The 40,669-nt window shown below is 50.0% G+C and carries 52 protein-coding genes and 1 pseudogene; 52 read left to right on the top strand and 1 reads right to left on the bottom strand.

The window, feature by feature from the left end:
* A pseudogene (locus tag BMW41_RS14585) lies at positions 1–200 on the top strand (creatininase family protein); the annotation flags it as partial.
* A 245-nt stretch (positions 201–445) separates the two neighbouring features.
* Here BMW41_RS14585 and BMW41_RS08920 read toward each other — a convergent pair.
* The gene (locus BMW41_RS08920; RefSeq protein ID WP_074649777.1) at positions 446–1,309 is read right to left on the bottom strand and encodes a class I SAM-dependent methyltransferase; all 864 of its coding nucleotides are present in this window, start codon (positions 1,307–1,309) and stop codon (positions 446–448) included.
* A gap of 323 nt (positions 1,310–1,632) precedes the next feature.
* Here BMW41_RS08920 and BMW41_RS08915 point away from each other — a divergent pair, with 323 nt between their 5' ends.
* From BMW41_RS08915 to BMW41_RS08665, 51 genes are all read left to right on the top strand, one after another.
* A complete protein-coding gene (locus tag BMW41_RS08915) occupies positions 1,633–3,009 on the top strand; it encodes an N-acetylmuramoyl-L-alanine amidase family protein (RefSeq protein WP_242870326.1) in 1,377 nt (458 codons plus the stop codon).
* Positions 3,010–3,595: 586 nt separating this feature from the next.
* Positions 3,596–3,913, top strand: a complete 318-nt coding sequence (rpsJ, locus tag BMW41_RS08910) for a 30S ribosomal protein S10 (RefSeq protein ID WP_031471924.1) — start codon at positions 3,596–3,598, stop codon at positions 3,911–3,913.
* A 119-nt stretch (positions 3,914–4,032) separates the two neighbouring features.
* Complete coding sequence (gene rplC, locus BMW41_RS08905; RefSeq protein ID WP_031471923.1) at positions 4,033–4,668, top strand: 50S ribosomal protein L3; 636 nt, start codon at positions 4,033–4,035, stop codon at positions 4,666–4,668.
* Positions 4,669–4,696: 28 nt separating this feature from the next.
* Positions 4,697–5,317 carry a 50S ribosomal protein L4 gene (gene rplD / locus BMW41_RS08900; RefSeq protein WP_031471922.1) on the top strand — a complete coding sequence of 207 codons (621 nt, stop codon included), beginning with the start codon at positions 4,697–4,699 and terminating at the stop codon, positions 5,315–5,317.
* Entirely contained in the window at positions 5,317–5,616 is a 300-nt protein-coding gene (gene rplW / locus BMW41_RS08895) for a 50S ribosomal protein L23 (protein WP_031471921.1), read from the top strand. The genes rplD and rplW overlap by 1 nt, the downstream gene beginning before the upstream one ends.
* A gap of 104 nt (positions 5,617–5,720) precedes the next feature.
* Positions 5,721–6,566 (top strand): 50S ribosomal protein L2, encoded by an 846-nt coding sequence (rplB, locus tag BMW41_RS08890; RefSeq protein WP_031471920.1) that lies wholly within the window; start codon positions 5,721–5,723, stop codon positions 6,564–6,566.
* An 18-nt stretch (positions 6,567–6,584) separates the two neighbouring features.
* Positions 6,585–6,860 carry a 30S ribosomal protein S19 gene (rpsS, locus tag BMW41_RS08885; protein WP_031471919.1) on the top strand — a complete coding sequence of 92 codons (276 nt, stop codon included), beginning with the start codon at positions 6,585–6,587 and terminating at the stop codon, positions 6,858–6,860.
* Between the two features lie 27 nt (positions 6,861–6,887).
* Positions 6,888–7,274, top strand: coding sequence for a 50S ribosomal protein L22 (rplV, locus tag BMW41_RS08880; protein WP_038287913.1), 387 nt, complete (start codon positions 6,888–6,890; stop codon positions 7,272–7,274).
* A gap of 12 nt (positions 7,275–7,286) precedes the next feature.
* Positions 7,287–7,940: a 30S ribosomal protein S3 gene (rpsC, locus tag BMW41_RS08875; RefSeq protein WP_031471917.1), complete on the top strand. Its 654-nt coding sequence runs from the start codon at positions 7,287–7,289 to the stop codon at positions 7,938–7,940.
* A gap of 3 nt (positions 7,941–7,943) precedes the next feature.
* Complete coding sequence (rplP, locus tag BMW41_RS08870; protein ID WP_031471916.1) at positions 7,944–8,381, top strand: 50S ribosomal protein L16; 438 nt, start codon at positions 7,944–7,946, stop codon at positions 8,379–8,381.
* Positions 8,371–8,580, top strand: a complete 210-nt coding sequence (gene rpmC / locus BMW41_RS08865; protein ID WP_031471915.1) for a 50S ribosomal protein L29 — start codon at positions 8,371–8,373, stop codon at positions 8,578–8,580. Before rplP ends, rpmC begins: the two co-directional genes overlap by 11 nt.
* A gap of 33 nt (positions 8,581–8,613) precedes the next feature.
* A complete protein-coding gene (gene rpsQ, locus BMW41_RS08860; RefSeq protein ID WP_074649775.1) occupies positions 8,614–8,868 on the top strand; it encodes a 30S ribosomal protein S17 in 255 nt (84 codons plus the stop codon).
* Between the two features lie 26 nt (positions 8,869–8,894).
* Complete coding sequence (rplN, locus tag BMW41_RS08855; RefSeq protein WP_031471913.1) at positions 8,895–9,263, top strand: 50S ribosomal protein L14; 369 nt, start codon at positions 8,895–8,897, stop codon at positions 9,261–9,263.
* A gap of 13 nt (positions 9,264–9,276) precedes the next feature.
* Positions 9,277–9,582: a 50S ribosomal protein L24 gene (gene rplX / locus BMW41_RS08850; protein WP_031471912.1), complete on the top strand. Its 306-nt coding sequence runs from the start codon at positions 9,277–9,279 to the stop codon at positions 9,580–9,582.
* A gap of 17 nt (positions 9,583–9,599) precedes the next feature.
* Positions 9,600–10,139, top strand: coding sequence for a 50S ribosomal protein L5 (gene rplE / locus BMW41_RS08845; RefSeq protein ID WP_031471911.1), 540 nt, complete (start codon positions 9,600–9,602; stop codon positions 10,137–10,139).
* A gap of 17 nt (positions 10,140–10,156) precedes the next feature.
* Complete coding sequence (locus BMW41_RS08840; protein ID WP_031471910.1) at positions 10,157–10,342, top strand: type Z 30S ribosomal protein S14; 186 nt, start codon at positions 10,157–10,159, stop codon at positions 10,340–10,342.
* A 102-nt stretch (positions 10,343–10,444) separates the two neighbouring features.
* Positions 10,445–10,849, top strand: coding sequence for a 30S ribosomal protein S8 (rpsH, locus tag BMW41_RS08835; RefSeq protein ID WP_031471909.1), 405 nt, complete (start codon positions 10,445–10,447; stop codon positions 10,847–10,849).
* Positions 10,850–10,919: 70 nt separating this feature from the next.
* Positions 10,920–11,486 (top strand): 50S ribosomal protein L6, encoded by a 567-nt coding sequence (rplF, locus tag BMW41_RS08830; RefSeq protein WP_031471908.1) that lies wholly within the window; start codon positions 10,920–10,922, stop codon positions 11,484–11,486.
* A 17-nt stretch (positions 11,487–11,503) separates the two neighbouring features.
* A complete protein-coding gene (gene rplR, locus BMW41_RS08825) occupies positions 11,504–11,872 on the top strand; it encodes a 50S ribosomal protein L18 (RefSeq protein ID WP_031471907.1) in 369 nt (122 codons plus the stop codon).
* 18 nt (positions 11,873–11,890) lie between these two features.
* A complete protein-coding gene (gene rpsE, locus BMW41_RS08820; RefSeq protein ID WP_031471906.1) occupies positions 11,891–12,400 on the top strand; it encodes a 30S ribosomal protein S5 in 510 nt (169 codons plus the stop codon).
* Between the two features lie 13 nt (positions 12,401–12,413).
* Positions 12,414–12,596: a 50S ribosomal protein L30 gene (gene rpmD / locus BMW41_RS08815; protein ID WP_031471905.1), complete on the top strand. Its 183-nt coding sequence runs from the start codon at positions 12,414–12,416 to the stop codon at positions 12,594–12,596.
* Between the two features lie 18 nt (positions 12,597–12,614).
* Positions 12,615–13,055: a 50S ribosomal protein L15 gene (gene rplO, locus BMW41_RS08810; RefSeq protein WP_074649774.1), complete on the top strand. Its 441-nt coding sequence runs from the start codon at positions 12,615–12,617 to the stop codon at positions 13,053–13,055.
* A gap of 1 nt (position 13,056) precedes the next feature.
* On the top strand, positions 13,057–14,373 hold the full coding sequence (gene secY, locus BMW41_RS08805) for a preprotein translocase subunit SecY (RefSeq protein ID WP_031471903.1): 1,317 nt from the start codon (positions 13,057–13,059) through the stop codon (positions 14,371–14,373).
* Between the two features lie 279 nt (positions 14,374–14,652).
* Complete coding sequence (locus tag BMW41_RS08800; RefSeq protein WP_074649773.1) at positions 14,653–15,297, top strand: adenylate kinase; 645 nt, start codon at positions 14,653–14,655, stop codon at positions 15,295–15,297.
* A gap of 3 nt (positions 15,298–15,300) precedes the next feature.
* Positions 15,301–16,065 carry a type I methionyl aminopeptidase gene (map, locus tag BMW41_RS08795; RefSeq protein ID WP_074649772.1) on the top strand — a complete coding sequence of 255 codons (765 nt, stop codon included), beginning with the start codon at positions 15,301–15,303 and terminating at the stop codon, positions 16,063–16,065.
* 317 nt (positions 16,066–16,382) lie between these two features.
* Positions 16,383–16,601, top strand: a complete 219-nt coding sequence (gene infA / locus BMW41_RS08790; RefSeq protein ID WP_031471900.1) for a translation initiation factor IF-1 — start codon at positions 16,383–16,385, stop codon at positions 16,599–16,601.
* Between the two features lie 177 nt (positions 16,602–16,778).
* Complete coding sequence (gene rpmJ, locus BMW41_RS08785) at positions 16,779–16,892, top strand: 50S ribosomal protein L36 (RefSeq protein WP_003497809.1); 114 nt, start codon at positions 16,779–16,781, stop codon at positions 16,890–16,892.
* Positions 16,893–16,961: 69 nt separating this feature from the next.
* Entirely contained in the window at positions 16,962–17,330 is a 369-nt protein-coding gene (gene rpsM, locus BMW41_RS08780; RefSeq protein ID WP_031471899.1) for a 30S ribosomal protein S13, read from the top strand.
* 116 nt (positions 17,331–17,446) lie between these two features.
* Positions 17,447–17,851, top strand: coding sequence for a 30S ribosomal protein S11 (gene rpsK / locus BMW41_RS08775; RefSeq protein WP_031471898.1), 405 nt, complete (start codon positions 17,447–17,449; stop codon positions 17,849–17,851).
* 22 nt (positions 17,852–17,873) lie between these two features.
* Positions 17,874–18,467: a 30S ribosomal protein S4 gene (rpsD, locus tag BMW41_RS08770; protein WP_031471897.1), complete on the top strand. Its 594-nt coding sequence runs from the start codon at positions 17,874–17,876 to the stop codon at positions 18,465–18,467.
* Positions 18,468–18,520: 53 nt separating this feature from the next.
* Complete coding sequence (locus BMW41_RS08765; RefSeq protein ID WP_074649771.1) at positions 18,521–19,486, top strand: DNA-directed RNA polymerase subunit alpha; 966 nt, start codon at positions 18,521–18,523, stop codon at positions 19,484–19,486.
* Between the two features lie 106 nt (positions 19,487–19,592).
* A complete protein-coding gene (locus BMW41_RS08760) occupies positions 19,593–20,129 on the top strand; it encodes a bL17 family ribosomal protein (RefSeq protein ID WP_031471895.1) in 537 nt (178 codons plus the stop codon).
* A gap of 343 nt (positions 20,130–20,472) precedes the next feature.
* Positions 20,473–21,579 (top strand): ABC transporter ATP-binding protein, encoded by a 1,107-nt coding sequence (locus BMW41_RS08755; RefSeq protein ID WP_074649770.1) that lies wholly within the window; start codon positions 20,473–20,475, stop codon positions 21,577–21,579.
* Positions 21,579–23,708 carry a DUF7088 domain-containing protein gene (locus BMW41_RS08750; protein WP_074649769.1) on the top strand — a complete coding sequence of 710 codons (2,130 nt, stop codon included), beginning with the start codon at positions 21,579–21,581 and terminating at the stop codon, positions 23,706–23,708. Before BMW41_RS08755 ends, BMW41_RS08750 begins: the two co-directional genes overlap by 1 nt.
* Before the next feature lie 165 nt (positions 23,709–23,873).
* Positions 23,874–25,316, top strand: a complete 1,443-nt coding sequence (glgA, locus tag BMW41_RS08745) for a glycogen synthase GlgA (RefSeq protein WP_074649768.1) — start codon at positions 23,874–23,876, stop codon at positions 25,314–25,316.
* Positions 25,317–25,438: 122 nt separating this feature from the next.
* Positions 25,439–25,885, top strand: coding sequence for a divergent PAP2 family protein (locus BMW41_RS08740; RefSeq protein WP_177171205.1), 447 nt, complete (start codon positions 25,439–25,441; stop codon positions 25,883–25,885).
* A gap of 157 nt (positions 25,886–26,042) precedes the next feature.
* Entirely contained in the window at positions 26,043–27,047 is a 1,005-nt protein-coding gene (locus tag BMW41_RS08735; RefSeq protein WP_074649767.1) for a peptidylprolyl isomerase, read from the top strand.
* A gap of 87 nt (positions 27,048–27,134) precedes the next feature.
* The gene (locus tag BMW41_RS08730) at positions 27,135–28,052 is read left to right on the top strand and encodes an energy-coupling factor transporter ATPase (RefSeq protein ID WP_074649766.1); all 918 of its coding nucleotides are present in this window, start codon (positions 27,135–27,137) and stop codon (positions 28,050–28,052) included.
* 2 nt (positions 28,053–28,054) lie between these two features.
* Complete coding sequence (locus tag BMW41_RS08725; RefSeq protein ID WP_074649765.1) at positions 28,055–28,915, top strand: energy-coupling factor transporter ATPase; 861 nt, start codon at positions 28,055–28,057, stop codon at positions 28,913–28,915.
* Positions 28,915–29,715 (top strand): energy-coupling factor transporter transmembrane component T family protein, encoded by an 801-nt coding sequence (locus tag BMW41_RS08720; RefSeq protein ID WP_074649764.1) that lies wholly within the window; start codon positions 28,915–28,917, stop codon positions 29,713–29,715. Before BMW41_RS08725 ends, BMW41_RS08720 begins: the two co-directional genes overlap by 1 nt.
* Before the next feature lie 145 nt (positions 29,716–29,860).
* On the top strand, positions 29,861–30,919 hold the full coding sequence (gene truA / locus BMW41_RS08715) for a tRNA pseudouridine(38-40) synthase TruA (protein WP_083378863.1): 1,059 nt from the start codon (positions 29,861–29,863) through the stop codon (positions 30,917–30,919).
* Positions 30,920–31,145: 226 nt separating this feature from the next.
* Positions 31,146–31,580 carry a 50S ribosomal protein L13 gene (rplM, locus tag BMW41_RS08710; RefSeq protein WP_031471885.1) on the top strand — a complete coding sequence of 145 codons (435 nt, stop codon included), beginning with the start codon at positions 31,146–31,148 and terminating at the stop codon, positions 31,578–31,580.
* 27 nt (positions 31,581–31,607) lie between these two features.
* A complete protein-coding gene (gene rpsI / locus BMW41_RS08705) occupies positions 31,608–31,997 on the top strand; it encodes a 30S ribosomal protein S9 (protein ID WP_031471884.1) in 390 nt (129 codons plus the stop codon).
* A 197-nt stretch (positions 31,998–32,194) separates the two neighbouring features.
* Positions 32,195–33,502, top strand: a complete 1,308-nt coding sequence (locus tag BMW41_RS08700; protein WP_074649762.1) for an ATP-binding protein — start codon at positions 32,195–32,197, stop codon at positions 33,500–33,502.
* 281 nt (positions 33,503–33,783) lie between these two features.
* Positions 33,784–34,689, top strand: a complete 906-nt coding sequence (locus tag BMW41_RS08695; protein ID WP_083378862.1) for a PrsW family glutamic-type intramembrane protease — start codon at positions 33,784–33,786, stop codon at positions 34,687–34,689.
* Between the two features lie 124 nt (positions 34,690–34,813).
* The gene (locus BMW41_RS08690; RefSeq protein WP_074649760.1) at positions 34,814–35,581 is read left to right on the top strand and encodes a ZIP family metal transporter; all 768 of its coding nucleotides are present in this window, start codon (positions 34,814–34,816) and stop codon (positions 35,579–35,581) included.
* A gap of 140 nt (positions 35,582–35,721) precedes the next feature.
* The gene (locus tag BMW41_RS08685; protein WP_330386974.1) at positions 35,722–36,360 is read left to right on the top strand and encodes an alpha/beta hydrolase; all 639 of its coding nucleotides are present in this window, start codon (positions 35,722–35,724) and stop codon (positions 36,358–36,360) included.
* Positions 36,361–36,481: 121 nt separating this feature from the next.
* Positions 36,482–37,864 carry a TrkH family potassium uptake protein gene (locus tag BMW41_RS08680; protein ID WP_074649759.1) on the top strand — a complete coding sequence of 461 codons (1,383 nt, stop codon included), beginning with the start codon at positions 36,482–36,484 and terminating at the stop codon, positions 37,862–37,864.
* Positions 37,865–38,036: 172 nt separating this feature from the next.
* Entirely contained in the window at positions 38,037–38,681 is a 645-nt protein-coding gene (locus tag BMW41_RS08675) for a potassium channel family protein (protein WP_074649758.1), read from the top strand.
* A gap of 126 nt (positions 38,682–38,807) precedes the next feature.
* Positions 38,808–39,812, top strand: coding sequence for a biotin synthase BioB (gene bioB, locus BMW41_RS08670; protein ID WP_074649757.1), 1,005 nt, complete (start codon positions 38,808–38,810; stop codon positions 39,810–39,812).
* Between the two features lie 85 nt (positions 39,813–39,897).
* Positions 39,898–40,473 (top strand): biotin transporter BioY, encoded by a 576-nt coding sequence (locus BMW41_RS08665; protein ID WP_242870325.1) that lies wholly within the window; start codon positions 39,898–39,900, stop codon positions 40,471–40,473.
* Positions 40,474–40,669: the final 196 nt, after the last annotated feature.

The following is a 40,669-nucleotide window of genomic DNA, read 5'->3' as shown; positions in this document are numbered from 1 at the left end:
ATTTCTCGAGTGCAGCAGCGCTCAACTGGATGGGCGAGGATCTTCAGACAGAAGACGGCCGTCCCATCGGGATTGGTGGAGATCCGCGGGGAGCGACCGCTGAAAAAGGTGAAATCATATTCCGCAGAAGTGCGAAGGAATTGATTCCGGCGCTTCTCTCCATCCGTGACTGGAAGATGGAACCGCAGCAGAAACGATAAGAACAAAGTCCGCAAGCGGACTTCGGCTTCCCCATCCCCTCAGTCCTGAGGGGAGCCCCGCGGACTTTGCGCGCCGCCGCTGGTCACCGTTAGGTGACAGCTTCCTTACAGCGGCGTGCGCATCCTCGCGGAGCGTTTTGTTTCATAGGGAATTTCGGAGAAATTTCCTATGAAATAACAAAGAGGAGTCCGCAGCACTGAGTGCTGAGGACTCCTCTTACAAAAAAACATATGTCAGGGAAAAATCAGTCGGCTTCCCATCTTCCGGATGCGCCGCAGGGAAGAACAAGTCCGCTCGCGGATACCGGGAGACCAAGCTCGTCAGCCTTGACGTGTCCGCCGTGATGTTTAACGACCTCGGTGGAGATCATGTAGGAGAGGACACTCGGCGCAAGTCCCGTCGTATAAGAGTTGATCAGGAAGAAGAGCGGCTGATCGGACAGAAGCTGGGAAGCAAGCTGTACGAACGGATAGATGTTTTCCTCGATCTTCCAGATCTCTCCCTTCGGTCCTCTGCCGTAGCTCGGCGGATCCATGATGATGCCGTCATAGTGGTGACCGCGGCGGATTTCCCGCTCGACAAACTTGACGCAGTCATCGACGATCCAGCGGATCGGTGCGTCGCCCAGGCCGGAGGAGACGGCATTTTCCTTCGCCCAGGTTACCATGCCTTTGGACGCATCGACGTGGCAGACGCTGGCACCTGCAGCGGCCGCCGCCAGAGTGGCGCCGCCGGTATAGGCGAAGAGGTTCAGCACGCTGATCGGGCGATTGGCGCTGCGGATCTTTTCGGAGAACCAGTCCCAGTTGGCAGCCTGCTCCGGAAACAGACCGGTGTGCTTGAAGCTGAACGGCTTCAGGTTAAAGGTCAGCGATTTATATCCGATGGACCACTGCTGCGGGAGATCAAAGAATTCCCATTCGCCGCCGCCGCGGGAAGAGCGGTGATAGTGACCGTTCATTTTTTTCCAGCCTTTTTCCTTCTTCGGGGTGGTCCAGATGACCTGCGGGTCCGGGCGGACCAGAAGGTAGTCGCCCCACCGCTCCAATTTTTCGCCTGCCGAGCAGTCGATCACTTCATAATCATTCCATTGATCTGCAATCCACATATATAGAATTCCTCTCTGTGTTCTTATCGTATCGATTGAGTTCTCTCAAAAATATCAGTGTCATCATATCCCGCGCATTGCGTCAGTGTCAAGCGGACAGAGCGCTTTGCCGCGCCGTTTTGCGGGAAACGGGACGTCAGAGAAGTGGCTGGTTATGCCGTGATGTAAGAATTTTGCAAGAAATATGGAAAACAAAGTTTCTTGAACCCTATCCTCCGTGCTGATAAGATAAGGTCAGGATATCAGCATCATTGGGGGAATGTATCCCGGGGATGATTATACAGAGAATCCGGGGGCGGAATGACTGCCCAGAGGAGGTTATGATGACAAAGAAAGTGTATGTGGCCGCTTTCACTGCAGCGCTGGCGCTGGGAATGAGCATGACCGCATTTGCGGCAGGATGGCAGAAATCCGGCAATGACTGGACTTATGTCAATGACAGCGGAAAGCGTGTGACCAATGAATGGCAGCGCGGTGCGGACAATGAGTGGCGCTGGATCAATTCGCAGGGTGTGATGGCGACCAATTCCTGGGCTGACAATGAGTATTACGTGGACGGCGACGGAAAGATTGTTGTGAATAAGTGGATGAAGCTTGCGATCAAGAATCCGGACTGGAACCAGACCGGACAGTCCGCATGGTACTATTTCGGCAACAGCGGCAAGTGTGTGACCGGCGGCTGGTCCAAGATCAACAACAAATACTACTACTTCAATGACGACGGTGAGATGCAGACCGGATGGGTTGATGACGAGCAGTATTATGTGAACGGCGACGGCGTAATGCAGACCGGATGGGTATGGCTTGAAGATCCGGACAAGAAGGAAGACGATTCGACTGCTCCGGATATCAAGGACGACGAAGATTTCCACTGGTACTATTTCAAGTCTAACGGAAAAAAATTTGAGCCGGAGGGATCCGGCTATCAGTTAGAGAAGATCGACGGCAAGTACTTCTGCTTCAACGACAAGGGCGCGATGCAGACCGGATGGGTCAACATGGGCGACAAGGATGCCGGCAGCTTCAAGAATATGCGGTATTTCAAGTCGGACGGATCCGTGATGACAAAGTGGGCGATGCTCACCCCGCCGGATGACGATGAACTGGACGGTCTCATGAAGCTCGATGATTACGAAGAGCAGTGGTATTATTTTGATGCGAAGGGCGTGCCGGAGGTCGGACCGGAGCTTTCCGAAGCTTCCACCAACAATCTGAAGAAGATCAACGGAGTGACCTATCTCTTCAATGACAAGGGCAATCCGGTTTACGGACTTCGGAAGCTTCGTATCGGAAACCGTGATGAGTACGCAGCCTACTTCTTCGGCGCAGACAAGGCGACCAGCTCGGTTGTCTGCGGCAAAGGCACGGTGGAAGAGGGCGACGGCTCCAAACACGAGTATTACTTCAATGAGACGGGCAACAACAAGGGCCGCGGATTTACCGGCGTGAAGAACAAGTACCTCTACTATATGGGACGTCTTCAGCAGGCAACCGACAACAATGCGGCGATCTTTGCCATTGACGGAAAGAATTACGCGGTCAACCGTTCCGGAAAGGTTCTTACGAAGGATACCTTCAAGATTAGCGGAACGAAATACAAGACCAACGCGAACGGTATCATCTGTGAGGTGGACGGAGAGTCGTCCAAGGGCGATGAGTCGGCGGAAGAGCCGGTTGAGCCGGAGTTCTGGGACAACTGATCCGGGAGATCGGCCCGTCGGTCGGAACACGCGGGGGGATATGGTTCGAAGATACTGCTTATATATAGTAGGAAACGATCCGATTAATATAGAAAGTCAGCGGGCATCTGCCGGGAATTCCTGGCGGATGCCCGTTTTTCTGCATGACGGAGAGAACAGACGGCTGTAAAAATGCGGAGCCGGAATTATGGAAGCGTGTCTGGCGGAAATGAGGAGAAAGGTGCCGCCGCTTGGGTGAAAATGCCCCCGAAACCCTCCGGAAACGCCGGATCTATGGGAAATATGCTGTATTTTGCATAAAACATGGATTGTATTTAATTTAGAACAAAAATTTCTTGCAAAGCATTGACACCTATGATATGATAGCGTCGTTGTGACATGATAGCTGTGAAGCGTGAAGTTGCTGTCCATTGCGACAGGTTCTCCGTGGAGCGAATGTCAAGTTAGAAACTGGCGACAAGTCACTGTACAGTTAAACAACGGAACCGAAGACAATTCGGGTGTGTGATCCGGTCGGACACACACGGGTATGTGTACAGTCACCGCTTGTCGTGCTTCAGAGTACGAAAAGGAGGCGACTTTTTTTATGGCAAGTCAGGTAATGAGAATCACACTTAAGGCTTATGATCATCAGCTGGTAGATCAGTCTGCAGCAAAGATCGTAGCAACCGTAAAGAAGAATGGATCTAAGGTGAGCGGACCGGTTCCGCTGCCGACAAAGAAGGAAGTAGTAACCATCCTTCGTGCGGTTCACAAGTATAAGGATTCCAGAGAGCAGTTCGAGCAGAGAACTCACAAGAGACTGATCGACATCATTGCTCCGAACCAGAAGACGGTTGATGCGCTGCAGAGACTTGAGATGCCTGCAGGTGTTTATATCAACGTAAAGATGAAAAACAAGTAAAAAACAGCCTGGTATCCCGTAAGGGATCAAGTCCTGAAAGGTCCGGACAGTCCGGACGGTTCTAGGATGAACGCTGAAAGATGCGTTCCGCTGTAGAAAAAACAGGAGGTCATTTTCCAATGAAGAAAGCTATCTTAGCTACCAAGGTCGGAATGACTCAGATCTTCAATGAAGACGGAGTACTCGTTCCGGTAACAGTTCTTCAGGCAGGCCCGTGCGTAGTAACACAGGTTAAGACTGAAGAGAACGACGGCTACAAGGCTGTTCAGGTCGGCTTTGCTGACAAGAGAGAGAAGCTGGTTTCCAAGCCGGTTAAGGGTCACTTTGACAAGGCTGGTGTCAGCTACAAGAGATTCATCAGAGAGTTCCGTTTTGAGAACGCTGAGGAGTACTCTGTAAAGGATGAGATCAAGGCTGATATCTTCGCTGAGGGCGATATGATTGATGCAACTGCAATCTCCAAGGGCAAAGGTTTCCAGGGTGCGATCAAGAGATATGGTCAGCACAGAGGACCGATGGCTCATGGTTCCAAGTTCCATCGTCATCAGGGTTCCAATGGTTCCGCTACTACCCCGGGCCGCGTATTTAAGGGCAAGGGAATGCCGGGCCACATGGGCAGCGTAAGAGTAACTGTTCAGAACCTGAGCGTTGTTAGAGTTGATGCAGAGAACAACCTGATCCTTGTTAAGGGTTCCGTTCCGGGACCGAAGAAGGCTCTGGTTACAATCAGAGAGGCTGTTAAGTCTGCAAACTAAGCAGTAGATGGAAAGGAGGAACACACAGATGGCTAATGTATCTGTTTACAATATGGAAGGCGCTGAAGTTGGCACTCTTGAGCTCAACGATGCAGTATTCGGCGTAGAAGTAAATGAGCATCTGGTTCACATGGCAGTTGTTGCACAGCTTGCAAACAAGCGTCAGGGAACTCAGAAGGCTAAGACACGTTCCGAGGTTTCCGGCGGCGGCAGAAAGCCGTGGAGACAGAAGGGAACTGGTCACGCAAGACAGGGTTCAACCCGTGCTCCGCAGTGGAAGGGCGGCGGCGTAGTATTCGCACCGACTCCGCGCGATTACACAATCACTCTGAACAAGAAGGAGAAGAGAGCAGCTCTGAAGAGCGCACTTACCTCCAGAGTTCAGGAGAACAAGTTCGTTGTTGTTGATTCTCTGAAGTTTGACGAGATCAAGACAAAGAAGTTCGCAGCAGTTCTGAAGAACCTCAAGGTTCAGAAGGCTCTCGTTGTTCTGGATGACGAGTGCGAGAAGACAGCAGTTTCCGCAAGAAACGTTGCTGACGTTAAGACCGCACGCGTGAACACAATCAACGTTTACGATATCCTTAAGTACAACACTGTAGTTGCTACCAAGGCTGCAGTAAGCGCAATCGAGGAGGTATATGCATAATGGCAAACATTCAGTATTATGACGTAATCCTCAAGCCGCTCGTAACTGAGAAGAGCATGAGCTCCATGGCTGACAAGAAGTACACTTTCCTGGTTCACACAGAGGCTAACAAGTCCATGATCAAGGATGCCGTTGAGAAGATGTTCCCGGGCACCAAGGTTAAGAGTGTTAACACCATGAACTGTGCAGGTAAGGACAAGAGAAGAGGCATGATCGTCGGCAAGACTGCAAAGACGAAGAAAGCTATCGTTCAGCTTACTGAGGACAGCAAAGAGATCGAGATCTTCGCAGGTCTTTGATCCGCTAACTGCGGGGAGTATCCCCGCTGACACCAATATACGGTAACCAATCCGTGAGAAACGGGACACGGGATTGCCCGTGTTCGCGAAAGGAGTTTTGAGTCATGGGAATTAAAACATACAGCCCATATACCCCGTCCAGAAGAAACATGTCTGGATATGATTTCTCTGAGATCACAAAGTCTGCTCCGGAGAAGTCCCTTGTTGTTTCTTTAAAGAAGAACGCAGGTCGTAACAATCAGGGTAAGATCACCGTTAGACACAGAGGCGGCGGTTCCAGACGTAAGTACAGAATCATCGACTTCAAGAGAAATGGTAAGAACATCGTTGGCGTACCGGCAACTGTTGCTGCGATCGAGTACGATCCGAACAGAACTGCTAACATCGCTCTTCTGAGCTACGCAAACGGCGTTAAGGCATATATCCTTGCTCCGGCAGGACTGAAGGTTGGCCAGACAGTTATGAGCGGCGCTGATGCAGAGCCGAGAACAGGTAACTGCCTCCCGCTGAGCAAGATTCCGGTAGGTTCCAACGTTCACAACATCGAGCTTTATCCGGGCAGAGGCGGCCAGATGGTTCGTTCCGCTGGTACAGCTGCTCAGCTCATGGCTAAGGAAGGCAAGTACGCTACTCTGAGACTTCCGTCCGGCGAGATGAGAATGGTTCCGATCGACTGCTGCGCAACACTTGGTGTTGTTGGCAACGGCGAGCACAACCTGATCAACCTTGGTAAAGCTGGTAAGACTCGTTACATGGGTATCAGACCGCACGTACGTGGATCTGTCATGAACCCGAATGACCATCCGCACGGCGGTGGTGAAGGTAAGGCTCCGGTAGGACGTCCGGGTCCGAGCACACCGTGGGGTAAGCCTGCTCTGGGTCTTAAGACCAGAAAGAAGAACAAGCACTCCAACAAGCTGATTGTCAGAAGAAGAAACGGAAACAAGTAATTCCGAGGAGGTTAAGTAATGGGTCGTTCAATTAAAAAAGGACCGTTTGCGGACGCATCTCTGCTCAAGAAGATTGACGAGATGAATGCAGCAGGACAGAAGCAGGTTATCAAGACCTGGTCCCGTCGTTCCACCATTTTCCCGCAGATGTTAGGTCATACAATCGCTGTATATGATGGAAGAAAGCATGTTCCGGTATATGTTACTGAGGACATGGTAGGACACAAGCTTGGTGAGTTCGTTGCTACAAGAACTTATCACGGCCACGGCGCAGACGAGAAGAAGTCTCGCTAAGCACAGTTTTGAGAGGAGGTTATAGCAATGGCTAGAGGACATAGATCTCAGATTAAGAGAGAGAGAAATGCTAATAGAGATACGAGACCGTCAGCAAAACTGTCTTACGCAAGAGTTTCTGTACAGAAGGCATGCTTCGTACTGGATGCGATCAGAGGCAAGAATGTAAATGAGGCACTCGGTATCCTTACATATAATCCCAGATATGCTTCTTCACTGGTTAAGAAGCTTCTCGAGTCTGCAATCGCAAACGCAGAGAACAACAACCAGATGAATCGTGACAACCTGTACATTGCGGAGTGCTTCGCAGGACAGGGACCGATCATGAAGAGAGTCAGACCGAGAGCACAGGGTAGAGCTTACAGAATCGAAAAGAGAATGAGCAACATCACAATCGTGCTCGATGAGAAATAATAGGAGGCAGAAATGGGACAGAAAGTTAATCCGCACGGCATCAGAGTTGGTGTCATCAAGGACTGGAATTCCAAGTGGTACGCTGAAAAGGACTTCGCTGATTGCCTGATCGAAGATTACAAGATCAGAGAGTTCCTTAAGAAGAAGCTTTATGACTCCGGCGTCTCCAAGATCGAGATCGAGCGTGCAGCTGGAAAAGTTAAAGTTATCGTATTTACTGCTAAGCCGGGCGTTGTTATCGGTAAGGGCGGTACAGAGATCGAGAAGACAAAGGCTGAGGTTCAGAAGCTTACAGACAAGAAGGTCTTCATCGACATCAAGGAAATCAAGAGACCGGACAAGGACGCTCAGCTCGTTGCAGAGAATATCGCTCAGCAGCTTGAGAACCGTGTTTCCTTCCGCCGCGCTGTTAAGTCTGCAATGAACAGAACCATGCGCGCAGGTGCAAAGGGAATCAAGGCTTGCGTATCCGGACGTCTCGGCGGCGCAGATATTGCCCGCAAGGAGTTCTACAGCGATGGAAACATCCCGCTGCAGACACTGAGAGCTGATATTGAGTATGGTTTCGCTGAGGCAAACACAACATACGGCAAGACCGGTGTTAAGGTTTGGATCTACAAGGGCGAGGTTCTTCCTGTTAAGGGAAATAAGGAAGGAGAGCGATAAATCATGTTAATGCCGAAGAGAGTTAAGCGTAGAAAGCAGTTCCGTGGTTCCATGGCTGGTAAGATCACCAGAGGTAACAAGATCACCAACGGTTCCTACGGACTTATCGCAACTGAGCCGTGCTGGATCAGATCCAACCAGATCGAGGCAGCCCGTGTTGCTATGACACGTTTCATCAAGCGTGGCGGTAAAGTTTGGATCAAGATTTTCCCGGATAAGCCGGTAACAGCTAAGCCGGCTGAGACACGAATGGGTTCCGGAAAGGGCTCTGTAGAGTATTGGGTAGCTGTAGTTAAACCGGGCCGCGTTCTCTTTGAGATCGACGGTGTTGCAGAGGATGTAGCAAGAGAGGCTCTTCGTCTCGCTATGCACAAGCTTCCGTGCAAGTGCAAGATCGCTACCAAGTCAGACGTAGAAGGCGGTGATAACAGTGAAGATTGATCAGTATTTAAAGGATTTAAGAGAGAAGTCCCTCGCAGATCTTAACAACGAGCTTACTGAGGCTAAGAAGGAACTCTTCAAACTCAGATTCCAGAATGCTACGAACCAGCTGGACAACACCGGCCGTATTAAAGAAGTACGCAAGAATATTGCCAGAATCCAGACTGTTATGGCAGCGAAGGCAAGCGAGAACGCATAATTTCCAAAGTAAATGGAAAGGAGAATATCTACCGTGGAGAGAAATCTTAGAAAAGTACGTGTAGGCAAGGTTGTAAGCAATAAGATGGACAAGACCATCGTTGTTGCTATCGAGCACCACGTAAAACATCCTCTGATCGGAAAGATCATTAAGAGAACATATAAGCTTAAGGCACATGATGAGAACAATGAGTGCGGCATGGGTGATACTGTAAAAGTTCAGGAGACCAGACCGCTGTCCAAGGATAAGAGATGGAGACTCGTTGAGATTGTTGAGAAGGCAAAATAATCTCAGCCCAGAAAGGAGTATTGGGAATGATTCAGCAGGAAACAAGATTAAGAGTTGCTGACAATACCGGTGCGAAAGAGCTGCTCTGTATCCGAGTAATGGGCGGTTCCACCAGAAGATATGCAGGCATCGGCGATGTCATTGTTGCCAGCGTTAAAGAAGCAACACCGGGCGGCGTTGTAAAGAAGGGTGACGTTGTCAAGGCTGTTGTAGTCCGCACCGTAAGAAGCACACGCCGCAAAGATGGTTCCTACATCAGATTTGATGAGAATGCTGCTGTTATCCTGAAAGAGGATAACACTCCGAAGGGAACTCGTATCTTTGGGCCGGTTGCAAGAGAGCTTCGTGAGAAACAGTTTATGAAGATCGTTTCTCTGGCTCCGGAAGTACTGTGAGGAGGTAACGACTGTGCAGAAGATTAAAAAAGATGATACCGTTAAGATCATTACCGGTAAGGATAAAGATAAGACAGGAAAAGTTCTTTCTGTAGACGTTAAGAAGAACAAGGTAACTGTTGAAGGCTGCAACATGATCACAAAGCACGTTAAGCCGAATGCAGCTAACCAGCAGGGTGGAATCATCCACGTTGAGGCTCCGCTTGACCTGTCCAATGTTATGCTCGTAGTTGACGGCAAGGCAACCAGAGTCGGCTTCAAGACCGAGGGCGACAAGAAGGTTCGTTTCGCTAAGGCTACCGGCAAGACGATCGACTGAGAGAGGAGGAACTACAAGTGTCTAGATTAAAAGAACAGTATCAGAACGAGATCGTAGATGCTATGATCAAGAAATTCGGATACAAGAACGTTATGGAAGTGCCGAAGCTCGACAAGATCGTTGTAAACATGGGTGTTGGCGAAGCTAAGGAGAACGCAAAGGTTCTTGACACAGCTGTAAGAGACATGGAGATCATCACTGGTCAGCATGCTGTTACAACAAAGGCTAAGAAGTCCGTTGCTAACTTCAAGATCAGAGAAGGTATGCCGATCGGTTGTAAGGTTACCCTTCGCGGCGAGAGAATGTATGATTTTGCGGATCGTCTGATCAACCTCTCTCTTCCGCGTGTACGTGACTTCCGCGGCGTAAGCGCTGATTCCTTCGACGGCAGAGGCAACTATGCACTCGGCCTCAAAGAGCAGCTCATCTTCCCGGAGATCGAGTACGATAAGGTAGACAAGGTAAGAGGTATGGACGTTATCTTCGTTACCACTGCCAAGACAGATGAAGAGGCACGTGAACTGCTCAGACTGTTCGGCATGCCGTTCGCGAAATAATCAGGAGGATTTGATCAATGGCTAAGTTATCTATGAAGATCAAGCAGCAGAAGACACCGAAGTTCTCCACAAGAGCTTACACACGCTGCAAAATCTGTGGCCGTCCGCACTCTGTTCTCAAGAAGTACGGTATCTGCCGTGTTTGCTTCCGTGAACTTGCATACAAGGGCGAGATCCCGGGCGTAAAGAAGGCAAGCTGGTAATCAATCAGGCCGCTGTTCCACATCTTAATACAGGTCTCGCCGCTTTTTTTGCGGCGGGAAACCAGTTAAGCAATATTGAATATATAGGAGGTTTGACTCACCATGACTATGAGTGATCCGATCGCAGATATGCTTACGAGAATTCGTAACGCAAATATCTCCAAACATGATACAGTTGACGTTCCGTCTTCCAAGATGAAGCTCGCTATCGCCGGCATCCTTGTTGATGAGGGTTATGTAGCAAAGTACGATCTTGTCGATGACAAGAATGGTTTCAAGAACATTCGTCTCACACTGAAGTACGCAAACAACAAGAACGAGAGAATCATCTCCGGACTTAAGAGAATCTCCAAGCCGGGTCTCCGTATCTACGCTGGTAAGGAGAACATGCCGAAGGTACTCGGCGGTCTCGGTATCGCGATTGTTTCTACAAACCAGGGTGTTATTACAGATAAGAAGGCAAGAGAGCTCGGCGTTGGCGGCGAGGTTCTGGCTTACATCTGGTAATATAGATTAAACCACTGAAAACAGAGCGGCCGCCGTGCCGTTCCGAGAATCTAAGTAGGAGGACATAAGAATGTCACGAATTGGTAGATTACCAGTAGTGATCCCGGCAGGTGTTACTGTCACGATCAAAGAGAACAATGAAGTTACTGTAAAGGGCCCGAAGGGTGAGCTCACCAGAACATTTGCTCCGGAGCTTACTATCGAGCAGAAGGAAGTAGAGCACGAGGACAAGAAGGTTAACGAGATTGTTATCACAAGACCGAATGACCTGAAGAGAATCAAGGCTCTGCACGGCCTCACAAGATCCTTAATTAACAATATGGTACACGGTGTTACCGAGGGTTACGAGAAGAAGCTTGAGATCAACGGTGTTGGTTACAGAGCTGTAAAGCAGGGCAAGAAGCTCGTTCTTACTCTTGGATACTCTCACCCGGTAGAGATGGAAGATCCGGAAGGCGTTGAGACTGTAGTTGATGGTTCTCTTACAATCTTTGTAAGAGGTATCAGCAAGGAGAAAGTTGGTCAGTACGCAGCTGAGATCAGAAGCAAGAGAGCACCGGAGCCGTACAAGGGCAAGGGTATCAAGTATGCTGACGAAGTGATCAGACGCAAAGTTGGTAAGACTGGTAAGAAATAATTAAGGAGTGTGTGAAGATGGTTAGTAAAAAATCAAGAAGCGAAGTTCGCATTAAGAAGCACGCAAGATTACGTAATCGTTTTTCCGGCACCGCACAGAGACCACGTCTTGCAGTGTTCAGAAGTAATGATCACATGTACGCTCAGATCATCGATGATGAGAAGCAGGTAACTCTTGCTGCAGCATCCACCGTTGAGAAGGATGTCAAGGCTGAGCTGACCAAGACAAACAATGTCGAGGCAGCATCCTATGTCGGCACTCTGATCGCTAAGAGAGCTCTGGAGAAGGGCATCGAAGAGGTCGTATTCGACAGAGGCGGCTACATCTATCATGGAAAAGTTCAGGCACTTGCAGATGCAGCTCGTGAAGCTGGACTGAAATTCTAACGGAAGGAGAACATACACATGAAGCGTACAAAAATCGATGCCGGCCATCTTGAAATGGAAGACAAGGTTGTAGCAATCAGAAGAGTATCCAAGACCGTAAAGGGCGGACGTACTCAGAGATTCGCAGCACTTGTTGTTGTCGGCGATAAGAACGGACACGTAGGTGCAGGCATGGGTAAGGCTGCAGAGGTTCCGGAAGCAATCCGCAAGGGTAAAGAAGCAGCTATGAAGAATGTCGTTGAGGTAGCTATGGACGAGAACAAGTCCATCCCGCACGATTTCTACGGCGTATACGGAAGCTCCAATGTACTCCTTAAGAGAGCACCGGAAGGTACCGGTGTAATCGCCGGCGGTCCGGCTCGTTCCGTACTGGAGCTTGCAGGCTACGAGAACATCCGTACAAAGTCTCTTGGTTCCAACAACAAGACCAACGTTGTTCTTGCAACAATCGCAGGTCTTCAGAGCCTCAAGACTCCGGAGGAAGTTGCAAAGCTTCGCGGCAAATCCGTTGATGAGATCCTGAACTAAGGAGGAGATAGAGATGGCAGAGAAGTTAAAGATCACACTGGTTAAATCTCCTATCGGCGCTGTTCCGAAGCAGAGAGCAACTGTAGAGGCACTTGGACTCAAGAAGATGCACAAGACAGTTGAACTTCCGGACAACAACGCAGTCAGAGGAATGATCCAGAGTGTTAGACACCTGGTAAAGGTAGAGGAAATCTGAGTTTAAGGAGGTTCAGTCATGGAGTTATCCAATTTAAGACCGGCTGCTGGTTCCGTCCACAGCGATAATTTCAGAAGAGGACGCGGACACGGTTCAGGCAACGGCAAGACTGCTGGTAAGGGCCACAAGGGTCAGAAGGCACGTAGTGGCGCACCGAGACTTGGTTTCGAGGGTGGCCAGATGCCGCTGTTCAGACGTCTTCCGAAGAGAGGATTCAAAAACCGCAACCGTAAGGTTATCGTTGCGATCAATGTTTCCGCACTCGAGAGATTCGAGAACGATACAGTAATTACAGCAGAGAAGTTACTTGAAGCAGGAGTTATCAAGAAGGTTTGCGATGGCGTTAAGATCCTTGGCAACGGCGAGCTCACAAAGAAGCTTGTAGTTAAGGTTGATGCTGTCAGCGAAGGCGCTAAGGCTAAGATCGAAGCCGTTGGCGGATCCTGCGAGGTGATCTAATATGCTGCAGACGCTCCTGAAAGCGTTCAAGGTAAAGGAAGTGCGGAGCAAACTGATCTACACTTTCTTTATGCTTGTTGTGATTCGCATCGGATCACAGCTTCCGATACCGGGCGTGAACACATCGTATTTCGCTGATTTGTTTTCAAAGCAGACGACCGATGCGTTCGGGTTTTTCAATACTATTACGGGCGGTTCCTTCACGAACATGTCCATATTTGCACTGAGCATTACCCCGTACATTACTTCTTCCATTATCATGCAGCTTCTCGCAATTGCGATTCCGAAGCTGGAGGAAATGCAGAAGGATGAGGATGGACGGAAGAAGATTCAGGAGTACACACGTTACGTGACGGTGGCACTTGCGCTGATGCAGTCCATCGCCATGAGCGTGGGATTCGGAAGCAAGGGACTTCTCACGGAGTTCAATGCTCTCAGCGTCGTCATCGCGGTTGCAACCATGACAGCCGGAAGTGCGATGCTGATGTGGATCGGTGAAGAGATCACACAGAACGGAATCGGCAACGGTATTTCCGTGGTCCTTCTGTTCAACATCATTTCATCCACACCGAATGATGCGATGACTCTTTACACAAGATTTGTTCAGGGCAAGACAATTGCAGTAGGGGTGGTATATGCGATCATTATTCTCGCAGTAATCATCGGACTGGCTGCTTTCACTGTGGTTCTTCAGGATGCTGAGAGAAGGATTTCCGTTCAGTATTCCAAGAAGCTTCAGGGGCGGAGACTCGTCGGTGCTCAGGCATCCGCTATTCCGCTGAAGGTGAATACCGCTGGTGTTATGCCGGTAATTTTCGCATCCTCGATCATGTCCTTCCCGGTTGTTATTGCAGGATTCTTTAATGTCGACTATTCCACAATCGGCGGAAAGATCCTGATGGTATTGAATTCCAGCTCGTGGTTCAGACCGGACAGACCGCTTTATTCCATCGGTCTTGTAATCTACATTGCGCTGATCGTAATCTTTGCGTTCTTCTACACATCGATTACCTTCAATCCGCTGGAGATTGCAGATAACCTGAAGAAAGCAGGCGGCTTCATTCCGGGAATCCGTCCGGGTAAACCGACATCGGATTATCTGAACAATATGTTGAACTATATTGTACTTGTAGGCGCTTGCGGCCTGATCATTCTGTGTGTGGTTCCGATTATGGTATCCGGCCTCTTCAATGTAAGCCGTATGTCCTTCGGAGGTACATCCCTGATCATTATCGTCGGTGTCATTCTTGAGACCATCAAGGCGGTGAAATCTCAGCTGCTTGTCCGCAACTACAAGTCATTTTTAGGGGATTTCTGATATAGATAAGCCATTTTCGGGCCGTATGACCCGTGGGCGAATGATATATGTCGCTGTCGGTTCAGACAGACTGAGCAGCAGCCACGACGGCTGCGGCCGGTCTTCTTCCGGCGGCGATATTTGTTTACGCGGTTAACACGCCACAGCCTGTGCCTGCGCGAGGCCCTGGCGGCCGCCGCGATAACGGGCGAAACGCACGAATCGCGTTTCGGTTTGATCCGATGAAATTTATTTAGTATATGGCACATCCGTGCCGTACATCAATAGAAAGGCGAATCCATGAAGATTGTTATGCTTGGTGCACCGGGCGCCGGTAAAGGAACTCAGGCAGACAGAATTGCTGCAAAATACGATATTCCGCACATTTCCACAGGAGATATCTTCCGCAGCAATATTAAAGCAGGAACCGAACTTGGTAAGAAGGCAAAAGCCTTTATTGATCAGGGACTTCTGGTTCCGGACGAAGTTACAATCGGTATGCTTCTGGATCGTATCGCCCAGGACGACTGCTCCAAGGGCTACATCCTTGATGGTTTTCCGAGAACCATCCCGCAGGCGGAAAGCCTTACGGCTGCTCTCAAAGAGCAGGGCACCGCGATTGATTTCGCGCTGAACGTGGATGTTCCGGATGCGGCGATTGTAGAGCGTATGGCCGGAAGACGTGCCTGCCTGAAGTGCGGTGCTACCTACCACATCGTATACGCAGCTCCGAAGAAGGAAGGGATCTGCGACGTATGCGGAGAGGAACTGGTCATTCGTGATGACGATAAGCCGGAGACTGTTTCCAAGCGTCTTGAGGTGTACCATGATCAGACACAGCCGCTGATCGACTTCTACAGCAGACACGGTGTTCTTCACACGATTGACGGAACACAGAACATGGATAAAGTTTTCGCGGATATCTGCGGAATTCTGGGAGAGTAAAACATGTCAGTAATCATCAAGTCTCCGACCGAAATCGCCCGTATGAGAGAGGCCGGCCGCATTCTCGAGGAAGTTTATCTGAAGCTTGCCGAGCGGATCCAGCCGGGTATCTCCACCTATGAGATTGATCGGATCGGAGAAGAAATGATCCGCGAGAAGGGATGCATTCCGACCTGCAAGGGTTACGAGGGGTACCCGAATGCGTTCTGCATTTCCGTGAACGATGAAGTGGTTCACGGGATTCCGTGTGAGGAGCGAATCCTCGAGGACGGCGACATCGTCAGCCTCGATACCTGTCTTTCCTATAAGGATTACAATGCGGATGCCGCACGGACCTATGCGGTCGGCAGGATCGACGATGAGGCAAAGCGTCTGATGGATGTCACCAGACAGGCGTTTTTTGAGGGGATTCGCTTTGCGAAAGCGGGGAACCATCTCAATGATATCTGCACCGCGATTCAGAATTATGTGGAAGGTGAGGGCTTCGGCATTGTCCGGGATCTGACCGGACACGGAATCGGAGCGGGCATCCATGAGGACCCGTATGTACCGAATTTCTCGATGCGGAGAAAGGGAATCTGCCTTCGCCCGGGAATGGCTCTTGCGATTGAGCCGATGGTCACCGAGGGAGACTGGATGGTTGGCTGGCTTGAGGATGAATGGACGGTGGTGACCATGGACGGCAAGCGCGCAGCCCATTATGAGAACACCATCCTGATCACCGACGGCGAGCCGGAGATTCTGACTCACACTGACGGGAACCTGTAAAATGGTTCTAAATGTTGACAAATGACGCTGATGTACGATATTATCGGATTTCAGCGCGTGTGATACGGTATTCGGGCCCGGCCGTGCGCCGGGCCATATACGATAAAAAAGTTTGCAGGCGGACGTTGACTCCGCAATTCTCTTATTTTATAGGGGGAGCATGACGGACGTTGTGTGCCGCCGGTTACCGTAAGGTGACATGATTCATACAGTCGCGTGCGCATCCCCCGCGGAGCGCTTGTGCCATGGGAGATTTCAAAGATTCCCCATGAAAGACTAACGGCAAAGCCGGACAGAAAGGCAGGTGAAACAAAAAAATGGCAAAGGCAGATTCCATCGAGATCGAAGGCGTTGTTGTCGAGAAGCTTCCGAACGCAATGTTCCGCGTTGAGCTTGAGAACAAACACATCGTTCTGGCAACCATCAGCGGAAAGCTCCGCATGAACTACATCAGAATCCTTCCGGGAGATAAAGTTACATTAGAGATGTCTCCGTATGATCTTTCCAAGGGAAGAATCATCTGGAGAGACAAATAATTGTGCACAATTAATACAGAGAAGGGTCGAAAAAGTCAAGGAAATAAGCGAAAAAACGACTTGCTATTCCCTTTCTCCGGTGTTATAATGCTTTAGCAACTTTGTTGGAGTGAAGGTGAAGTCCGCCTATTTTCAGGAAACTGGGAAGAGGCGCGGATTTTGGAAAGGAGGATTACCGTGAAAGTCAGATCTTCTGTTAAACCGATTTGCGAAAAGTGCAAAATCATTAAGAGAAAAGGCAGCATCAGAGTAATCTGTGAAAACCCGAAACACAAACAGAGACAGGGCTGATCGTAAGCTTGTCTTACGGCGGTTTTAGAAACTCGCAGTAAAGAAAACATTATTTGGAGGTTACACACAATGGCTCGTATTTCAGGTGTCGATTTACCGAGGGAGAAACGCGTTGAAATCGGCTTAACTTACATCTACGGAATTGGTAGAACAAGTGCAAGCCGCATTCTGGCTCAGGCCGGCGTTAATCCGGACACACGAGTGAAGGACCTTACAGATGACGATGTAAAGAAGATCTCCGAGGTTATCTCTGAGACTCAGGTTGTAGAAGGTGATCTTAGAAGAGCAGTCGCTATGGATATCAAGAGACTGCAGGAGATCGGCTGCTACAGAGGCATCCGTCACAGAAGAAGTCTTCCGGTTCGTGGTCAGAAAACCAAAACGAATGCCAGAACATGCAAGGGTCCGAGAAAGACTGTTGCAAATAAGAAGAAATAATTAACTAACGGTTAAATTATATTTTTTCTTATTCCGATTCTGACATGAACAGGAAGGATCCTGTAAAGATCCTTGTAGTACAGTAGGCAAAGAAAAAGAAAGTAGGTTAGTTTAAAATGGCTAAAAAGGTGCAAGCTTCAGCTAAGAAAGCTACAAAGAAGCGCGTCAGAAAAAACGTTGAACACGGACAGGCTCACATTCAGTCATCTTTCAATAACACCATCGTTACTCTGACTGATGCTCAGGGAAATGCATTATCCTGGGCAAGTGCAGGCGGTCTCGGATTTAAGGGTTCAAGGAAATCTACTCCGTACGCAGCTCAGATGGCTGCAGAAACTGCAACGAAGGCAGCTCTTATCCATGGATTAAAGACTGTAGATGTTATGGTAAAAGGCCCGGGTTCCGGTCGTGAGGCAGCTATCCGCGCACTCCAGGCATGTGGCCTTGAAGTAACAAGTATCCGCGACGTGACACCGGTACCGCACAATGGTTGCCGTCCGCCGAAGCGCAGAAGAGTCTAATTAATTTAGGAGGTAAGAAATCGTGGCAGTTGATAGAGTTCCTGTACTTAAAAGATGTAGATCTCTTGACATGGATCCGACATTCCTGGGAATCGACAAGAAATCCAAGAGAGCAGCTCAGAGAGCAAACAGAAAGCTTAGCGAATATGGTACACAGCTCCGTGAGAAGCAGAAAGCTAAGTTTATCTACGGTGTGTTAGAGAAACCGTTCAGAAACTATTTTGCAAAGGCATCCAAGATGAATGGCCAGATCGGTACAAACCTGATGGTTCTTCTTGAGATGAGACTGGACAACGTTATGTTCAGAAGCGGCTTTGCAAGAACAAGAAAAGAAGCAAGACAGATCGTTGATCACAAGTTCGTGACTGTTAACGGCAAGAACGTTAACATTCCGTCTTATGAAGTAAAGGCCGGCGATGTAATCGAGGTTAAGGAGAAGTACAAGACTTCCCAGAGAATGAAGGACATCGCAGAGACATGCGGCGGAAGAATGGTTCCGGCATGGCTTGACGCAGAGGCTGATACTTTCAAGGTGACTGTAAAGCAGCTTCCGGCACGCGAAGAGATCGATGTACCGGTTGATGAGATGGCGATCGTCGAGTTGTACTCCAAATAATTAATTCAGTGTACAGTTGACCCTCAAAAATAAAACCCGAAGGAGGGGCTTAAATGTTCGATTTTGAAAAACCGAAAATTGAAGTAGCTGAGATCTCCGATGACGGAAGATACGGCAAATTTGTAGTAGAGCCGCTCGAGAGAGGATATGGACTTACACTGGGTAACTCGCTGAGAAGAATTATGCTTTCTTCTCTGCCGGGTACTGCTGTTAGCCAGGTTAAGATCGATGGTGTACTGCATGAATTCAGTTCTATTCCGGGTGTTAAGGAAGATGTAACTGAGATCATCATGAACATCAAGAGCCTGGCAATCAAGAATAACAGCACAGATGATGAACCGATCACCGCATATATCGATTATCAGGGTGACGGAGTAGTCACTGCTGCGGACATTCAGGTTTCCGGGGACGTCCTCGAGATCCTGAATCCGGACCAGGTCATCGCTACACTCAGCGGCGGCCCGGACTGCAGACTTTACATGGAGCTCACCGTTACAAACGGCCGCGGCTATGTGGGAGCAGACAGAAACAAGCGTGACGATCTTCCGATCGGTGTTATCGCGGTTGATTCTATCTACACTCCGGTAGAGCGTGTCAACATGAATGTTGAGAATACCCGTGTAGGCCAGATGACGGATTATGACAAACTGACTCTTGAAGTTTACACAAACGGTACCATGGAGCCGAACGACGCTCTGAGCCTCGCGGCAAAGGTACTGAGTGAGCATATCAATCTCTTTATCGATCTCTCTGAGAGTGGCACAACCGTACAGGTTATGGTTGAACAGCCGCAGAGTGGACAGCCGAAGAGCCTTGAAATGAACATTGATGAGCTTGAACTGTCGGTTCGTTCCTACAACTGCCTGAAGAGGGCAGGAATCAATACGGTTGCTGAGCTTTGCGACAGAACACCGGAGGATATGATGAAAGTCAGAAACCTTGGTCGGAAGTCTCTTGAGGAAGTCCTCGGCAAGCTCAAAGAATTAGGCTTAGAACTTCGCACCGGCGAGGAAGCCTGAAGCTGAGCCCGGCAATCGGGGCTCGGATCCCAATGGATATACAGCATCCGGTCAGTAAGACCGAAAGAGCATGGCCGGATGTTCCACAAATGGAGGATTATTAGTAATGGCAAAGTATAGAAAGCTTGGAAGAACATCCAGCCAGAGAAAAGCTATGCTCAGAGGTCTTGTTACCGCACTTCTTCACAACGGCAAGATCGTTACTACTGAGGCAAGAGCTAAGGAAGTAAGAAAGATCGCAGAGGGCCTTATCGCTCTCGGCGTAAAAGAGAAGGACAACTTTGAGACCGTAACTGTTACAGCCAAGGTTGCAAAGAAGGACGAGAACGGCAAGAGAATCAAGGAAGAGAAAGACGGTAAGAAAGTTACTGTTTACGAGGAAGTTTCCAAGGAGATTCAGAAGGATAAGCCGTCCAGACTTCATGCTCGCAGACAGATGCTCGCAGTTCTGTACGATGTTACAGAGGTTCCGGCAGCTGGCAAGGGCAGAAAGAAGAACACAAAGAAGGCTGACATCACAGGTAAGCTCTTTGGCGAGTACGCTAACAAGTACGCAGGCCGCAACGGTGGATACACTCGTATCGTAAAGATCGGTCAGCGTAAGGGCGACGCTGCTATGGAAGTTCTGCTCGAGCTGGTTTAATCCCGAGTTGATCCGAACCGTTAAAGGTTCAGGGCGGTCTGTTTAGGATCGCAAAGATCAATATTTTCCAACAAAAGTTGCATGAGGCTTCGGTGCATTTGCACCGGAGTCTTTTTATTTCATAGGAAATTTCTTCGAAAATCCCTATGAAACAGAAAAACTCCGCGTGGAAGGGGGAGATGCTGTCCGTTTGCAGACTGTGTGCACGGGCGAAGGGCCGTCAATCGCGGTGACGCCGGAACAAAGACTGTGAAAAGATCGTGAAATATGAAGCAATTTGTGCTCATTGTGCTACAATATTAACCGGTGCGCGGAAAAATGCCGTGCGATTGGAGGAAAAAACATGATTGAAGTAAGGGAACTGGTGAGACGCTACGGCGATCACTGTGCGGTGAACGGTCTGTCCTTCACTGCGGAAAAAGGGAAAATATACGGATTTCTCGGACCGAACGGTGCCGGTAAATCCACAACCATGAATATGATGACCGGTTATCTTGCGGCCTCTTCCGGCGAAGTGCGGATCGACGGAATTGATATCACAAGACAGCCGGAGAAAGCGAAAGAGCGAATCGGATACCTTCCGGAGGTTCCGCCGGTGTACCCTGATATGACTGTCCGAGAGTATCTGATGTTTGCGGCGGCGCTCAAGAAAGTGCCGAAAAAAGACCGGAAAAACGCGGTCTCCGAACTGATGGACCGCACCGGCATCACGGAGATGGCGGATCGTCTGATTAAGAATCTTTCCAAGGGCTATAAGCAGAGAGTCGGTCTGGCGGAGGCGCTCATCAACGATCCGGAAAATATCATTTTGGATGAGCCGACTGCCGGACTTGACCCGGAGCAGCAGAAGGAAATGTTCGATTACATCAATGCGCTGAAGAAGGATCACACCGTAATTCTCAGTTCGCACATTCTTTCCGATGTGAATGCGGTCTGCGACAGTATCTGGATTATCAATCACGGAAAAATGGTTGCTTCCGGAACGCCGGAAGAACTGGCTCAGATGAACCGGCCGAACGGCGCGTACGAGATTGAGGCGGACGGAATGAGAGAGCAGCTGGAAGCGGTGCTGAAGGCGGTTCCGGGTGTCATCCGGATCGATTGGAACGCGGACGGCGCAGCCATTGTCATGACCGACACGGACGCGGATCTTCGGGGAACACTCTCGAGAGCGGTATTCCAGGCAGGAATGACGGTTCTTGGACTTGCCCGCACAAAGAAGTCGCTGGAAGATGTCTTCCTGTCTCTTACGGCAGATGATCATGAAAGTGCAGCTGCAAACCTCCGGAAGGAAGGAATGGCGGTATCATCGGATCACACCGTAACACCGGAATCCGCACCGGCAGATGAAACGAAACCGGCACAGGAAGCGAATCCGGCACACGAAATGAATCCGGCGCCGGCCACAGACGGTGACTCATCCGTGGCAGACGGAAAGGAGGAAGCATAATGTCAGCAATATTCCGCAGAGACTTTGCGTCTTATTTCCATACCTTTGTCGGCTGGCTCTTCATCGCCGTGCTCTGGTTTTTCATCTCCCTCTATGCGGCGATGAACAATTTTGTCGGTCTGGATTCCAGCCTTGCCAATTCCGTCAGTATCGCGGTGCTCGTTCTTCTCGTTCTGATTCCGGTGCTGACTATGCGCACCTTTGCCGGCGAGCGCAGAAATAAAACCGATCAGCTGATCCTGACCGCGCCGGTCAGCGTTCCGGGGGTTGTTCTCGGAAAGTTTCTGGCTGCGGCAGCGGTATTTACCATACCGATCGTCGGAATCTGTGCCTACCCGCTGATCTTCAGCATGTTCGGAAAAGTGCCGATGGCAGTGAACTATCTGGCAATTCTCGGCCTGTGGCTGTATGGTCTGACCGGCATTGCCATCTCGATCTTTGCGTCATCGCTCACGGAGAACCCGATTATCTCCGCGGTGCTCTCCTTTGCGATTCTTTTCATCAGTTTTACGATGAAGGCGATCACCTCCTTTGCGGGAGGTGTGGCAGGAAAGATCGCCCAGGCCTTTGACGTGCCCACCAGATTTGACCTCTTCCTGAACGGAACCCTCGATCTCTCCGCGGTGATCTATCTTCTGTCTGTGACGGTGCTTTTTCTGTTCTTTACCGTGCAGTGCATCCAGAAGAGACGGTATTCCGTGCGGAAAGGAAACATTTCACTTGGCGCATTCAGTCTTCTCGGCATTGTGATTGCGGCCTGCGCGGTTGTCGGCATTAACTTCGCGTCCGCAAAGATTCCGGACAATGTCCGTGTCGTGGACTTTACGGAAAACCGGATTTATTCGCTGACCGATACGACGAAAGATTTTGTGAAAGACATCGATCAGGATGTAAATATCTATGTTCTGGCAAAAGACGAGTCGCAGGATGAGACCATCGCCAAGACCCTCGGCCAGTATCAGGCGTTGAACAGTCATATCAGCGTAAAGTATGTGGATCCGTCGGTTGATACCACATTTGCGTCCAAATACACCGATGAAAAGCTCGGAGCCAACAGTCTGATCGTGGAAGGTCCGGAACGCAGCAAGACCATTCAGTACGGAAGTCTGTACGAGGTGACGGTCAATGCGGCCGGAGGTTACGAGATGACCGGCTATGACGCGGAAGGACAGATCACCTCCGCCCTCTCCTTTGTCACCACCAGCGAACTTCCGAAGATCTATCTTCTTCAGGGACATAATGAGAGTGAGCTGGATCCGGTCTTTGCGGAGAACCTCGCAAAGATGAACGTTGCAAGCGATACGCTGAGTCTTCTGAACCAGGATGCGGTTCCGGAGGACGCGGAGGCGGTTCTGATCAACGCACCCGCCGCGGACATATCGGCCGATGATGAGGCGAAGCTGGAGGCATATGCCGCGAAGGGCGGAAAACTTCTCATTACGCTGAATTTCCTCGATGCGGCGAAGGCACCGAACCTCATGAAACTTCTGGAATTCTACGGGGTGAAGAACGAAGCGGGAATCATCGTCGAGACTGACCGGAACCATTATCTGTCCGCCGGACAGGGCGGCGGAATACCGACCTACCTTCTGCCGAATGTGTCGAAAGAATCCATGATCACGCAGCAGGTCATCGCCGCCAACGGCTACGTCTTTGTTCCGTTTGCGCAGGCCCTTACCCACGGCGGTTCGGATGACACCTTCAGTTATACCGATTTTTTGACCACCAGCGCCCAGGCCTTTGTCCACGCGAATATGGCGGATATGAATGACGCGTCTAAGATCATCTCCAAAGATGATCCGCAGGGAACCTGGACCGTGGGACTCCGCGCGGAGAAGACCATCGGGGAGAACCATTCCACGGCCGTCATCTACTCCTCGCCGGAGATTTTCACCTCCAGCGCCGATCAGATTGTTGCCGGATCCAACCAGAAGCTGTTTGCCGGAACGGTGGGATCCATGGTGAAAATGGCGAAGACCCTGACGGTGGACTCCAAGAGCTTCCGCAATCCGCTTCTGACCGTGACCGCGTCCACCGCGATTATGCTGAGTGCCGTATGTGTGCTGCTGGTTCCGCTGGCTCTTCTGATTGCCGGATTTGTGATCTGGATGCGCCGCAGAAGACGCTGAAGAAGCGCTGAAGAAGCCGGAATGAGATCCGGGTAGAATGCCGGAAGGAAAGCCGTCAGGCTCAGGGAGCAGACGCCGGGAAGAAAGCATTTTTACTTTACTCGATTTTGCAGATGGGATAAAATAGATAATAAGTATAAGTGTTGTATTCGGGAGGTACCCTCTATGAAAAAAATTCTGTTTGTGGCATCAGAGGCGGTTCCTTTTATTAAGACCGGAGGATTGGCCGATGTTGTCGGAGCACTTCCAAAATGTTTTGACAAGCGGTATTTTGACGTGCGCGTAATGATCCCGAAGTACCTGTGCATTAAACAGGAATTGCGGGATAAGATGGAATACGTATCCCATTTTTATATGGATTATCTGGGGCAGAACCGGTATGTCGGCATCCTTCAGGCAGAACTGGATGGAGTGACATATTATTTTATCGACAATGAGAGCTACTTCTGGGGCGCAAAACCTTACGGAGACTGGTATTACGATCTTGAGAAGTTCTCATTCTTCTGTAAGGCGGCACTCTCGTCTCTTCCGGTTATCGGTTTTCAGCCGGATGTAATTCACTGCCATGACTGGCAGACCGGACTGATTCCGGTTCATCTCAAGGACAAATTCCATGGCGGGGAGTTCTTCCGGGACATCAAGACCGTCATGACGATTCACAACATGAAATTCCAGGGTGTCTGGGATGTGGAGACCATTCAGCGCTTCTCGGAGCTGCCGGATTACTATTTCACGCCGGACAAGCTGGAGGCATATGAGGACGGTAACCTTCTGAAGGGCGGTCTGGTCTATGCGGACGCCATCACTACCGTCAGCCCGTCCTACGCGGAAGAGATTCAGATGTCCTTCTACGGAGAGGGCCTTGACGGCCTGATGCGGGCACGTTCCCGGAGTCTGCGCGGAATCCTGAACGGCATCGACTACAGCGAGTACGATCCGGAGACCGACAGGCGCATTGCCCAGAATTACAGCCTGCGCAATTTCCGGCCGGAAAAAGTAAAGAACAAGCTCGCGCTGCAGGAGGAACTCGGGCTTCCGCAGGATGCGGGGAAAATGATGATCGCCCTGATCTCCCGTCTGACGGACCAGAAGGGACTCGACCTCATTCAGTGTGTGATGGATGAGTTCTGCAGCGATTCGATTCAGTTTGTGGTTCTGGGAACCGGCGATGAGAAATACGAGAACATGTTCCGTCACTATGACTGGAAATACAACGACCGCGTGCGGGCCAATATCGGATATTCCGACGATCTGGCGCACCGGATTTATGCGGCCTGCGACGCATTCCTGATGCCGTCGCTCTTTGAGCCGTGCGGACTCGGGCAGCTGATCGCCCTGCGCTACGGCGCGGTGCCGATTGTCCGTGAAACCGGCGGCCTGCGGGATACGGTGCAGCCGTACAACGAATATGAACAGACCGGTACCGGCTTCTCTTTTGCAAACTACAATGCGCACGAGATGCTTGCCTGTATCCGGTATGCAGAGCATATCTACTATGACTGCAGAAGAGACTGGAACGGTATCGTGGATCGGGCGATGGCGGCGGATTTCTCCTGGAAGGCTTCGGCCCTCAAATATCAGGAAATGTATGACTGGTTGATTGATTGACGGATCACCGGATTCGCGGAGAAGTTTACTCCGGGATTCGGGGCATCCGGTTGGAAAAGATCTTATGCGGTGACGCGGAGCCGCCGCAGGGAGAGAGGAAACAAGTGAGTGTATTAGCAGAAATCGGAGCGAATCAGGTGCTGATGAGCGGCGCGGTCGGCTGGCTGGTCGCACAGGCGCTGAAAACCGTCATCGACTTTGCGCTGAACCGGTCATTCAATCCGGAGCGGCTTACCGGCTCCGGAGGAATGCCGAGCTCCCATTCCGCGACGGTATGCGGGATGACGACGGCAGCGCTCCTCCGCTACGGGGCGGGAAGTTTTGAGTTCGCTATCAGCTTTCTGTTCGCGGCTGTGGTGATGTATGACGCGACCGGCGTCCGGCGCGAAACCGGCAAACAGGCAAAGATCCTGAACAAGATGCTTCTGGAGGAACTGTTTAATTTCAGTGACGAGACCTTTACGCCGGAAAAACTGAAGGAATATGTGGGACATACGCCGCTGCAGGTCTGGTGCGGCGCAGTCCTCGGGATTTTTATAGCAATTGGAATGGATCCGATGTTCGCCTGATTGGACAGGCGGGCACCGGATTCTTATGTGCATGGGCGCGGATTCGGCATGAATGGCTGCATGCGTTTTTCGGATGAAATGAGCAGTCCGGGAGCAGAAATCACCGGATCATAAACAAGCCTGTTCCCGAAATATGCGGGATATGTGTGGAGGAGAAATGGAAAAGAAATGGAAGATCGCCATCGCGGTTGCCTCGGCGCTGATTCTGACCGTCGGCTGTAGTGCGGGAATCGGCGGTCTGAAAAAACGGACCTACGATGATACCTATTCCGCCGGCCAGGTGAAGATGATCGCTTCCTCGGAAAAGAACCGCTACGAAGAAGTCTATGGCGAAGGTGTCTGGGCGATGCAGACCGGGAGCGGAACGGAAACATTTTCCACCGTTCTCCTGAACGAAATTCACAGTTTTATGGATCAGATCCACATTCTGGGAAAGATCGCGTTTGAAAATGGAACGGTTCTCTCGGCCGGCGAGGAAGATGCCGTTGCTCTGGCAGCAGAAGAGTATTACAGCGGGCTGACACAGGACGATATCGCTAAGATGGACCGCATTTCCCTGGAGGACGTCAAAGATCTCTACCGCGATTACGCGGTGGCGCAGAAGCAGGCCGACACGCTGGTCAGCAATCCGGATCTGCAGGTCAGTGACAGCGAGGCCCGTGTGATGGATGTGATGCTGGCGAAGACCGGAGACAAAGCTAAAGCGCAGAAGCTTCGGGATCAGGCAAAGGAGGATCCGTCGTCTTTCCGCGCCCGCGCGCAGGAGTCCGGTGTCGATGTACAGACGGTGAAAGTCGGCAGGGGCATGGGGATCGAAGCCGCCGGCGATGCGTCGGAAGAACTGGAAAATGCGGCATTTTCCCTCTCGACCGGATCGGTCGGCGATGTCATCACCGTCGGGGATAATAGTTACGTTCTGTACTGTGTCAGCGACTATAACGCGGACGAAACCGCACAGTGGCGGGAGGAACTGTTTAGCCGGAGAATTCAGAGCGCATTCCGTCAGCTGTACAGCACCAGCGATGAGAAGGACATTCTGTCTGACAGCAGTGCGGCCTACAAGCGACTGGACATTGCGGAAATCGATTACGGAAAAAATGCCGATTTCTTCGAAATCGCGGAAAAGCATCTCGGCAGTTTTGGCCTGACGGGAAAAGAATGAATCTTGACGACATAAGCCAGGTAGACTACAATTTCGTGGTAAACAATTCTATGGCAGCAGTTAACAATTGACAGAAGGAGCGGCTTCATGGATAAGATCGTCAGGGCCGAAAATTTAGTATATAACTATGTGACCCGCGGTGAGAACGGGGAAGTGATCGGGACCAACACGGCGGTCGATCACCTGAATCTGGAAATCACCGCCGGGGATTTTGTGGCGGTTCTCGGTCATAACGGATCGGGAAAATCGACCCTTGCCAAACAGATTAACGGGATTCTGATTCCGACGGAGGGGACACTCTACGTGGAGGGAATCGATGTGGCGGATGAGGAGCGGATCTGGGATGTCCGGCGGACGGCCGGAATGGTATTTCAGAATCCGGACAATCAGATCATCGCCAATGTTGTCGAGGAGGACGTCGGTTTCGGACCGGAGAATATCGGTGTTCCGACCGAGGAGATCTGGAAGCGCGTTGAGAAGGCGTTAAAGGCCGTGGGAATGGCGCTCTTCCGCAAGAAATCCCCAAACCGTCTGTCCGGCGGACAGAAGCAGAGAGTGGCCATCGCCGGCGTGCTGGCGATGAAGCCGAAATGCATTGTGCTGGACGAACCGACGGCAATGCTCGATCCCAACGGCCGTGCGGAGGTCATCCGCACCATTCGTGAGCTGAACCGGATCGAGGGAATCACCATCATACTGATCACCCATTATATGGAGGAAGTCATCGACGCAGACCGTGTGATCGTGATGGATGACGGAAAGATCGTGATGGACGGGACGCCATCCGAAGTGTTCTCCAAGGTGGAAGAACTCAAAGCACTTCAGCTGGATGTGCCGCAGGTGACGGAACTGGCGCACGAACTGAAGAAAGCCGGCGTTGATTTGCCGGACGGTATTCTGCACAGAGATGAATTTCTGCGGGATCTTGCCCCGCTTTTGAAACAGGCCGGAATTCCGGTCAAAGAACTGCGTTCCGCTCAGGAAACGGATGAAGGGAGCAGATAACCATGGCAATAAAAGTAGAAGATATCTGCTACACCTACGGAGCAGGAACCGCGATGGAATCGCAGGCCATCGACCATGTCAGCTTTGAGATTGCAGACGGGGAATTTGTGGGACTGATCGGACATACCGGCTCCGGCAAGTCGACTCTTATTCAGCATCTCAACGGTCTGATCCGCGCGACCAGCGGAGACATTCTCTACAACGGAGAGGATATCTACGCGAAGGGATACAATATGCGGACACTCCGGGGCAATGTCGGCCTGGTCTTCCAGTATCCGGAGCACCAGCTCTTTGAACAGAATGTATACAGCGATGTCTGCTTCGGCCCGAAGAACCTCGGTTTTTCGCCGGAGGAGATCGACAAGCGTGCAAGGCACGCACTGGATTTGGTGGGACTGGGCGAAGAGTTTTATCAGAAATCCCCGTTTGAACTGTCCGGCGGACAGAAGCGGAGAGTGGCGATCGCCGGAGTTCTGGCGATGCGGCCGCAGATGATGATTCTTGACGAGCCGACGGCGGGACTGGATCCGCAGGGACGGGACGAGATTCTCGAGCAGATCGCCCGGCTCAACCGCCAGCATGGCCTGACCATTCTTCTGGTTTCCCACAGCATGGAGGATGTCGCCCGGTTTGTGGACCGTCTTCTGGTGATGGATCACGGAAAGAAAGTGTTTGACGGAACACCGAAAGAGGTCTTCCGTCACTATAAAGAACTGGAAGCGATCGGTCTCGCCGCACCGCAGGTCACCTATATCATTCATGAACTGCGGGAGATGGGAGTTCCCATCGACGAATCGATCACGACGGTAAAGGAAGCGAAAGAGGCGATCCTGAACATCCTCAAAAAAGGAGGAAAGAACTGATGCTGCGCGATATTACCATTGGACAGTATTATCCGGTTGATTCGGCGCTGCACCGCCTGGATCCGCGGACCAAACTGTTCGGAACACTCGTTTTCATTATTTCACTTTTTATCGCGGACAACCCGGTCTGCTATGCGGCGGCTGCGGCATTTTTATGCATGGCGGTCCTGCTCAGCAATGTTCCGGTTCGCTTTATCGTACGGGGACTCAAATCCATCCTGATCCTTCTTCTGATCAGTGTCGGCTTCAATCTGTTCCTCACGCCGGGAGAAACGGTGTTTCAATTCTGGATTCTGAAGGTTACGAAGGAGGGACTCCGGATTGCGGGAATGATGGCGATCCGCCTGATCTTCCTTGTGGTCGGGTCCTCGATTATGACACTGACCACGACGCCGAATCAGCTGACCGACGGCATGGAAAAGGGGCTCGGATTTCTGAACCGCGTTCATGTTCCGGTGCACGAGATCTCCATGATGATGTCCATTGCACTCCGTTTTATCCCGATTCTGGTCGAGGAAACGGATAAGATTATGAAGGCACAGATGGCCCGGGGGGCCGATTTCGAGAACGGCAATATGATTCAGCGCGTCCGCAGTATGGTGCCGCTTCTGGTGCCGCTCTTTGTATCCGCATTCCGCCGGGCGACCGATCTTGCCATGGCGATGGAGGCGAGATGCTATCGCGGCGGTGAGGGCAGAACGAAGATGAAACCGCTGCATTACGCGGGCAGAGACCGCGCCGCGTATCTGATTCTGTTCTGTTATCTCGCAGGCGTGATTGCCGCAAGGATTCTTCTGTGAGATGCGGAAAAGAAGAAAACGGCGCTCTCCGTTTGACCGATGAAGGGCTCCGGTAAAAAAATATTCGAACTGGATGGAAGAGCAGACAGCACCCGGCGCAAACCTGCGTCGCGTTTTCGAAAGAACAGGGAAGGAGAATGCACATATGAGACGAATCATGCTGACTGTCGCATACGACGGGACAAATTACAGCGGCTGGCAGCTCCAGCCCAACAGCAGAACGATTGAAGAAGTTTTGAACCGTGCAATCTCCGAACTGCTTCAGGAGAACATCGAAGTCATCGGAGCGAGCCGCACGGATTCCGGCGTGCACGCACTCGGCAATATCTGTATCTTCGACACGGAAAAGAGCCGGATCCCGGGCGACAAGTTTGCCATCGCGATCAACCAGCGTCTTCCGGAGGACATCCGGGTGCAGCACTCGGAGGATGTTCCGGAAGATTTTCATCCGCGGAAGGCAAACGGTGTGAAAACATATGTCTACCGCATTTTAAACCGGAAGATGGAAGACCCGACCAGACGCCTCAACAGCACCTTCTGCTATTTTGATCTGGATCTTGAAAAAATGCGCTCGGCCGCGGCCTATCTCATCGGAGAACACGATTTCGCCAGCTTCTGCGCGCCGAAGTCGCAGGCGGTTACGACCGTCCGCCGGATCTATTCGATCGATATCGAGAAGGACGAAGATGATATGGTGACCATCCGGATCAGCGGCGGCGGTTTCCTCTACAATATGGTGCGCATCATTGCCGGAACGCTGATGCGTGTCGGCACCGGACTCTACGAGCCGGAGCATGTGGAGGAGATTCTGGAGGCGAAAGACCGTCAGGCAGCAGGGCCGACGGCGCCGGCAAAAGGCCTCACCATGGAAAGCCTGGTGTTTGAAAAAGAGCCGGCACCGGAAGTGCGGGGGGAGAATATCCACTACTCCTACACCATTGACCAGCGATCTCTTCTGAAGAGCGGAAACAGTATGGTACTGATCCATCGCTGCGAGGAGGAGGAGTTTGCGGGACTTGTGGAGCGAAGCGTCCATCAGGCTTTCCGAAACGGCGCAAAACAGGTTTTTGTGAAGGATGAAGAAAAGACCGGTCGGATCCGGGTGGGACAGGTGTTCGGACTCTACCGGATCCGTGCGCAGAAGCGGGATATCTTCGAAGCGGTATTCTTCGGAAAAGAGCTGGAAGACGATTCGGAAGAATAAGTGTGGATAAGGAAGAACAAATGTGGAAAACCACGGCAACACGGTGGAAAACATGGCAAAAAACATAAAAAAACGCCGAAATCGTGGTTGACACAGATTGACACGAAAGATATAATATCTATCTGTGACGAAATGCAGAAAAACGCCTGAGCCAAGGCCCCGGAACAGGCTTTTCTCATATAAGTAAATTACAATACAGCAAATGATCTTTATGGGAGGTCAACTAATGAAGACTTTTATGGCCAGTCCGGCAACAATTGAGAGAAAATGGTATGTCGTTGACGCTGAGGGACTTACACTCGGTCGTCTTTGTTCTGAGGTAGCAGCTATCCTCAGAGGTAAGAATAAGCCGATCTTCACTCCGTTCATGGATTGCGGTGACAACGTTATCGTTGTAAACGCTTCCAAGATCCACGTAACAGGCAAGAAGATGGATGATAAGATCTATTATCGCCACTCTGATTATGTAGGTGGTTTCAAGTCCGCTACTCTTCGTGAGATGGAGGCTAAGAAGCCGGAAGAAGTTATCAGACTTGCAGTTAAGGGAATGCTCCCGAAGGGACCGCTCGGCAGACAGATGATCAACAAGCTTCACGTTTATGCTGGTCCGGAGCACGAGCAGGCAGCTCAGAAGCCGGAAGTTCTCGAGTTAAAGTTTTGATGATACGATCTGAGAGGAGATAAAAAGATGGCTAACACATGTTATGGAACTGGAAGAAGAAAGAAATCCGTTGCCAGAGTATATATTACACCGGGTACAGGTAACATCGTAATCAACAAGAGAGGTATCGACGAGTATTTCGGTCTTGAGACTCTGAAGGTTATCGTTCGTCAGCCGCTTGTTGCTACTGAGACTCTTGAGAAGTTCGACGTTCGCGTAACTGTTCGCGGCGGCGGTTACACCGGTCAGGCTGGTGCGATCAGACACGGAATCTCCAGAGCCCTTCTTCAGGCTGATGAGGAGTACAGACCGACTCTTAAGAAGGCTGGCTTCCTTACAAGAGATCCGAGAATGAAAGAGAGAAAGAAGTACGGTCTCAAAGCAGCTCGTCGTGCTCCGCAGTTCTCAAAGAGATAATCGTTTTACAACGTATTACGTCTTTGGACAATCAAATACGATTTATTACACCTCAGGACAACTGTCCTGGGGTGTTTTTTTATCATATTATGATGATCACTAAAAATGTAGAATTCTACAACTTTGTTGATTAAGACAATGAGATGTGATAAGATGCAATTGACAAAAATGTAGAATTCTACAATTTAGGAGATTAAATGATAAAAAGAGATAAATATCTGACTCAGTTAATCAGTGCAAAGAACAATGGATTTCCGAAGGTAATAACAGGTGTGAGAAGATGCGGAAAGTCATTTCTTCTTAAAGAAATATATAGAGAATACCTGCTTTCAGATAATGTTCCGGAGAATAGAATAATTATCTTGGAATTGGATGATGATAAAAACAGTAATTATCGTGATCCTTTGGAACTAGGAGCATATATAAGGGAAAAATGCAAAGATAAAGAGAATTACTATGTGTTTATTGATGAGATACAAAAGGTATATTCGATAATTAATCCTAACCTTACCGATGGCAAACATGTTTTGGCAAATTCTGATGACACTGAAGTAATATCATTCGTAGACGTTGTACTCGGACTATCAAGAGAAAAGAATATAGATTTATATGTGACGGGATCAAATTCTAAAATGTTGTCTTCAGATATAGTTACTGAATTTAGAGATAAGGCAACAAATATAAAACTTTCTCCGCTTTCATTTGAAGAATACTATGGATATGTCGGAGGCTCGGCAACTGAAGCTATATATTCATATATGCAATATGGTGGAATGCCATTGGCTGTATTAAAAAGTGACGAAGAGAGAAAAGAATATCTAAAGAACTTGTTCACTACAACATACTTCGTTGATATTGTTGAAAGGAACCGGTTGAAAAAGGGAGAGGCTCTGGACGAACTATGTAATATTATTAGTTCTTCGACAGGCTCACTACTTAATTCAGAAAAAATAGCCAATACGTTTGAAAGTGTTAGACATGAAAATATTGATAAGCAGACAGTTGAAAACTATATTGGTTACTTTAAAGATGCATTCCTTTTGCGTGAGGCTAAACGCTATGACTTAAAAGGAAGAAAAGAAATAGGTGCTCTTAGAAAGTATTATTTTGTTGATACTGGTCTACGAAATGCTCGCCTGAATTTCGCTTTTCCAGATGAAGGTCAAATGCTTGAAAACATTGTATATAATGAGCTTTGTTATTATGGATATTCTGTAAATGTCGGTGTGTTTGATACAGTAGAGAAAGATAAGAATGGTAAATCCATAAGGAAGAATAATGAAGTGGATTTCTATGCCACTAAAGGACTTAGGTCTCTTTATATACAAGTGACTGCTGACATCTCTAATGCAGATACAAGAGAAAGAGAAATACGTCCATATTTTAAGCTGAATGATCAAGTACAAAAGGTACTTGTTGTAAATAGACCAATTAAGGAATCCATGGATGAAAATGGCTTCACTATAATAGGAATTACTGATTTTTTAATTCGATACATTAAATGAGAGATGCTTAATATGAAATATTTGTAAAGAAGTAAGAATTTGCTAATCACTTGCTATTATTTTGACCAAGTTAGACAGGAATATTATAAAACTTCTTTTTGGGAAATGTTACAGATAGAGAAAGAAGACTATTCAGAATTCATGCGAAGAAAAAGTACTTTGTGTAGACGTGAGGATGGTAAAATGCTGTAAAAGAGGCAGATCATTGCATCCTTGTGTACAGACCCCACAATGATGCATGTCTTGCCCCCCCCCGGCACGGATGATGGGTTTCTTCCCCTATGAAAGAAATACCAAATGAATCCCTGCCCGTAAGCATTCCGGAGATAGGCGGGGATTATCGGATTACCGATAAGATTTTATATGAATCCGGGGAAATAAGCATCTGCTGTAATGTACCTGTTTCAGAGAGGGGGATTATCATGAAAGTTTTGATTACTTCAACGATTGCAGCAATAATTGCCCTGGTTATCTGTGGATTTATCTATCTGCGAATGATCAAAAAAGAAGTTCCGGAGACGATCGGGAAACTTCAGGCAATCCTGCCGGCTGTTTTAGGCGGCATTTGCATGCCGATTTCCGGCGTTTCCGGTCTGGGATTATTAGCTGCAATTCAATGCATGGGGATAAGGATAGAAACGCTGCCAACTCTTCCGGCTGCATTCTTGGCTGCATTTTTTATGGCGGGATTCGTGGAGGAGCTATTTAAGTTTCTTGTGATCATTTTGACGCTGGTTGTCCTGAAAAACAAAGTAAGCAATGTCTATGAGTATATTCTCCTTGGAGCGGCGGTTGGCTTTGGCTTTACGGTTGTGGAGGACTTTTCTTTTGGAGAATCGATTTTTGCATTATTCATCAGAATTCCGTTACTGTTCACTCATATGACACTAAACATGATTATGGGAGAATTTATCGGCAGGGCAAAGTATAACCACCGAAAAGGTGAAGGCCACACTTTGTTATATTGGGCTTTGGGACTCATCATTCCAATGGGATTGCACACTCTGTACGATGCGGGTACAATTTTTAACTTTCCTGTTTTAAAGGATGGTGATTTTATTACAGGCGGGATACTTGGCGGCGCAGCAATTATGATAAATATTGTCCTGTTGATCTATGTGCCGGTAAGAGCCATGAAGAATGCAGAAAAGCTTTCTGCCCTCACCTTCTTTATTGCCGGAGAGTGAAGGTTGGCGTACAGCAGTTTGACGGGTATTATGGGGCGTTTTATGTTAAGGAAGGGCGGAATGGATCCGGCGCCGAAGACAGAATATCAGTTTGGTGAGGAAAAAAAGACAGGAGCAACGGACTATGTGGAATATCATCATCAACCCGTTTTTGGGTACCGCGCTGGGGGCGGCCAGTGTGTTTTTGCTGAAAAAGGAGATGGGGCGGGAGACGCAGCGGGCTCTGACAGGATTTGCTTCGGGCGTAATGGTGTCCGCATCATTTTTCAGCCTCCTGCTTCCGGCACTTGATCAGACTGCAGATATGGGAAAACTGGGATTTCTTCCGGTATCGGTCGGATTCGCGGTAGGAATGCTCTTCCTTCTGGTTATGGACGTGGTGACACCCCACATGCACCTGAATCAGTGTGAGGAGGGACCAAGGACCGGATTGAAGAGAACGACCAAGCTTGTTCTGGCGGTAACACTCCATAATCTGCCCGAAGGAATGGCGGTCGGAATCGTCTGCGCCGGCTGGCTTTACGGGAATCATACGATCTCCTTTACCGGAGCGCTTGCATTGGCACTCGGTATTGCGATACAGAATCTTCCGGAAGGCGCAATTGTCTCCATGCCGCTTTTGGGAGAAGGCGTGCCAAGAGGAAAGACTTTTTTGTACGGAGTGTTATCCGGCGTTGTCGAACCCATCGGCGCTCTTCTGGTTATCGCTGCATCCGGATTTTTTATCCCGCTCATGCCATATCTTCTGAGCTTTGCAGCGGGAGCCATGATATATGTTGTAGTGGAGGAACTCATTCCGGAAATGTCGGAAGGGGAGCATTCCAACATCGGAACCATCTCTTTTGCTCTGGGATTTATTCTTATGATGGCCCTGGATGTCGGACTTGGCTGAGGAGCGGAACAGAAACCAATGCGAATCTGATTTCGATCAGAAAGGACCCCGGCCGGTGCCGCGATTCAGAGCAGAGAAGCGGGCCGGGCAGGGTAGAGCAGAGAGTTCCCGACTGGTAGAAAGGAAAGGACAGATCAATCATGATGGAAATGCAGGAATACGGCGATGAATCTTCGCACATCGTTCTGATCCAGATGGCGGATGACCATGATCTTGAAGGGATCGAGCGGGAAATTGCGGCGATCCGAGCGATCAATGATGCCGGCTTTCTGCTGCGGGTATTCAGGGTGAATCGCTGGAATGAGGATCTCTCCCCGTGGAACGCACCGGCGGTATTCGGGAACGAGGACTTTGGGGCGGGGGCGGAAGATACCCTGAAGGAGGTTCTTAAAACCTGCGAAGACCGCAGCAGAACGTATATCATCGGCGGATACTCGCTGGCGGGACTTTTTGCGCTGTGGAGTGCGTACCAGACCGATGTTTTTGTCGGAGTCGCCGCTGCGTCGCCGTCCGTCTGGTTTCCCGGTTTTACCGATTATATGAAAGCACATGAGCTCAGAACCGGACAGGTCTATCTGAGCCTTGGCGATAAAGAGGCAAAGACCCGGAATCCGGTGATGGCAGCGGTGGCGGACCGGATACAGGAGGCAGAGGGGCTGATCCGCTGTCAAAACCGGAGATGTACGCTGGAGTGGAATCCCGGAAATCATTTTAATGAGCCCGAACTGCGAATGGCAAAGGGCTTTTCATGGATTTTGCGTCAGCTGTTACAGAGCTGAAAATTGGAGTTCCTTGACAGATATTTCAACAGAAAATAAAATTGAAAACCTGTAAAGATAAAAACCGGAATGTGAATACCGCTGTATTCTCTTCCATCACGATGAAAAACAAGAGGTCTTTATGAATCTGTTTTCAGATAGCAAAAAATGGAGGCTCCTGCCGGAACACGCGATTCCGGCGAGCTTTCTGATCACCATCCTGGTCGGAGCGCTTCTCCTGATGCTGCCCGTGGCTTCTGCGGACGGCAGCGGGACGTCCTTTTTGACAGCACTGTTTACGGCGACGACGTCTGTCTGTGTGACGGGGCTGGTGGTGGTCGACACCTATGCGCACTGGAGTTTTTTCGGTCAGCTTATCATTCTGATTCTGATCCAGATCGGCGGTCTCGGAATGATCGCGGTTGCATCGACGATCCTGATGCTTACCGGAAAAAAATTCTCTCTTGCGGACCGAATGCTTCTCAGGGATGCGTTTAATCTGAATACCAATTCGAGGCTTCTTTTCTTTCTGGTGAGAGTTCTGAAAGGAACGATTCTCATCGAGGGAATCGGAGCGTTACTTTACGCTGTCGAGTTTATCCCCCGGTTCGGTATCGCCCGCGGACTCTGGATTTCCGTCTTCAACTCCGTGTCCGCGTTCTGCAATGCCGGCATGGACATCATCGGTCCCAGCAGTCTGACCGATTACCGCGGAAATCCGCTTGTTATGGGAGTGACGATGGCGCTGATCATTCTGGGGGGCATCGGTTTCGTCGTCTGGTTTGATGTGGAGGAGAAGACGCGGGAAGGAATACAAAAGCGGTTTTCTCCGGAGCAGATTGTCGGGAGATTATCCGAGCACACGAAGCTGGTTCTCAGCTTTACCGCCGCTCTGCTCCTTGGAGGCGCCGCATTTTTTCTGCTCACGGAATACCATAATCCGGGGACCATCGGAACCATGGATCTCGGCGGAAAAATGGTCAACAGTCTGTTCGAATCCGTCACCCTTCGAACCGCCGGATTTGCGACTTTTTCCCAGGAAAATCTCACCGGCCCGTCCTGCATGATTGCCTATATCATGATGTTTATCGGAGGATCTCCGGTGGGAACGGCGGGCGGAATCAAGACGGTTACGGCCTTTCTGCTCATTATGAATGTCCGATCCTATGTGCACCATCAGGATAAAAATGTGGTTTTCCATCATCAGGTTTCAGAGGATGCGATGAGAAAAGCGTCTGCGGTCGCATTTGTCGGATTGTGTGCGGTGTTTGGGCTCACCTTTCTTCTGCTGACCGTCAACCCGGTCCCGATGGAGGACGCGCTGTTTGAAGTGGCAAGTGCGTGCGGGACGGTCGGCCTTTCCCGGGGCCTTACCGCGTCTCTCGGAACGGCGGGAAGGTATGTCATCATTTTGGCCATGTATCTCGGAAGAATCGGCCCGATCTCGCTGGTCGCGTTCTTCTCCCGTCATAAAGGGGATCAGAGTGCGATGCGATACTCAGAAGGAACTTTTTACGTCGGGTAAAGGGAGAAAGACGGAAAGAGCCCCTTTCAATGGTTCTTTGGCGGCTCCGGTACGAGATCGGATCAATCCGCTTCGCGCCGGAGTCGGGAGAAGAGGTTTGAAAGTAAACTTTGATTGACGGCCCAAATAGACACGAAAGCAAGCCTGTCTGCTTGAGCCTGGAGGACAAAAAATGAAAAAATCGATTGCAGTGTTAGGATTGGGAAAATACGGAATCAGTCTCGCGGAGGCGCTGTACGCACTGGGGGAAGACGTTCTGGTTGTCGACAAGAACGAGAAGCTGATCCGGGATATGTCCTCCCGTGTGACGTCCGCGGTATGCGCCAATCTGGACAATGAAGACGAGGTTATGGCGCTGGGGCTGCAGAACATGGACATTGTTATTACCTGCATGGGAGGTAATCTGTCCGCAAGCATTCTCTGCGTTGCCATTGCCAAGGAAAAGGGTGTTGGCGCGGTGATTGCCAAGACGTCATCTGCCCGCATGAAGAAAATTCTGGAGCGGGTCGGCGCAGACAAGGTGATCTGCCCGGAGGAAGAAGGCGGCGTGCGGTCGGCGCGTATTCTGGCATCACAGTACATCCGGGATTATTTTGAGATCGATGACAATCTCTGTATGATTGAACTTCGGCCGAAACAGGAATGGATCGGAAAAGACCTGATTGAGCTGAATCTCCGGAAAATGTATAACATGAACGTGGCCGCCATCCGGGAGAAAGGCGGCAAATGGAGATTTGTTGATCCGACGCACAAACTCGGCGAAAAAAATCTTCTTCTGGTTATTCTGGAAAAGGGCAGCATTAACCGGTGGAGATGATCCTACGGCGAAGAACAGAATGATTTGTCAACCGAATAGTTAACTATAGTTGACAAATCAGGTTAACAATACTATACTCTCCTGTGTTGACATTTTATGCATATATCAGGGGGGAGTTTGGAAGTCATGGCAGAGGAATATCGGGACAGCATCGCAGCGGTAGGCGTGGGAGCATTGGCAGATGAGATCATCGCCGGCCGGCGTCTTACCCGGGAGGACGATCTGGAGACTCTGATCACCTGTGATCTCAATGAACTGAAAGCTGGCGCAGACCGGATCCGGGAGAAGTTCTCCGGAAAGAAGGTGAATCTGTGTACCATTCTGAGCGGCATCGAGGGCCGCTGCAGCGAAAACTGCAAGTTCTGTGCGCAGTCCGGCCACAACCATACCGGTTGTGAGCATCACGGAATGCTGAGTGAGGACGAAATTGTCGCGGCGGCGAGAGCGAATCAGGAAGAGGGCGTTGATCGCTTTTCAATTGTGAACAGCGGGAAGACGCCGACAGTGGCTGATTTTGAGAAACTGGTATCTGTTTTTGCGCGGATGCATCGGGAGTTGGAGATTGAGACATGCGCATCGGTCGGATTTCTCAGCGCGGAACAGCTTCACCGTCTTCATGAGGCGGGCGTGGCTGCGGTTCACTGCAATCTCGAGACATCCAGAAGATATTTTCCGAGCATCTGTACGACACATACCTATGATGAGAAGATTGAAAACATTCGCCGTGCGCAGAGAGAAGGGCTGAAAGTCTGTTCCGGAGGAATCATCGGAATGGGTGAAACCTGGGAAGACCGGATCGAGATGGCACTGGAACTGGCCGATCTTCATGTTGATTCCATCCCGATCAATTCGCTGATGCCGATCAAGGGAACGCCGCTGGAGAATCAGCCGCGGCTGACGGAGGATGAGATTCTCCGGACTATCGCCATTTACCGCTATATCAATCCGGAGGCGGACATCCGCCTTGCAGGCGGAAGAGCATTGATGGCGGATAACGGCAGAACCGCATTCCTGGCCGGAGCGAGTGCATCGATTACGGGTAATATGCTGACCACATCCGGCTCAACAATCCGAATGGATAAGGAAATGCTGGAAGAGCTCGGCCGCGAAACGCATCCGGCGTACTGCTGATAAAATGAAGGATGCGAACACAAATCAGAAGAGAAAAAAACAGAGGAGATCTGCACAAAAGAGAACAGCACAGAGGAGATCTGCAATGGAAAACACATTTTCAACTTCAAATCATACACAGGGTAATTCGGTCAATGATGCCGTGAAGAATATGACGTTTACCGCGCTGATGACGGCCGTGATCTGCATTTTGGGCCCCTTGTCCCTTCCGATCGGCCCGGTTCCGGTTTCGCTGACCAATCTGGCGATTTACATCACGATGTATGTATTAAATTGGAAATCGGGATCGATCGCTTATGCACTGTATATGCTGATCGGTCTGATCGGAATCCCGGTATTTTCCGGCTTTACCGGTGGACCGGCAAAGCTGATTGGACCGACCGGCGGATATCTCATCGGTTTTCTTCCGATGGCGATGGTGATCGGAATCTGCTTACAGAAAGTGTGGAATAAGCCGGTTCTTTCGGCGATCGTGCTGGAGGCGGCAACATGGATTCCGTATCTTCTCGGAACCGCATGGCTTTCTTTCAGCGCCAGGATGGATTTTTCGGCTGCGTTTGCGGTCGGCGTCACACCGTTTATCGTGATTGATTTCATCAAGGTCTGCGCTGCGGTCTGCGTGGGAAGAATTTTGAGAAAGCGCCTGGGTGTACTGGGTTAAGAAAAAGGAGCAGGTCAGTGAATCCGCTATGGGTGCGAAAAGCGGGAATTTGCTGACCTGCTTTTTTTTATAGGAAATTTCTCCGAAATTCCATATAAAAAAACGCTCCGCGAGGATGCGCACGCCGCTGTAAGGAAGCTGTCACCTAACGGTGACCAGCGGCGGCGCGCAAAGTCCGCTTGCGGACTTTGTTCCG

Origin of the sequence: [Clostridium] aminophilum (assembly GCF_900101295.1) — a bacterium.
GTDB classification, from domain to species: Bacteria; Bacillota; Clostridia; order Lachnospirales; family Lachnospiraceae; genus Clostridium_R; species Clostridium_R aminophilum_A.
Note: the sequence above shows the minus strand (reverse complement) of the source record. Positions and strands in the feature narration are given on the sequence as shown.

Excerpts from the sequence above, each read along its gene's own strand:
- BMW41_RS08920 (WP_074649777.1), bottom strand. The coding sequence starts at position 1,309 with ATGTGGATTGCAGATCAATGGAATGATTATGAAGTGATCGACTGCTCG.
- BMW41_RS08915 (WP_242870326.1), top strand. The coding sequence starts at position 1,633 with ATGACAAAGAAAGTGTATGTGGCCGCTTTCACTGCAGCGCTGGCGCTG.
- rpsJ (WP_031471924.1), top strand. The coding sequence starts at position 3,596 with ATGGCAAGTCAGGTAATGAGAATCACACTTAAGGCTTATGATCATCAG.
- rplC (WP_031471923.1), top strand. The coding sequence starts at position 4,033 with ATGAAGAAAGCTATCTTAGCTACCAAGGTCGGAATGACTCAGATCTTC.
- rplD (WP_031471922.1), top strand. The coding sequence starts at position 4,697 with ATGGCTAATGTATCTGTTTACAATATGGAAGGCGCTGAAGTTGGCACT.
- rplW (WP_031471921.1), top strand. The coding sequence starts at position 5,317 with ATGGCAAACATTCAGTATTATGACGTAATCCTCAAGCCGCTCGTAACT.
- rplB (WP_031471920.1), top strand. The coding sequence starts at position 5,721 with ATGGGAATTAAAACATACAGCCCATATACCCCGTCCAGAAGAAACATG.
- rpsS (WP_031471919.1), top strand. The coding sequence starts at position 6,585 with ATGGGTCGTTCAATTAAAAAAGGACCGTTTGCGGACGCATCTCTGCTC.
- rplV (WP_038287913.1), top strand. The coding sequence starts at position 6,888 with ATGGCTAGAGGACATAGATCTCAGATTAAGAGAGAGAGAAATGCTAAT.
- rpsC (WP_031471917.1), top strand. The coding sequence starts at position 7,287 with ATGGGACAGAAAGTTAATCCGCACGGCATCAGAGTTGGTGTCATCAAG.
- rplP (WP_031471916.1), top strand. The coding sequence starts at position 7,944 with ATGTTAATGCCGAAGAGAGTTAAGCGTAGAAAGCAGTTCCGTGGTTCC.
- rplN (WP_031471913.1), top strand. The coding sequence starts at position 8,895 with ATGATTCAGCAGGAAACAAGATTAAGAGTTGCTGACAATACCGGTGCG.
- BMW41_RS08840 (WP_031471910.1), top strand. The coding sequence starts at position 10,157 with ATGGCTAAGTTATCTATGAAGATCAAGCAGCAGAAGACACCGAAGTTC.
- rpsH (WP_031471909.1), top strand. The coding sequence starts at position 10,445 with ATGACTATGAGTGATCCGATCGCAGATATGCTTACGAGAATTCGTAAC.
- rplF (WP_031471908.1), top strand. The coding sequence starts at position 10,920 with ATGTCACGAATTGGTAGATTACCAGTAGTGATCCCGGCAGGTGTTACT.
- rplR (WP_031471907.1), top strand. The coding sequence starts at position 11,504 with ATGGTTAGTAAAAAATCAAGAAGCGAAGTTCGCATTAAGAAGCACGCA.
- rpsE (WP_031471906.1), top strand. The coding sequence starts at position 11,891 with ATGAAGCGTACAAAAATCGATGCCGGCCATCTTGAAATGGAAGACAAG.
- rpmD (WP_031471905.1), top strand. The coding sequence starts at position 12,414 with ATGGCAGAGAAGTTAAAGATCACACTGGTTAAATCTCCTATCGGCGCT.
- rplO (WP_074649774.1), top strand. The coding sequence starts at position 12,615 with ATGGAGTTATCCAATTTAAGACCGGCTGCTGGTTCCGTCCACAGCGAT.
- secY (WP_031471903.1), top strand. The coding sequence starts at position 13,057 with ATGCTGCAGACGCTCCTGAAAGCGTTCAAGGTAAAGGAAGTGCGGAGC.
- BMW41_RS08800 (WP_074649773.1), top strand. The coding sequence starts at position 14,653 with ATGAAGATTGTTATGCTTGGTGCACCGGGCGCCGGTAAAGGAACTCAG.
- map (WP_074649772.1), top strand. The coding sequence starts at position 15,301 with ATGTCAGTAATCATCAAGTCTCCGACCGAAATCGCCCGTATGAGAGAG.
- infA (WP_031471900.1), top strand. The coding sequence starts at position 16,383 with ATGGCAAAGGCAGATTCCATCGAGATCGAAGGCGTTGTTGTCGAGAAG.
- rpsM (WP_031471899.1), top strand. The coding sequence starts at position 16,962 with ATGGCTCGTATTTCAGGTGTCGATTTACCGAGGGAGAAACGCGTTGAA.
- rpsK (WP_031471898.1), top strand. The coding sequence starts at position 17,447 with ATGGCTAAAAAGGTGCAAGCTTCAGCTAAGAAAGCTACAAAGAAGCGC.
- BMW41_RS08765 (WP_074649771.1), top strand. The coding sequence starts at position 18,521 with ATGTTCGATTTTGAAAAACCGAAAATTGAAGTAGCTGAGATCTCCGAT.
- BMW41_RS08760 (WP_031471895.1), top strand. The coding sequence starts at position 19,593 with ATGGCAAAGTATAGAAAGCTTGGAAGAACATCCAGCCAGAGAAAAGCT.
- BMW41_RS08755 (WP_074649770.1), top strand. The coding sequence starts at position 20,473 with ATGATTGAAGTAAGGGAACTGGTGAGACGCTACGGCGATCACTGTGCG.
- BMW41_RS08750 (WP_074649769.1), top strand. The coding sequence starts at position 21,579 with ATGTCAGCAATATTCCGCAGAGACTTTGCGTCTTATTTCCATACCTTT.
- glgA (WP_074649768.1), top strand. The coding sequence starts at position 23,874 with ATGAAAAAAATTCTGTTTGTGGCATCAGAGGCGGTTCCTTTTATTAAG.
- BMW41_RS08735 (WP_074649767.1), top strand. The coding sequence starts at position 26,043 with ATGGAAAAGAAATGGAAGATCGCCATCGCGGTTGCCTCGGCGCTGATT.
- BMW41_RS08730 (WP_074649766.1), top strand. The coding sequence starts at position 27,135 with ATGGATAAGATCGTCAGGGCCGAAAATTTAGTATATAACTATGTGACC.
- BMW41_RS08725 (WP_074649765.1), top strand. The coding sequence starts at position 28,055 with ATGGCAATAAAAGTAGAAGATATCTGCTACACCTACGGAGCAGGAACC.
- BMW41_RS08720 (WP_074649764.1), top strand. The coding sequence starts at position 28,915 with ATGCTGCGCGATATTACCATTGGACAGTATTATCCGGTTGATTCGGCG.
- truA (WP_083378863.1), top strand. The coding sequence starts at position 29,861 with ATGAGACGAATCATGCTGACTGTCGCATACGACGGGACAAATTACAGC.
- rplM (WP_031471885.1), top strand. The coding sequence starts at position 31,146 with ATGAAGACTTTTATGGCCAGTCCGGCAACAATTGAGAGAAAATGGTAT.
- rpsI (WP_031471884.1), top strand. The coding sequence starts at position 31,608 with ATGGCTAACACATGTTATGGAACTGGAAGAAGAAAGAAATCCGTTGCC.
- BMW41_RS08700 (WP_074649762.1), top strand. The coding sequence starts at position 32,195 with ATGATAAAAAGAGATAAATATCTGACTCAGTTAATCAGTGCAAAGAAC.
- BMW41_RS08695 (WP_083378862.1), top strand. The coding sequence starts at position 33,784 with ATGAAAGAAATACCAAATGAATCCCTGCCCGTAAGCATTCCGGAGATA.
- BMW41_RS08690 (WP_074649760.1), top strand. The coding sequence starts at position 34,814 with ATGTGGAATATCATCATCAACCCGTTTTTGGGTACCGCGCTGGGGGCG.
- BMW41_RS08685 (WP_330386974.1), top strand. The coding sequence starts at position 35,722 with ATGATGGAAATGCAGGAATACGGCGATGAATCTTCGCACATCGTTCTG.
- BMW41_RS08680 (WP_074649759.1), top strand. The coding sequence starts at position 36,482 with ATGAATCTGTTTTCAGATAGCAAAAAATGGAGGCTCCTGCCGGAACAC.
- BMW41_RS08675 (WP_074649758.1), top strand. The coding sequence starts at position 38,037 with ATGAAAAAATCGATTGCAGTGTTAGGATTGGGAAAATACGGAATCAGT.
- bioB (WP_074649757.1), top strand. The coding sequence starts at position 38,808 with ATGGCAGAGGAATATCGGGACAGCATCGCAGCGGTAGGCGTGGGAGCA.
- BMW41_RS08665 (WP_242870325.1), top strand. The coding sequence starts at position 39,898 with ATGGAAAACACATTTTCAACTTCAAATCATACACAGGGTAATTCGGTC.